The organism is Nitrospirillum bahiense (genome assembly GCF_007828025.1).
In the GTDB taxonomy this organism is placed as follows: Bacteria; Pseudomonadota; Alphaproteobacteria; order Azospirillales; family Azospirillaceae; genus Nitrospirillum; species Nitrospirillum amazonense.
The window spans coordinates 95370-153040 of record NZ_VITO01000003.1 but is presented as its reverse complement, the minus strand read 5'-3'; the positions used below and the strand labels follow the sequence as shown (position 1 = coordinate 153040).

The window sequence follows — 57671 nt, the reverse complement described above, 5'->3', positions numbered from 1 at the left end:
GATGACCCCCGCCCCCGGCGGCACGATCAGCTGCCTGACCTTCAGCAGCTTGGCCAGGCCGTAGGCATGGACCGGGCCGGCGCCGCCGAAGGCGATCATGGTGTAGTCGCGGGGATCCTTGCCGTTCTCGGCGAGGTGCATGCGGGTGGCCCCCGCCATGCTTTCGTTGACGACGGCCTGGATGCCACGCGCGGCCCCCGGGGCGTCGATACCCAGCGGCCGGCCCAGCCGGCTTTCCATCGCGTCGCCGGCCGCCGTGTCGCGCAGGCCCATCTCGCCCCCCAGGAAATAGGCGGGATCAAGATACCCCAGCATCAGGTCGGCGTCGGTTACCGTCGGCTCCGTCCCGCCGCGTCCATAGCAGACCGGGCCGGGCACGGAACCGGCGCTGCGCGGCCCAACCTTGAGCAGGCCCAGGGCGTCCAGCCCCGCGATGGAGCCGCCGCCGGCGCCGATTTCGATCATATCGACGACCGTGACCTTCAGCGGCAGCCCCGACCCCTGCTTGAAACGGTGCAGGCGGCCCGCCTCGAAGTCATGCTTGATGTGGGGGGCGTAATCCTCCACCAGGCACATCTTGGCCGTGGTCCCGCCCATGTCGAATGAGATCACCCGCCGCTGTCCCGTCTCGCGGGCGATGTGCGCGGCCGCCATGGCGCCGGCGGCCGGCCCTGACTCGATGAGGCGCACCGGGAAATTCTTGGCGTCCTCTATGGTGGTGATGCCACCGCTGGACAGCATGATGTACAACTCGCCCGCGAAGCCCAGGGCGCGTAGATCATCGACCAGCCGGTCCAGATAGCCATGCACGCGGGGCTGGACATAGGCGTTGACGCAGGTGGTGTTGGTCCGTTCGTACTCGCGGATCTCCGGCGCGACCTCGGCGGACAACGAGACCAGCAAGTCGGGATAAAGCGCCCGCACCACCTGGCGCGCCGCCAGTTCGTGCGCCGGATTGCGATAGGAATGCAGGAAGGCGATGGCCAGGGCCTCGATGCCTTCCTCGTCCACCAGGTGGCGGACGGCGTCGCACACCGCCTGCTCGTCCAGCGGCGTGAACTCGCCACCATCGGCCTTCAACCGCCCCGGGATGTCCAGGCGCAGGTGACGCGGCACCAGGACGGGCACGGGTTCCAGGGCCAGATCGTCCACGTCGTACCGGATCTCCCGCCCCATCTCCAGGATATCGCGGAATCCCGCCGAGGCCAGCAGGCCGATCTTGGCGCCGGTCCGCTCCAGCACCGTGTTGGTGATCAGGGTCGTCCCGTGAACGATGCTGTGGATTTGATCGATGGTCGAGTTGGTCTCCGCCAGCAGACGGACGATGCCTTCGACGATGGCCCGGCCCGGCTGGTCGGGGGTGGTCAGGCGCTTGCCCGTGGCACTGAGGCCGCGGGCCTCGTCATGCAGGACGAAGTCGGTGAACGTGCCGCCGATATCGACGCCGATGCGGATGGTCTTTTGCTTCATCACTTCAGTCCAAGGGCCAGAGCTTGCGTGGGGTAGTCGCGGCGTACGGCGTCGGTGGTCACCACGCCCCGCTTCAGATCGGTTTCGACGGCCGCAACCGGCCGGTCGGCCGGCGGTCCATAGCCACCGCCCCCGGGGAAGGACAGCGTCACGCTTTCGCCCGGCTGGATGAGGGAGCGTGACTTCATGGGCACGGTGCGCCCATCCCGATGGGCGGCCAGCGCGGGCGCCCCGGCACCGCCCCCCATGATGCCCAGCGCCGGGTGGCGCTCACGATCCCCCAGCAGCACCATCTGGATGGGTGTCGCGGCGGCGTTCAGGATTTCGCAGTCCTGGCCCAGGCCGCCGCGCTGGCGGCCCGCCCCACCGGAGTCCGGCCGAAACGCCTTGCGCAGGAACAGCAGCGGCGACACCGTCTCCATCGCCTCGACGCTGCCCGCACCGGAATTGGTGGGGAAGGCGGTGGTGGACAGGCCATCCCGCTCCGCCGAGGCGCCCATGCCGGCGCTGGCGAACAACAGCTGGCCGAAGCGTCCCCCGTCGGCGGTGCGACCACTGAAATGCGCGCGCAAGGCCGGCGCCCCGCCGCTGTCGGCCACCACCCGGTCCGGCATCAGCGGCGACAGCGCCTGGAACAGGGCGCAGGACAGCAGGTGGCCCGTCAGGTGGCGCGCCATGACCGGCGCCGGTGCGGTGGGATTCAGGATGGTTCCGGCCGGCGCCGTCACCCGGATGGGCCGGTAGGAGCCCTCATTGCGTCGCGTGAACGGGTCCAGCAGGCACTTCAGCGGATAGATGGTGTAGGCGCGCGTATAGTTGAGCGTCGAATTGATCGCGTACGCCACCTGGGGGGAGGAACCGTCGTAATCAACGGTGATGTCGTCACCGGCGATGGTCACGGCACAGGCGATGCGCGTCGGCTGGTCCCCCACGCCATCGGCCTCGATGGCGCCGCGATAGACGCCGTCGGGCAAGCCGGCGATGGCCGCGCGCATGGCCCGCTCCGCCAGGCCGGTCACGGCGCGGCCCAACCGTTTGAAATCGGGCTCGCCCGTGTCCTCCAGGAACTCCACCGCCCGGCGCCGGCACACCTCGTTCGCGTTGACCTGCGCCTCAATGTCGCCGAACACGATGTCCTTGAGGCGGATGTTGGCCAGCAGCAGCTGCACCAGGTCGTCATTCAGCTCCCCCGCGCGGTAAAGCCGTACCGGGGGAATCAGCACGCCTTCCTCGATCAGCTCGGTCGGCCCCTCCTTGAAGGTGCCGCCGATATCGGGCGCATGGGCGGCGGAACCGGAGAAGCCGACCAACGCGCCGTGGTGGAAGATGGGGGCGACCACGACGATGTCCGGCAGATGGCCCGTGCCGATCCAGGGATCGTTGGTCATGACCACGTCGCCCTGGCGCCATGTCGATGCCGGAAAGCGGTCCAGCATGGCGCGGGTGGCACGCCCGACCAGGGCGGCGAAGGCCGGGATCCCCAGGGTGCACTCGCCGATGGTCTCGCCGTCCGTATCCATGAGCACGGTGACGTAGTCGTTGGATTCACGGATGACGGTGGAGAAGGAGGTGCGCAGCAGCGTCGCTGCGGCCTCATCGGCGATGGCGATCAGCCGGCTCCACCAGATTTCCAGGGTAATGGGGTTGATCTCGCTGTCGATCATGCTGGGTCCTTCACACGAGAGAGGGGGGCGGGATCGGGCGCGCGCTGCGCCGCCGCGCCATCCGCCGCCACCAAGGACAGGGTCGAACGATAGGGTCGCCGGCCGGCGGCGAGGATAAGCGCCGCCACGGCGAAGCCGCCGGGGGCGACGATGGCGATGGACCGGCCGATCATCATCGGATCATGGAAGACGTGATCGTTCAGCACGCCGACCAGCAGCGGCCCGAAGGTCGCCGCCAGCAGGTTGGAGCTGGCGATGTAGCAGGCCGACGCGATGGCGCGCATGCGGTTGGGCACCAGTTCGGCCAGGCAGGCCTGGACCAGGCCGAAATTGAAACCGACCACGAACTGGATGGAACCGATGGCGACCAGGGCCACGGCCTGGTCGGTGACCGCCATGACCAGGCTGGCGACCGCGCAGAAGGCCGCCGAGCCGGTGCCGACGATCAGCTTGCCGTCCTTCCGGCCCGCCCGGGTCAGGGCGTCGGCCAGCATGGCGCCGACGATGGCGCCGAGCGGGCTCAGCACCAGGGTCATGCCCCCCAGCTTCTGGCCCGTGGGCCCCAGTGCCCAGCCGTGGACGCGGACGAAAAAGGTGGGGGCCCAGGACGCCAGGGTCGAGGCCGCCATGCTGGTGGTGGCGAAGCCGCCGACCGTGGTCAGCAGGGCCGCCTTCTTGCGGGCGAATTCCGCCAGCACCTGGCGCAGGCTGGCGGTGGCCTCCGACCGCCGGCCGTCGTCCGTCAGGCGCGCCGGTTCCCGCACGGACAGCAGCAGCGGCACCATCAGAAGCCCGGCGGCACCCAGGATGATGAAGACCATCCGCCACGGCTCCGTCTGGCCGGCGCCGTCGTGGCCGAAATATTTCAGCAGCGTGCCGCCAAGGCCGAGCGCCAGCCCGCTGCCGAAAAAGACGCCCATGGAATAGATGCTGAGCGCCCGCGTGCGCGCACCCGGCGAGAAATAATCGGCGATCAGGGACACGGCGGCCGGCGCCAGGGCCGCCTCGCCGATGGCGACGCAAATCCGCGCGCCGAACAATTGCGGCATGCTTTGCGCCAGGCCGCAGGCCGCCGTGGCGGCGCACCAGACGACCAGGCCAACCAGCGTCAGGTTGCGGCGGTGCCGTGTATCCGCGACACGCGCCAGGGGAAAGCCGAACAGCGTGTAGAAGACGGCGAAGGCCGCGCCCTGCAGCAGACCAAGCTGTGTGTCGTTGAGGTCAAAGCTCTTCTGGATCGGGCCGACCAGAAGCTGCAACAGGGCCCGATCCATGTAGCTGAAGGTGAAACATAGGCACATCACAACGGCGACATACCAGGAATACGCGGTGTCCCGGCGATGCAGGGCGGCCTGCCTGCCCATTTGCGTCCTCCCGATTTTATTATTGTGCGCTTAAGCGAAATACGGGTGCCGCGACGGCGTCAGGCAAGCTCGACCGACAGCAGGCGGGCGAACTGCTGACCACCATGCATGTCGCGCTCATGCCGCCAGCCTTGGGGATGCGGCCGGGGGTAGGAGATCTTGATCATACGCAGCGCGTCCACCGGCACCCGCTTCACGCCGCCCGGGTCCGTGCCGAACAGCCGGGCGAACAGGTCCGGCCCCAGTTCCGGCGCGTCACGATAGCGCGCGAAACTGTCGTCGTCGGCGAAAAAGAAATCCACGGTGATCCAGAAAGGACCGGCGTTCTTCGACCGGACATGCCGGCACACTTCAGCGATCTTAGGCATTCGGCGTCTCCAGATGCTCAACGGTGCCGGTCGACGACACGTCCACCCATTCCGTCCTGACCAGTTCGAACCCGTCCTCGGTCTCGACGACATGGTTGAGCAAGAATTCATAGACACGCCCGCGCGGGATCTCGGCTGGCGTGAAGGGGAAGGCGTAGCTGGGCAGTTCCATGTCGAAGCGTATCGGCATGTGGAAGAAATAGGGGTTGCAGGATCGCGCCATACGGTCGGCCAAGTCCTGGGTGCGCGCCGTGACCACAAACAGCACGCCCACGTCACGCGGTGGCGGGGTATCGGCGGGCACGGGCCGGCCGGACGTGCCGTTCCAGCCGTAGAGGCGTAGCGAGACCTCGAAATTGCCCGCCTCATCGCCAAAGGTGGCGGCAATGCGGTCCACCAGCGTCTTGTGCATGCGATCGTGGAATTCATCGAGGTTGGCCAGGACTTCCGGATCCTCGATGCCGATCAGCATGATGGTCTGGTAGTCGCCGCCGCGGGCCCCCTCCAGCTTCATGGTGTAGGGCATGGGCCGCCAGATGGAACCGACGACCCGGGTGATGCGCGGCTCGACCTGGGTGTAGACCGCCTCCTTGGCATCCAGGATGCCGCCCGGTTCCACCAGCAGGAAGGGATCGCTGTTCTCATACAGCAGGTGGGCCGAGACGCTTTCGGGCGTGCAGCGGTTGCCGAGATCCAAGGGCTCCATGTCGAAGTGGTCGGCCCCGACATGCATCAGCACGCCGCCCCGTCGCAGGTTGGTCGTGCACTGCCCGCCGCATTCGGCGATCTTGGCCGCATGCCAAGTCTGGGCCACACCGGCGCCCCGCATCAGGGGCACGGCCGACAGCACGGCGGTGTCCGTGGTCCTGCCGCCCAGCACCAGGTTGGCGCCGCGCTGGACGGCATCGATATATGGCTCCGGCCCCATCAGGGCCACGATGTGGTCGCAGGCGTCGAACAGCTCATCGGTGGCCTGTTCCAGTGGCGCCAGCGGCCGGATCTTCCCCTGCGCCAGCTTGCGCTTCAGCACCGCCGCCGGCTGTTCGCTGTACAGGCAGGCGATGCGCAGGCCTATGCCCAGTTCCCGCGCCGCCTCGATGGCGATGTCGCGGGTCCAGTCCACGCTGGAGTCCGCGCCGCAGGTGCCGCAGGTGCCCACCAGCACCGGAATGCCGGCATCATTGGCCATCTGCAGCAGGACGAGGAGATCCTGCTTGATCGACTCCCTGTTCATCTTGGAGACGCCGCGCGCCAGATAAGAGGGCCCGCTGTCCGTCGAACCGGCGTCGATGGCGATGGCGTGGGCGCCCTGGGCCAGGCCATAGGCGATGTGTTCCCGTTTCACTCCCGCACCGAGCATTCCGCTCGGCACGATGACCTTGGTCACCGTCCGTTCCAACTCCGACATTTCCTGGTGTCCCGTCCGTTTATTCTTAGCAAGATGCATAACAAACTTGACCGACGCTACGGAGTAAGGGATAAGTCGTCAATCTTGATTATAAAAGTTTAGAAATGGTCGACGACGACTACATATCGGCCGAAGAGGCCGCGGCGCTGCTGGGTGTCACCATCGACACCTTCTACGTCTATGTGACGCGCAAGAATTTGCGGTCCACGGGCATTCCCAACTCACGCAAGCGCCGCTATTGGCGCGCCGACGTGGAACAGCTGCGCGGCCGCGGCCGCAAGCCGCCGGCCAGCCCGACGGACCTGGACGCCGAAAGCTCCATCACCCTGCTGACCGAGGACAATCTGTTCTATCGGGGGCAGAGCGTCCGGGAACTGGTGAACCGCCCCACCTTCGAAAGCGTGGCCGCCCTGTTGTGGGATGTGGACGCCGACGCGGTGTTCGGCGAGTCGCTGCCGGCGTTTCCCGACACGGTCAAGGCGGTGCGCCGCGCGCTGGCGGATGAATCGCCCCTGGATCAGGCCATCGCCCTTTTCCCCCTGATTGAAAAGGTGAATCCGCGCTCGCAGGATTTCTCGCCAGCCGGTATGGCCCGCACGGGTGGCGACGTGCTCCGCGCCTTCACGGCGCTGATCGCCGGGCATGACCGCCCTGACCGCAGGGCCATCCATGTGAGCATCGCCGAGGCCTTCGGCCTCACCGACCGCCAGGCGACGCTGTTGCGGCGCGTCATGATCCTGGCCGCCGACCATGGGCTGGAGCCCGCGACCTTCGCCGTGCGGGCGATCGCCAGCACCGGTGTCTCGCCCTGGCGGGCGGTGTCCACCGGCCTGACCATCGCCATTGGCCGCAAGACACGCCCGGTCCAGTTCGCCGCCATCGGCCGGCTGGTCAAGGAAATCGTTGAAACGGAACGGCCTTTCGAACCCATCACCCGCCGCGTCCAGGAAGGCGACGCCATCGCGGGCTTCCTGCCCGTCACCAGCGGCCGCGACGTACGTGCCACCGTCCTGCTGGACCTGCTGGAAGCCGACTATGCGCGCGACGCCGACTTCCAGCGCCTGATGGCGGCCATCGGCGCGGCGCGGGACATCGGCGGCTACGAGCCGAGCTTCGCCCTGCTGGGCGGATTCGCCGGACTGAAGCTCGGCTTACGCTCGCGCGAGGCCACCTTTTTCCTGGCCCGCGCCGCCGGCTGGATCGCCCACGCCATCGAGCAGAGCCTGGGTGGCGAGCGCGAGCGCCATGAGCCGCACTATCGCGGGCCCCTACCCGGCCTGTGAGCGGGACCGTCCATCCGCGACAACACAGTCGGCGGGCGGATCGTCGCCATCCAGCACAGCCACGACCGACCGCGCGGCGATCATGTTGGTGCGGTCCAGCCCCTCGCGGGAGGAGGCGGCGGCATGCGGCGTCGCCACCACGTCGTCGCGCGCCAGCAGGGCGGCGGTGACCTCGCGGTAGTCCGGATCGCTTTCGCTGACGAAGACGTCGAGCCCGGCACCCGCCAAGTGCCCGACCTCCAGCGCGGCAAGCAGGGCGCGGTCATCCACCAGGCCGCCCCGCGCGGCATTGACCAGGATGGCGCCCGGCTTCATCGCCGCCAGCGCCGCCGCGTCGATCATGAAGCGTGTCGCGGGCGTCAGCGGCGCATGCACGGAAACATAGTCGCTGCGCCGCAGCAGTTCCGGTAGCGAAACGAACTCCACACCCTCGGGGGCATCGGGGGGAACAGGCCCCGGTGTGCAGACCAGCACCGTGGCGTCGAAGCCGCTCAGGCGCCTGATCACGCTCCGCCCGATGCGGCCGTATCCGATGATGCCGACGGTCTTGCGATACAGATCCGTGCTGATCTGAATGGCCCATTTGCCTGCGGCCATGTCCGCCTGGGACCGCCGGAATCGGCGCCCAACCGCCAGCATCAGGCCGATGGTGTGGTCGGCCACGGCGGCATCGTTGCCGCCGGCGGCGATGGTGACCACCCGGCCCAGATCCCGCGCCGCGGCCAAATCGACCCGCTCATACCCCACCCCCCGCCGGGACACCACCGCCAGGTCCGGTAGGGCCGCCAGCAGCGAGCGGGTGACGCGCGCATGCCCGACGATCCAGCCGGCCGCCCCGGCCAGGCAGGCCCGCAATTCGTCTTCCGTCAAATCGGCATCGGCCCGACCCGGCGGCAGGGCCAACACCTCGGCCTCACAGCCTTGGTCGCGCAGATAATCCAGCGACGCCTGATCGAAAAACTTCTGACTGATAAGGACCCGACGGTTTCCTGCCATGACATCCCTCCCCACGCCGCCGCGACGCGCCGTTCATTGACCGATAGGCTCATTGATTGATGGGCGACGAACATGAGGCGGCGCCTCCCAGTCTGTCAAGATTAAGACACCATCACAGACAGACTACTTAACTATATCAATCAAGATTGACAATATTCAGCCTTGGCTTAGCGTAGCTGAGCGATTTCCAGGTTCTGTTAAGCGCCTTAAGCCGCGGGCACCCATCCCGCCGGCGATGTTCCCATCATGGCTGACAAACAAAAACCCGCCGCACGAACGGTCGGGCTCAGGGAGGGTGTAAATTGATAAAAGGAAGCTATCGTCTTCGTTGTGGCATCGGCGCCGTCGCGTTGGTGCTGGGCCCGGTCTGGGCCGCCGCCGCGCAGGAGGCGGGGCCGGACGTCGGCCAGTTGGACGAAATCATCGTCACCGCGCAAAAGCGGGCGCAGTCGGCCGACAGCGTCGGCATGTCCATCACCACGCTGAGCGGCGCCGATCTGCAGCGGCAGGGGGTGGACAGCGTCGGCGACCTGGCCCGCGTCGATCCCAGCTTCGTCGTGTCCCAGACCAACTACAGCTCGCCGGTCTACAGCATCCGCGGCGTCAGCTATAACGACTTCTCCATCGCCGCGACGCCCACCGTCAGCGTCTATACCGACGAAGTGCCCTACGCCTATCCGGCGCTGTCCAAGGGGGCGACGTTCGACCTGGAACGGGTGGAGGTGCTGAAGGGGCCACAGGGCACGCTGTACGGCCAGAACGCGACCGGTGGCGCCGTCAACTACATCGCCGCCAAGCCCACCAACCAGTTCGAGGCCGGGCTGGACGGCACCTTGGGCCGCTTCGCCGCCGCCGGGCTGGACGGCTTTGTCAGCGGCCCGATCAGCGACACCCTGGCCGGCCGCTTCGCCTTCAGCGTCCGCGAGGGCGGCGACTGGCAGCAGAGCAATACGCGCGACGACACCTTGGGCCAGCAGAACAGCGTGAAGCTGCGCGCCCTGCTGGACTGGAACCCCACGGACGCGCTGCAGGTCCAGGCCAACTTCAACGGCTTCATCGACCGGTCCGACCTGCCCGCCGCCAACCTGGTCAAGATCGTGCTGCAGCGGCAATCCTCGGCCGCCCTGGTCCCGAACACGACCAAGGCCAAACCCGGCCCGGATGATCCGGAGGCGGCGGACTGGCTGGCCGGGACCACGCCCCGGGTGGACGAGTCCACCGAGCAGGCGTCGCTGCGCGCCGACTATGCGCTGCCCCACGGCATGACCCTCACCTATCTTGGCTCCTTCCAGCACTTCACCCAGAACGACCTGAACGAGCCGCAGGGCGCCGACTATCATTTCAGCCAGCTGCAGAGCGGCATCGTCAACGCCACGTCGCAGGAACTGCGCTTGAGCGGCAAGGAGTTCGACGACCGCCTGAACTGGCTGGTGGGCGCCGACTACGCCAAGGCCTACACGCGCGAAACCCAGTTGTACGATCTCGCCGGCTCTTCCTCCTCCTTCGCGCTGACCAACGTGCCGTTGCTGATCGGCAAGCCGGCCATTCCGCCCTTCAGCGGCAACCGCAGCGATTCCGATGACGATTCGATCAGCCGCGCGGCGTTCGGCAACGTCGAATACCACCCGCTGGAAGAGTTGGGCATCACCGCCGGCGCCCGGTACACGACGACGGCCATCAGCCATGGCGGGTGCACGCGTGACACCGACGGCAACACCGCCGCCGGCGCCACGGTGATCGAGACCATCCTGAAGCACGGGGTCGGCGTCGTCCCCGCAGTGCGCGGCGGCTGCACGACGCTGGACGCCAGCTCCACGCCGGCCTACATCAACCAGCGGCTGAGCGAGGACAATGTCTCCTGGCGGGTCGGCCTCAACTGGACCCCGGTGGAACGGACCCTGATCTACGGCACGGTCAGCCGCGGCTTCAAGGCCGGCAGCTTCCCGACGCTGTCCGCCTCCTCCTACCTGCAATTGCGGCCGGTCACCCAGGAGGAGTTGCTGGCCTATGAGCTGGGGGTGAAGACCCGCCTGCTGAACAACCGCCTGGAAATCGACGGCGCCTTGTTCCACTACGACTACACAAACAAGCAGCTGGAGGCCCGCAGCCTGGATCCGAATGGCGTGTTCGGGCTGCTGAGCGTCCTGGTCAACGTTCCCAAGTCGAAGGAAGACGGCGCCGAGCTCAGCCTGCGCGCCAAGCCCCTGGACAATCTGACCGTCACCGCCAAGACGACGTACCTGCATTCCTGGGTCGAGAGCGATTATTTCGGCTACAACGCCTTCACCACCACCCCGGTCAATTTCAAGGGCCAGGCCTTCCCCAATACGCCCCGATGGTCTTTCCTGGTGGATGCCCAGTATGACTGGAGCGTCAGCAGCGCCTATACCGCCTTCGTCGGCGCGAGCGCCCGCTATCAGACCAAGACACAGGGGCTGTTCGGCACCCAGAGCGCCATCGTCCAGGGCTATCCCTCAACCTATAACGCCGACTACGGCGTCATCGACCTGCGGGCCGGCCTGTCGTCGGTCAGCGGCACCTGGCGCTTCGAAGGCTTCGTCCGGAACCTGACCAACACCTTCTACGCCATCCAGACCACCCGCGTGGGCGATTCCGTCGTCCGCTTCCAGGGTCAGCCGACCACCTATGGGGTCACGGTCTCCTACCGGTACTGAGGCCGCCGGGGGCGCAGCTCAGCATGGAAGAAGGTCCATGCTGAGCTCGCTGGCTCCCCTTAAAGATAGACCCAGGGGCGACGTTCCCTGTCAGCCTGGCGCTTCGCCTGGATCTCCGCCTGGCGCAGCAGCGTCAGGTCGATGGCATCCAGGCCGTGCAACAGCATCTCCCGCGCCTCCGGCTCGATGCTGAAGGAATGGGTGCCGCCGTCCGGCGCGGTCACCATCTGGTGCCGCAGGTCCACCGTCACCAGCCGGGTGCGCGGCGCCTGGGCCACCGTTGACGCGATCCAGGTGATCGCGTCCGTGGGCAGTTCCACCGGCACGATGCCATTGCGCACGCAGTTGCCGCGGAAGATGGGGTTGAAGGACGGGGCCAGAATGGCGCGGAAGCCATACTCGGCCAGCGCCCAGGCGGCGTGTTCCCGGCTGGAGCCGCAGCCGAAATTCTCCCCCGCCAGCAGGATAGCCGCCCCCCGGTAGACCGGGTCGTTCAGCACGAAATCCGGGTTGGGGTCGCGGCCGCCCACGGCGGTGTAGCGCCAGCCGGCGAACAGCCCGTCGGCCAGGCCCTTCTTGGAGACGGACGTCATCTCGCGCGAGGGGATGATGGCGTCGGTGTCGATGTTGGGCCGCAGCAGCGGCACGGCAACGGCGGTCAGGATGGTGAACGGCGTCATATCAAACCTCCAGCCGGCGGGGATCGGCCAGGCGGCCGGCCACGGCCGACGCCGCCACCGTTTCCGACGATGCCAGGTGGGAGCGGGTCTCCGGCCCCTGCCGGCTTTCGAAATTGCGATTGGTGGAGGTGACCACGCGCTGGCGATGACCGAAGCTTTCCCCCCCGGCGAAGAAGCACATGGAGCAGCCGGCCTCCCGCCATTCGAAACCCGCGTCCAGGAAGACGCGGTCCAGCCCCTCGGCCTCCGCCTCGGCCTTCACCCGGCTGGAGCCGGGCACGCAGATGGCCCGCACCCCCGCCGCCACCTTGCGCCCGCGCAGCAGAGCCGCCGCCCGGCGCAGGTCCTCCAGCCGGCTGTTGGTGCATGAGCCGATGAAGGCGGCGTCGATGGGCAGGCCCACCAGCGGCGCGCCGGGCGTCACCGCCATGTAGGACAGGGCGCGGTCATAGGCCTCCCGCGTGTTGTGGTCGGCCACGTCCTGGAAAGCGGGCACCGGCTGGTCCAGGGGCACGGCGTGCTGGGGGCTGTTGCCCCAGGTGATCATGGGCGCCACCGCCCCGGCATCGATGGTGATGGTGCGGTCGAACACGGCACCGTCATCGCTGTACAGCTGCCGCCAGGCGGCCACCGCCTGGTCCCACCGGGCCGCTTTGGGCGCATAGGGGCGGCCCTGGAGATAGTCGAACACCACATCATCCGGGGCGACGATGGCGGTGAAGGCGGCGAATTCCGTCGCCAGGTTGCACAGGGTCAGCCGTCCCTCGACACTCAGTGCCCGCACCGCCTCCCCGGCATATTCCACGACATGGCCCTTGGCGCCGCCGGCGCCGTGGCGGGCCAGGATGTGCAGCGCCAGGTCCTTGGGTGTGACGCCCTGGGCCAGACGGCCATTGACCGTCACCCGCATGGTGCGCGGCCGGCGCACCCGCAGGGTGCCCGTGGCCAGCGCGTGTTCCGCCTCCGTCGAGCCGATGCCCCAGGCCAGCGCGCCCAGCGCCCCCTGGCTGCAGGTGTGGCTGTCGGGGCAGACCAGGGTCAGGCCGGGCAGGACGATGCCCTGTTCCGGGGAGATGACGTGGACGATGCCCTGGCGCGGGTCGCCTAGGTCGAACAGGGTGATGCCGGCCGCCTGCGCCGCCGCCCGGGTGGCGGTGATGAAGGCGGTGCCGGTGGGCATGATGGTACGGTCGCCCCGGCCCGGCAGCGTATCGACGACATGGTCCATGGTGGCGAAGACCTGGCCGGGCGCCATGACCTTCCGTCCCGCCGCCGCCAGGCTTTCCAGCGCCACGCCGCCCGTGCGCTCATGCAACAGCACGCGGTCGATCAGCAGCAGTTCCGTCCCGCCGCCCAGGTCGGCCACCTGATGCTCCGCCCAGATTTTTTCGAAGATGGTCCGCATGCCTGTCAACGCCGCCTGCCAGGGATCACTTTATTTGTTATATCTCTATAACAAATTGCGAGAGCGCGCCAGCCGGTAAAAAACCGCTATAACCCGCAAGGGCGCGCAGGACGGATGGAGGGCGGTGGTGAAGGAAGCCAAGGGGGTCGTGGACCGGCAGGGGGCCGTGCCGCTGTACCATCAACTGTTCCTGACCTTGCGGGACGAGATCACCAGCGGCCAGCGCGCCTATGGCAGCACCGTGCCCACGGAACTGGACCTGGTGCAGATCTACGGCGTGTCGCGCATCACGGCCCGGCGCTGCCTGGACGAACTGGCGAACAGCGGGCTGGTGGAACGTCGGCGGCGCATCGGCACCCGCGTGATCTTCCAGACCCCCGTGCGGCCACTGGAAGCCAACATCGACCAAGCGGTGGATTCGCTGGTGGCCTTTGGCCAGAACACCCAGGTCCGCGTGATCGACATCGCGGAGGAAGCGGCCGGCCCCACCGTGGCCCAGCGTTTCGGCCTGCCCACCGGGGCCGCCCTGGTGCGCGCCGTGCGCGTCCGCTCTCTGGATGGGGCGCCGCTGGGCGAGGTCGTCAGTTATGTGCCCGCCCGCCTGGGACCGTTGATGACGCGGGAGAACCTGACCACCAAGCCCATGCTGGTCCTATTGCGCGGCGCAGGCATCGGCATCGGCCACGCCCGGCAGACCATCGCCGCGGTCTCGGCCGACGCCGCCCTGACTGCGGCGCTGGAGGTGGAACCGCGCGCGCCCCTGCTGCGCATCGAGCGGCTGGTCAGCGACAGCGCCGGGCAGCCCATCCTGCTGACCATCGCCCACTACCGCGCCGACCGCTACCAGATCACGCTGGATCTGGGCGCCGGCGGCGGCGGCGATGCCGGCGCGCTAGGCACCCAGGTCCATTCCTGACTCATCCCACCACGCCGCGCGTGCGCCAGGCGCCGATCTCCGCCGCCCCATAGCCCAAACCGGCCAGAATGTCGTCGGCGTCCGCGCCCGCCTCGGGGATGTCATGGTGCAGGCCGGGACGGCAACCGTCGAATTCCAGCGGCAGGGCCGGCAGCCTGGTGGCGGGGCCGCCGGGGATGGTGACGTCCAGCAGGCCGCCCTCGGCGTTCAGATGGGCGTCGTCGAACAGCTCGTCCGGCCGCGTGATGGGGGCGAAGGGCAGGCCCACGCCTTCCAGCCGCTCCACCAGGGCGGCGCGGTCCTCGTTGGCGAACAGGGCGCGCACCCGCGGCAGGATGACGTCGCGCGCCAGCACCCGGTCGTTGTTGCGGGCGTAGGCGGGATTGCCGCCAAGGTCATCCAGGCCGAAGGCCGTGCAGAAGGCCTGCCATTGACCGTCGCTGACCACGCCTACGAACAGCAGTTCCCCTTCCCGTCGGGTCTCGAACACGTCGTAGATGGCCCAGGCGGACAGGCGCACGGGCATGGGCTGCACCGCCTTCCCCGTCACCGCCTGCTGGGCCATGTGCTGGCCGACCAGGAAGGCCGTGGTCTCGTAGAGGGAACATTTGACGGCCCCGCCCCGCCCGGTCTGCTGCCGGCGCAGCAGGGCGGCCAGGATGCCGATGACACCGAACATGCCGCCGGTGATGTCCACAACCGACGAGCCCGCGCGCAGCGGCCGGCCCGGCGGCCCGGTCATGTAGGCCAGGCCGCCCATCATCTGCGTCACCTCGTCCAAGGCGGTGCGGTGTTCATAGGGACCTGCCAGGAAGCCCTTGGCCGAGCAGTAGACCAGCCCCGGGTTGCTCTGGGCCAAGGCCTCAGGTCCCAGGCCCAGCCGTTCCAGTGTGCCAGGACGGAAGTTTTCCACCAGCACGTCGGCACCATCCACCAGGCGCCGGGCGATGGCCAGGCCCTCGGGGCTCTTCAGATCCAGGCACAGGCTGCGCTTGTTGCGGTTGAACATGGGGAAGTAGCCGGCGCCGGAGCCCAGCAGCCGGCGCGTCTGGTCCCCGCCCATGGGTTCCACCTTGATCACCGTGGCGCCCAGGTCGCCCAGGATCACCCCCACCGACGGCCCCATGACCATGTGGGTGAATTCAACCACCGTGACGCCGGCCAACGGCAGCGCGTCCCTGTCCATATCCATTCTTGTCTCCCGCCACATCCGCTTCGGGCTCGACAGGCCCTTTTTAATTGATATAGACTTATAACAATAAAACAAGCGAGCCGATGGGGCCGGGAGATAAGAGCATGGCAGCTGGGGACGTCCTGATCAGTGAGGTGGGGCCGCGCGACGGCCTGCAAAGCATCACCGCCATCATGCCGCTGGCGGCCAAGAAGGCCTGGATCACGGCGGAAGCCGCGGCCGGCGTGCGGGAGATCGAGGTGGGCAGCTTCGTGCCGGCCAAGCTGCTGCCGCAGCTGGCGGACACGGCCGAGGTGGTGGCCCATGCCAAGACCATCCCCGGCCTGGCCGTCGCGGTGCTGGTGCCCAACGCGCGCGGGGCGGAGGCGGCCATCCAGGCCGGCGCCGACAAGCTGACCCTGCCCCTGTCGGTGTCGGAGACGCACAGCCTGCGCAACCTGCGCCGCACCCACGCCCAGGTGATCGAGGAGGCGAAGGCCATCGCCGCCATGATCGCCGCCCTGCCCCCCGACCGGCGCCCGCATTTCGAGGGCAGCCTGTCCACCGCCTTCGGCTGCACCCTGGAAGGCCCCATCCCCGACAGCCAGATCGCCCGCCTGGCGGAGGAGCTGATGGCCGCCGGCTGCGATGAGGTCGGGCTGTCGGACACGACGGGCTATGCCGATCCGGCCAGCGTGCGCCGCCTGATCAAACTGATCCGCGACACCGTCGGCGCCGACGCCCTGACCGGCATCCACCTGCACAACACGCGCGGCCTGGGCCTGGCCAACGCCCTGGCGGCGCTGGACGCCGGGCTGACCACGCTGGACAGTTCGCTGGGGGGCCTGGGCGGCTGCCCCTTCGCGCCCGGCGCCTCCGGCAACATCGTCACCGAGGACCTGGCCTTCATGCTGGAAGCCATGGGCGTGCGCACGGGCATCGACCTGGACGCCCTGTTCGCCGTGCGGACCATCCTGGCGGAGGCGTTGCCGGGCGAACCGCTGTACGGCTTCATTACCGCCGCCGGCCTGCCATTGGGCTTCAAGCCCGCTGATCACCACTGAGGGAGACGTCGCATGACCATCGTCGGCACGCGCATGATCCGGGATGACCGGACGGCCCGCCAGATTTTCGAAGACGTGATGGCCAATCCGGCCCGGACCAAGTTCGGCTTCGGCGAGAAACTGGCCATCGTCAACGTGGATTTCCAGAACGCCTATACCCGCATCGACGAGTTCAAGACGGCTTATGAGACCGATCCCCGGCAGATCGAACATGTGAACCGCATCTCCGCCCTGGCGCGGGCCAAGGGCATGCCGGTCATCTGGACCCACGTGGCCTATGCCGAGGATGCCGGCGACGCCGGCGTCTGGGGCACCCGGACCAACACGCCGGACAGCCTGCAGAACATCAAGTACGGCAGCCGGCGGCACGCCTTCGACGAGCGTTGCGAAATCGATACGGCCGTCGACGCGATTTACACCAAGCGCATGCCGTCGGCCTTCTTCGAGACACCCTTGGCCAGCTATCTGGTCTGGCACAAGGTGGACACGGTCATCGTCACCGGCGGTTCCACCTCCGGCTGCGTGCGGGCGACCGCGGTGGACTCCCTCAGCCGCGGCTATCGCACCATCGTTCCCATCGAGACCTGCGCCGACAAGCACGAGAGCTATCACTTCGCCAACCTGACCGACCTGCAGCTGAAATACGCGGATGTCGAGCCGGTGCAGGCGGTGGTCGACTGGCTGGAGGGGCGGTGATGGGCACGGCACCGATTAACGACCCGGAACTGTACGACTTCCGCCCCTATCGCGACCGCCACCCCATCCGCTGGCCGGGTGACAAGCCCGTCGCCGTTTGGATCTCGCCCAACCTGGAATTCTACGAGATCGACCCGCCGGCCAACCCTTTCCGCAAAAGCTGGACCAAGCCCCACCCCGACGTGGTCGGCTACAGCCACCGCGACTACGCCAATCGCGTCGGCCACTGGCGGATGGCGGAGGTGATGGAGCGCCACGGCTTCAAGGGCACGGTATCCCTGTCCGTGGCGCTGTGCCAGCACCATCCCGAGGTGGTGGAGAACGCCAACGCCCTGGGCTGGGAGTTCTTCAGCCATGGCATCTACAACACCCGCTACACCTACGGCATGGATGAGGCCCAGGAACGGGCCATCATGGAAGACAGCATCCGCACGGTGCAGGAGGCCACGGGCCAGCGCATCCGGGGCTGGCTGGCCCCGGCCCTGACCCACACCACCCGCACCATGGACCTGCTGGCGGAGATGGGCTTCACCTACACCTGCGACCTGTACCACGACGACCAGCCGGGGCCGGTGCATGTGGCACGGGGGCGCCTGATCTCCATGCCCTACAGCCTGGAGGTCAACGACCACTACGGCTTCGCCGTCTACAACATGAGCCCCCGGGAATACGCCGACACCCTGATACGCCAGTACGAGCGCCTGGCGCGGGAGGGGGAGGCGTCGGGCACGGTGATGTGCATCCCCCTGCACAGCTACCTGATCGGCCAGCCGCACCGCATCGGCCCGTTCGAGGAGGTCCTGCGCCACATTGCCGCCGACGGCCGCGCCTGGATCACCCGGGCAGGCGACATCGCCCAGCATTTCCTGGCCCACGATTACGACGCGGTGACGGCCGAAACCGCCCGCCCGGCAGCGGAGTGAGCGCCCATGTCCCTTGATCCTTCATATCTGGAGTATCCCCGCCGCCGCCGGGGCATGGACCATGACCTCTACCCCTGGTCCAACCTGTTCGACCGCCCGGCCGTCAGCTGGCCGGCGGGCAAGGGCGTCGCCGTCTGCATCGTGGTCAGCCTGGAATGGTTCCCCCTGACACCGGCGGACAAGCCCTTCCGGGCACCGGGGCATATGCAGACCCCCTTTCCCGACTATCGCCACTACACCTCCCGCGACTACGGCACCCGCGTCGGCTTCTACCGGCTGCTGGACGCCTTCGCCGCGGTGGGGGCCAAGGTGTCGGTCGCCGTCAACGCCGCCATCGCCCAGCGCTATCCCGCCGTCATCAGCGAGATCATCGCGGCGGGCCATGAGATCATCGCCCACTCCATCGACATGAACGGCACCATCGCCGCCGGGCTGGAGGAAGAGGCGGAGCGCGCCCTGATCGGCACCGCGCTGGACGTGCTGGAACAGGCGACGGGCACACGACCAGCCGGCTGGCTGTCCATCGCCCGCTCGCAGTCCTGGAACACGCCCCGCCTGCTGGCCGAGGCCGGCGTGCGCTACATGTGCGACTGGGTGAACGACGACCTGCCCTATGCCATGCGGACCCCGGCCGGCGACATCATGAACCTGCCGCTGAGCCATGAGCTGTCAGATCGGCAAATCGTGAACGTGCTGCAACAGTCGGCCGACAGCTACGTGCGGCAGATCCAGGACGCCTACGCCTGGCTGGACCAGGAATCCCGCACTTGCGGCGGGCGCCTGCTGCCGCTGCAGGTGACGCCCTACATCCTGGGCCTGCCCTATCGCATCGACGCCTTCGACGGCCTGCTGCGCTGGCTGAAAGACCAGGACAACGCCTGGTTCGCCACCGGGTCGGAGGTGGTCGGCGCCACGCCGCGCTGACCACCATCCCTGCAAGGAAACCCCGCGTGGGAGATCATCCCGCGCGGGGTTTTCCTTTGGGCAAACCGGATGGGCCATCCCGGATGCTGAAATGGGAACGGCCCCGCTGATGCGGGGCCGCCCGAAGGTGTCGAAGACCGGGATCAGAACTTGTAGTGCGCCCGCACATCCCAGGTCATGGGCGGGTTCAGGTAGATGGAGGTCGCCGACAGGAAGGAGACCTTGTAGGTCCGGTCCGTGCAGTTCTTGCAGCCGACAGACAGGGTAAGGTTCGGCACCTTCGCCGGCTCGTAGGCCAGGTTCAGGTTCCACAGCACCTGCGGATCGGTCCAGGCGCCGTCCGTGCTGTCGGTGTTGCCGGCGTTGCCGATGGCGTAGCCGTTGTTGTAGTCGAAGCCGACGGTGGGCCGGAAGATGCCGGCCTCGGTGTCGATCTGGTAGGTCGCCGTCACCAGGCCGGTAAAGTCCGGCGCGCGCACCGGACGGGCGATACGGCCCTTGAAGTCGACGAAGCCCCGGTTGCAGTTGTTGGAGATGCCGGAGCTGTTGTTGGATGCCAGCGCCGCCTGGCAGGCCGCCATCTGCGCCTGGACATCGCTGGAGATATCGATGTAGCGCGCGTGCTGCACACCGATGGAGCCGCTGAAGGTCAGTCCCCGGATGGGCACCCACTCGGCCTCCAGCTCACCGCCGTAGTTGCGCAGGCCGGCCGGGTTGGTGGTGGTGAAGATGCGCTGGCCGTTGACGGTGTAGGCCGCGGAGATCTGCACGTCCTCCGCCTCGCTGTAGAAGGCGGTGGCGTTCAGGCGCAGCGTGTGGTCCAGGAAATCGCCGCGCATGCCCACCTCCTCCGACCACACCTTTTCCGGCTTGAAGGCCAGGAACAGGTTGTTGGCCAGGGCGCGGCCGTTCCAGCCGCCCGACTTCTCGCCCCGCGTGGCGGAGGCGTAGATCATGACGCTGGGGTCGATCTGGTAGGACAGGGCGAACCGGGGCGTCACGAACTCGTTTTCCAGGTCGGTCGGGATGCCGGCGGCCTCGATCAGGGCGGTGCTGAACAGCGGCCCCTTGCCCCCGGCGTTGGTCGCGACCTTCAGCTGCTTCTCCTCCTTCGACAGGCGGACGCCGACGGTGGCGGTCAGCGCGTCGGTCAGCTTGTAGTCGCCCTGGGCGTAGGTGGCGTAGGAGTCCAGCGTGTTCTTGATGGTGCGGTCGCCACTGACCGTGAAGCCGGAGGCGGTACCGACCCCCGTACCCAGGTCGGTCCAGTTGTTCTCATGCAGGTAATAGAAGCCGACGGTGTAGTTCAGGCGGTTGTCCAGCGCCTGACCATTGGCCTTGAACTCCTGAGACCACTGCTGGTGCAGGCTGTAGTTCAGGATGGGCGACACGCCGGTGGCGACGGGATTGGGCGCCGCCGGGTTGGAGTCGATGAAGTAGCGCTGGGTGGTCTGGCGGAAGCCGGTGATGGAGTTCAGCGTCAGGTCGTCCAGTTCCCAGGCGGCGTTGGAACTCAGCGACCAGCTCTTGGTGGAGTTGCCGACCTCGTTGTTGGCCTTGGTGCCGGTGAAGTATTTGGCCAGCGCACCCTGGGTGATGCCGATGGTGGCGATGCGGTCGCCCGTCGCCGGATCGACGCGGTTGATCAGATTGGCCTCGTTCTCATCGACGTAGTCGCCGGCCAGGTCGATGGTCACCCGGTCCGTCGGCAACAGGCGGACGGCGCCCCGCACACCGTAGGAGTCCGTGCCGTTCAGCTTGTCGCCGGTGTTGACCTGCCGAACGTAGCCGTCGCTGCGGTCACGGTACATGCTGACCTTGGTCAGCACCTTGTCCGACAGGGGCGCGTCCATGCTGGCCCGGATGTCGGTCTCACCGAAGCGCCCGGCGCCGGCCTCCAGGTAGCCGCCGGCGGTGGCCGAGGGCTTCTTCATGATGACGTTGATGGCGCCGCCGGTGGTGTTGCGACCGAACAGCGTGCCCTGGGGACCGCGCAGCACCTCGATGCGTTCCACATCGAACAGGCCGAAGTTGTTGGCGTTCTGGCGCGAGATGTAGACATCGTCGACATAGGTGCCCACCGGCACGTCCTGCGTGGCGATGGATTCCGTGTTGCCGATGCCGCGGATGTAATAGGTGTTGGAACTGCCCAGGCCGACGTTGTTGTTGCCGATCAGGTTGGGGATGTGCTGGATCAGGTCGATGGTGTCGCGGATCTGCCGGTCCTGCAGATCCGCCGCCCCCAGCGACGACACGGCCAGCGGCACGTCCTGCAGGTTCTGCTGACGGCGCTGGGCCGTCACGATGATTTCCTCAAGCTGGCTGGCATCGGCCGCCTGCGGCGCCGCCGGCTGGGCCGTGGAAGGGCCAGCCGATTGCGCCAGGGCCGGCATGGCCGCCAGCGCGCCCAGCAAGGCAAGGATGGAAACTCCCCGAATTTTACCCGTCATCATGAATGCTCCCGTTCTTTTGATTTGAAGGTGAGGGGCGTGCCCGCCCTCGCTCTCACCAGGCTGTTGGGTTGGCCGGCATTTCGCCGCGGTAGGCCTCCATATCCGGGGGCAACACCGGGTCGTAGGCCGGCCACCATTGGAAGGGCCGTTCCGCCTGGACGTAGTTCGTCGTCAGCGGGCCGCCCTTGGTGCGGAAGAAGTAAAGGTTGCCTGTCAGGGTGCCGTAAGGGCCGTGCGGCGCCTCCGGCGGCCGCCAGAAATAGGCGCCGGGCCGCATGACGCCGCGATTGCCGTGCACCTCGCCGCTCAGCAGGTACATCTCCTCGACGGTGGGATGAACCTCCGACCGTTCGGCCCAGCGCACCGGCAGGGTGCCCAGCAACCAGGAGACGTCGCCGGTGACCGGGTCCTTGTAGAGCATCTTGCGCCCCGCGCCGGGCGGGAACTCCGGATGGAAGTTGCCGGTGTAAGGCACCTGGTAGCCATCCAGCCGCACCACCAGGCGGGCGGGATCGTAGCCGGTGACCGGGACCGCCTGGTCAGGCGCCGCCGACAGGAAGGTCAGGACCACGGCGCCGCCGGGACTGTTCAGCTCACCCCGCTCATACCCCGCCGGCAGGTGGGCGTAGGCCAGGTGGCCGTACTCCTGGCCGGCCATCGTCAGCGTGCCATCCAGGACCAGGAACTCCTCGTCCACCACCAGGCGGGACGCCGGGGCGGTGAAGCCGGCGGGATACCGGACCAGCATGCTGACGGCACCCGTGGCGTCGTCATGGCTCAGGACCTTGGCCTCGACGCCGTCACGCAGGCCCCACAGGGTGTGGGGTTGCCAGGGAATGTATTGGGCTTGAATGAATTCGATCCAGGAACGCGCCAAGATTCAGGCTCCTAACTGCAATGAAATCAACGGGGGGCCGGGACTTCGCCCCGCAACGGTGCTTTGGGGTCGTCGCTTTCGCTCAAGATCCGCATCAGCTTGCGCATGGACACCTCCAACTCGGCCCGCGACCGGGCCAGCACGGCGGCGTCCTCGGCCAAGGCGTCCGCCTGGCCCGGGGCGATGACACCCACCCGGGCCAGCGCCGTTTCCAGGGCCAGGCGCCGCATGCGCTCGATGTGCAGCTGGGACGCCAGTTCGAACACCAGACCGGCCAGGCGTTCCGCGTCGGGCGCCATGGGCGGTAAGGGGGGATGGCTGGGGGGATGGCTTCGGTCGGTCATCGCGGCTTCTCCGCTTCCAGGACGGCCCAGGGGAAATGCCACTCGGCACGGGTGGGCCAGGACAGGTCGGGAAGGCGGCCGCCCCCCCGTTCGTCGAAGGCCACCCAGCGGGCGTTTACCAGGCCAGCGGCGGCGGCCATGGCCGGCAGGTCGGCGGCGATCATGGGTGGCAGGAAGGGCTCGTTGTTGCGGGCGCCGTGTTCCACCATGGCCAGGTCGCGCAGGCCGTCGCCGGTGCGCTGGAAATCCAGGAAGCGCAGCACGCCACCAGGGGCCAGCAGGCGCGACGCCTCCGTGAATACCGCCGGCAGCACGTCGACCGGCACCTCATGCACGAACATGGTGGAGGTGACGAGGTCGGCGCTCCCCCCCTCCAGCCCCGTGGCCACCGCATCGGCCTGACGGAAGCGGACGGCCAGCTTGCGCTCGCTGGCCCGGCGGGCGGCCAGTTCCACGCAGGGCCGCGCCAGGTCCACGCCGATGACCTCGGCCTCCGGATGGGCCTGCCTCAGCGGCCAGGCGGACTTGCCGAAGCCGCAGCCGAGATCGACCATGCGGCGATAGGACCGCTTGGGCAGCGCGGTTTCCACGAACAGGCGGTGGAAGGCGTAGTCGTCATTCTCCCCCAGCATCACCAGCCGGGCGCCCAGTTCATAGACCCGGCCGGCCAGGTCGTGCGACCACACCCCGCCCGGCTGCACGTGGATGTCCCAGTCGGTGTACCAGTCCGGCAGCACCAGGTCGGGATCCACCTCCACCGTGGCCGGCCCGTCGGGCCCCGGCGGCAACGCGCCCTGGCGGACCACCGCGTCGGATACGGCCCGCCACAGCATCTTCTGCGACCCGCGTTCCAACCAGGAGAACCACGGGTAGGTGGCCAGCCCATGCACCAGCGGCGCCAGGCTTTCGGGGTCGTTCACCGGCACCGGCGACGGCGCAGCGGCGTCGAAGTCGGCCCGCAGGCGGGGATAGACCGTTCCGGCCCAATGCCGCCGCAGGCTCAGCACGAAATCCAGAGCAGCCCTGTCCTCAATGGCCAAAGCCATGATACTGCCTCCATGTATTTATTGGCTTTTTGCTTGCTCTCGGCGTCGGTCACGGTGGACCGACGAACTCGATCCATTCGCCGGCGGCACCTTGGAGACAGGCGCTGGTGCCCCCGCCGGGCAACAGCGCCGCGTGGGTCCGCAGGCCAGCGAAGACGCGCGGGTCATCCACGCTGAAACTGACCATCGCCATGCCGGGCGGCAGCTCGCCGGTGGCGGCCTGCCGCGGCTGGGTCACGGCGGGATAGGCGTCCAGTTCGATCAGGGTGCCGCGCGGCAGCTTGACCAGGCCGTGGGCATGCTCCGTCTCCGGCGGCAGGCCGTTGGCCCAGGAAATCACCTGCACCCGCGTCGACACCGGCGGATCGATGGCGTTGGCGAAGCCGGCGTAGGTGGCGAACAGCGCACCCAGGTCAGGCCCTCCGGCGACGACGATGAAGACATGGCCGACGAAGGCGGCGGCCTGCGCCAGGTCCAGTCCGCTGCCCGAGCCCACCTGGGTGAGGTACAGGCACTCCCCCGCCGGCCCCAGGACCTGCATGGCGCGGATCATGGGGAAGCGCTGCAGGCTCTTGGGCGGGCCGATGACGCGGAACGCCGATCCCTCCAGCCGGCCCTCCAGCCGGGCAGCCAGCGCATCCACGTCCTGGACCACGATCTCCGTGGCGTTCCAGCCGTGGGTGGTCAGCGCCTGCCAGCCGGCCGCCGCCGGACTTTCCACGAAGCGCAACCAGGCCGGCGTGCCACAGGCCGGGGCCAGGGTCAGGTAGCGCCGCCCCGCCATGGCCGGCGCCCCCCACGCCGCCGCCGTGTCCGCCGGCAGGATGCCCTCATCCACCGGCTGGTAATCCAGCACGGAACCGTAGGCCGCCCGGATCACCGCCAGGTCCGGCACCACATGGGTGACGGCCCGGATGGTCCCCAGCAGGGGCGCCCCGCCCTCGGTCATGCTCAATCCCCCTTCGCGATCATCTTTTCCACCGCCACCACACCGGCGCGGTAGGCGGGCATGCCCAGGGACAGGACGGTCAGCGCCGTCACACCGATCACCAGGGCCTCGATGCTCATGGCCCAGCCCAGCCGCGCCGGGTCGCCGAACAGGTCGGTCATCCATCCCACCGGCGGCGGGCCGATCAGCTGGCCGGAGATGCTGATCACCAGGTAGTAGACGGCGGTGGCCTGCGACTTGATCTGCCCGGGGGCGATCAAGGTCAGGGACGCCGGGCCCGCGGCGGCGGCCATGGCCTGGCCGACGAAGGCGAAGAACAGGGCGGCGATGGCCAACGGCGCCGATGGCATCATGGGATAGGCGGCGAAACCCGGAACCGCGATCAGCAACCCCACCAGCAGGGCTCGCAGCGTCGCGTCCTTGCGCCCCAGGCGGATCCAGCGGTTGGTCAGCCAGATCCCCAGGCCGGTGCCCAGCGGGCCGCCGGTCAGGAACAGGATGCCGGTGGCGATGCCCATGTCCCGGACGTTCCAGCCGAAACTGCGCTGAAACAGGGTGGCGTTCCAGAAGGCCAGCGACCCCATGGTGACGCAGGCGGCCGAGCCGACGAACAGCACCCCGAAGGTGCGCCACCGCTTCAGGATGAAGCGCAGCGCCTGGGCGATGGAGGCCTGCCCGCCTTGCAGGCCGCTGTCCGCATCCACCGCGCGGTCCTGGCGCTCAGGCTCGGCGAAGGTGAACATCAGCAGGGCCAGCACCAAGCCCGGCAGGCCGACGATCAGGAAACTCAGCTGCCAGGCGCGCAACTCGCCCAGCAGGGGCACGGTCATCACCGGCAGGCCGGCGATGGCGTGGACCAGGGGGCCGCCCAGCAGGAAGGCGATGCCCGCCCCCAAGAAGGTGCCCGACATGAAGACGCTGAGCGCCCGGGCCCGCCGCTGGCGGGGAAACCGGTCGCTGACCAGCGACACGGCGCACGGGGCGATCGCGGCCTCCCCCAGCCCCACGCCCAGGCGGGCGGCGAACAGGGCCGGGAAACCCCGGGCCAGGCTGGCGGCGGCCGTCATGCAGCACCAGATGGTGATACCGGCGGCCAGGATGCCGCGCCGGCTGAACCGGTCCGCCATCCAGCCCATGGGCAGGCCCATGAGCACGTAGAATACGCCGAACGCCGGCCCCAGCAGCAGCCCCACCTGGAAATCGCTCAACCCCAGATCGGTCTTGATCGGGGCGATCAACAGGCTGGGCAAAAAGCGATCAATGTAAGAGACGACCTGCGCTGCTGTGAGCAGGATTACCATGTACCAGCCCGATTGGAGCGCTGTGCGAACCTTGCCAGCACAGGACCCAACTGCCTTCCTGTTTATGAAAGCACTGTTCATTCCCTGTGCTCCCCATTTGTTAGTCCTACGGTTAAGGAAATGTCGCTTGATGACAAACGATATGATCTGACCTCATATGTGAATAGTTTTCACAGTACGAGACCGGGGGCCGCGCCCATGCAGACTCTTCCGTCCATCCAGACCTTGCGGGCCCTGGACTCCGCCGCCACCCACGGCAGCTATTCCGCGGCGGCGGATGAGCTGGGCCTGACGCACGGCGCCATCAGTCACCGCATCCGGGAATTGGAGGAGCGGCTGGGCATCCCGCTGTTCCGCCGGGTCGGCCGCGGCATGGCCCCAACCCGTGAGGCCGTAACCATCATCGCCCATGTCCGCCAAGCCCTGGCGATCCTGGAACGCGCTTTTCCCAACCGCCGTCACGTCAATGGCGGCCGGCTGGTCGTCAGCATCCATCCGGCCTTGGCCACACGCTGGCTGCTGCCCCGGCTGCGCGGCTTCACCCAGATCATGCCCCAAGTGTCAGTGGAAATCCGCTCCACCGCCGACCTGGAGGAGTTCCTGGTGCCGGGCATCGACTTGGCCATCCGCTACGGCGCCGGCGACTGGCCCAATTCCGTCAGCCAGCGCCTGGGGGGCGAGGTGCTGTTCCCCGTCTGCTCCCCCGATTATCGCGACCGCCTGGGCATAGAGACGCCGGAGGACCTGGCGCGCTGCACCATCCTGCGCCACGGCTGGCAAAGCTGGTCGGCCTGGCTGCGCGTGGCCGGCCTGCGCCTGCAGGAACCGACGGCGGGGCTGACCCTGTCCGACAGCTCCATGCTGATCGAGGTGGCCAGTAGCGGCCAGGGCGTGGCGCTGGCCGGCAGCCTGATGGTGCAGGAGGAGATCCGCCGGGGGCGTCTGGTGCGCCTGTTCGACATCCAGGCGGAGGACATCTACGGCTATTACCTGGTGTGGCCGGCCGGCACGGCCCTGAGCACCAGCGCCCTCGCGTTCCGTTCCTGGGTCACCGACTGCTTCAACACCACCCAGGCGGACATCGCCGCCCTATGATACCGGACCGCCATCACCGGCAATCCGACCCCGGACGCGGGCCCGCCTGGCGGATCACCGCCAGCGCCGCCGCCGGCCAGGCGCGATCGGGCAGCAGGTGGTCATCTTCCATCCGCATGCCGATCTCCACCCGCCAGCGGCCGCCGACGCGGGACGAATTGTGCCAGTTGCCGGTGGCGGCGTTGTCGGCGGTGACGCCCCAGGCGAAGTTCTTGCCCACGGTATTGGCGTTCAGCCAATAGCCGTTGGTCTCCACCACATTGCCCTCCACCCGCAGGTGCTTGCTGCCCTCATCCAGGTAGATGCCGATGCGGTCGGCGATGTCGAAGACGTGATTGTCGCGGATGACCGTGCCGGGGTTGGCCGACAGGTTGTAGATGGCACCGCCGTCGAAGAACCATTTCTTCACACCATGGATGCGGTTGCCCGCCACCGTCATGTTCCGCAGCACGGTCGGCTGGTCGAACACCGGGTTGTGCAGATAGCCCTTCTGGTTTTCCCGGTAGTTCCGGTTGCCGCCCACGTCGTTGTAGCCCCAGCCCCAGCCGATGGCGATGCCGTCGTAATTGGCGTCGGAGATGTCGTTGTGCAGAATGTCGGCCCTGTCGATGTAGGTCGCCAGCACCGCCGCGTTGTCCTTGTAATCGCGGGCCACGTCGGTGATGACGTTGTCGGCGATGGTCAGGTCGCGGTTGACCTGGCGCGGGTCGGCGGGGTGGTGCGCCTCCACCCGCACGCCGCCGGCCATGATGGCCCCGCCGGCGATGACGGCGAAGCGGTTGCCCAGAACCTTCACCCCATCCGTCCCCAGGCCCACGCCGGTCAGGTGGGCGTTGGCATCGTTGCCTATGCCCAGCGCCACCTGCCCTAACTGGCTGAAGGTGTTGCCTGTGAAGGTGATGTCGCGCGCGGCCGAGACCTGCACGGCGCCGGGGATCTGGTCCCACTTTTGGCGCATGCTTTCGAATTCCGGGCAGCCCCAGCCGCAGGTGGCGTAGGCGTCCACCGGCCGCAAGGGGGAAACCTCCTTGAGGTAGGCGCCACTCTGCTGGTTGGCGTAGCCGGTGTCCCGCGACGGCCCCATCCAGCTGGTATGGGAAAAACGCAATCCCTGGAAGGTCAGGTTGCGGATGGGATGGTCATAGCTGCCGCCGATAGCGACCAGCACCTCCAGCCGGGGCAGGATGATCGTCATGGCCGTGATGTCGGCGTCGGGCCGAGGCTTCACGTACAGCTTGCCGGCGGCGGGATCGATGTACCACTGGTCCTGGTTCAGGTGCCATTCGCCGCGCTTGCCGAAGAATTCCGGCGCGTTCACCAGGAACAGCCGCGCCTGGTCAGGCATGAAGGGCTTGTTCAGCGTGTCATAGCCCCAGCTGTTGTTGTCCCAGGCCGGCTGCTTCAGCGTGACCTGCATGCCGTCGATCCGCTCCACCGGGGAATAGCGATCGGTGAAGATGCCCGTGGCCTCCACCTCCAGCCGCTGCGGCACCTTGACGGCGGCGACGGTGGCCAGCGCCGGGTTCTTCAGGATAAAGCCGTGGGCGGTGAACTCCACATCATGGTGGGTGATCTCGATGGCCGGCCGGTCGGCGGCCGTGCCGTCGATCCACAGCTGGCGGCTATCCAGGCCCTTGGGCACATCGGCGACGTAAATGTCGTTCTCCGCGTCCGCCAGCGTCCAGCCGGTGACGCGCATGCCGCCCGATATCAGGGCCCCAGCCCCCGCCGCCGCCCTCCACACCACATGATGGTCCCCCTGCCCGCCATCGGCGGCGGCGAAGACCAGCGGCTTGTCCAGCGCGTACGTGCCGGCCGCCAGTTCCACCATGACGTCATGGTCGCGGTTGGCGGTGCGCACCGCCGCCTGGGCGCGGACCAGGGTGCGGAAGGGTAGCGCCTTCGTTCCGGGTGCGGAATCATCCCCGCCAGGCGCCACGTGAAAGGTCACCGGTTCTGCCGCCGCGGCGAGGCCGGGCAACAGCAGCAGCACACCCGCCAACAGCAGGCGGGGCCAGGGCGGCGGGGTGATCATAAGCAAGCGCTCCCTAATGTTTATGTCCCGCCCCAACGGGCCGCCCCCGTACACGCCGCTATCAGATCACCTGCCGTGCCGCATCCAGGCGCAAGGTCAGGTCGGCGCGGCCGGGCATCTCGGCCAGGATGTGCCGGGTCAGGCGTTCGTAGAACTGGATGAAGCGGCTGACCTGGTCGTCGGTCATGGTGCCGTCGGTGGGCTTGCCCGCCGCCCGCAGCTTGGCGCGCAGGCCCTCCTCCTGCTGGATGCGCCAGCCGCGCACCACGGCGAAGTCGGGGGCGGCCAGCAGGACCAGGGCGTCCAGGCGGCCGAACAGGCGCTGATAGTCTCCGGCCAGGGCGGCGTTCACATGCCGGCGCCACTCCCCGCCGGCATCGCGGTCCCGCTCCAGCTCGTTCACCGGCGCGGCCAGGTCGGCGGCGTCCTGCGGCACCGCGCCCACGCACCAGCCTTCGAACAGCACCACGTCCACCGGGCCCTCGACCCCGGCGCCCTCGGCGGCGCGGCTGTCCACGGCCTTGTCGAAGCGCGGCAGCAGCGTGCGGCCCGGCGTCCCCAGCCCGTCCAGCACCGCCAGGCCCAAGCCTACGTCATGCGTGCCCGGCACGCCGCGCGTGGCCAGCAGGGGATGGACGTCACGGGCCAGGTCCTGCCGCTCCTCCTTGGTCAGGTACAGGTCGTCCAGCGACAGCACGGCGACCCGCAGGCCCGACGCCGCCAGCCGCCCGGCCAAGCCGTCGGCCAGGGTGGACTTGCCGCTGCCCTGGGCACCGCAGATACCCAAGATGAAGGGGCGGCGCGGCACCTCATCCAGGCGCCGACGCAGCAGGCCCTCCACCAGGTCAAGCGACGCGGTCATGCGGCACCTCGCCCGCGAAGAAGCGATCCAAATTGGCGGCGACCCGCATGCCCATGGCGGTGCGCGTCTCCAGCGTGGCGCTGCCCAGGTGGGGCAGCAGCACGGCGTTGGGCAGGGCGATCAGGCCGGGGTTCACCGCCGGCTCCCCCTCGAACACGTCCAGGCCGGCCGCGGCGATGGCGCCGCTGGACAGGGCCGCGATCAGGGCCGCCTCGTTCACCACGGTGCCGCGCGCGGTGTTGACCAGGATGGCGGTGGGCCTCATGCGCGCCAGCAGGGCGGCGTTCACCAGATGGCGCGTGGCCGGCCCGCCGGGGCAATGCAGGGACAGGACATCCGAGGTGGCGGCCAACTCCTCCAGGCTATCGACATGGGTGGCGTCCAGGGCCGCCTCCACGTCCGCATCGGCCCGGCGGCGGCTGTAATAGGCGATGGACAGGCCGAAGGCCCGGGCGCGGGCCGCCGTCGCCTGGGCGATACGGCCGAAGCCCACCAGGCCCAGCCGCTTGCCCGCCAGCCCCTGGCCCAGCAGGTGGGTGGGACGCCAGCCGGTCCACTGGCCGGCGCGCAGCTCTCGCTCCCCCTCGCCCGCGCGGCGGCTGGCCATCAGCATCAGCAAAATGGCCAAATCTGCCGTAGCGTCGGTCAGCACGTCGGGCGTGTTGGTGACGACGATGCCGGCGGCCTTAGCCGCCTCCAGGTCGATATGCTCGAAGCCGGCGCCGAAGTTGCCCAGGATGCGCACCCGGGCATTCGGAGCCGCCAGGATGGCGGCGCCAAGCCGGTCGGTGACCGTGGGGCAGATGGCGTCATATCGGCCCATGGCCTCGGTCAGTTCAGCGGCGCTCAACGGCCGGTCACTGGGGTCCACGGTGACGTCGTAGCGCTGGCGCAGGTGCGCCTCCACGGTGTCGGGCCAGCGGCGGGTCAGCAGGATCTTCGGGGGCATGGCGCTTCCTGTTCAGTCGGGGGACGGGACGGGCGGGCATCATATCCCTAAATCACCTGGGCGCAGCCACGACCGAGGAACCAGCCCGTCCGACCGGAAGACGCGGCCGAACAAAGGGGCCTGGGGGATGGGCGGGGCGCAGGTCGGTCATCATTGGGGATCCTCAGCGCCGCCGGAACACGGGCGGCCGCTTCTCCTTGAAGGCGGCGCGGCCTTCCGCCGCGTCGGCGGTGGCGAAGCAAATGGTCTGCAGGTCGCGCTCATACGCCATGGCCTGGTCCAGGGGCATGGAGAAGGCGGCCCGCAGGTTCAGCTTGGCCGTTTCGGCCGCGATGGGCGCCCGGGCGGCGATGGTGGCGGCCAGCGCCTGGGCGCGGGGCAGCAGGGCCGCCGGCTCCACCACCTCGCTGACCAGGCCCCAGGCCAGCGCCCGGGCGGCATCGACCGGATCGCCCGTCATGATCATCAGGGCGGCGTTGGAGGCGCCGATGGAATGGGCCAGGAAAGCCGCCATGCCGCCGCCGCCGATCCAGCCCAGCTTGATTTCCGGTGCCGCGAACTGGGCGTTGGTGGCGGCGAGGCGGATGTCGCAGGACAGCGCCGTCTCCAGCCCACCGCCGAAGGCATAGCCGTTGACGGCGGCGATGGTGGGTTTCAGGCAATGGTGGATGGCGTCGCAATAGTCGGCGCGATTGCGAAAGTCCCAGGGTGTCGCATAACTGTCCAGTTCCCCGATGTCCGACCCGCAGCAGAACGACCGTTCCCCCGCCCCGGTGATGACCACGGCGCGGATGGTGTCGCTGCCGTTGCATTCGGTGACGGCACCGGTCAGGGCCTTTGCCATCTCCGGGGTGACGGAGTTCAGCTTCTGCGGGCGGTTGAGCGTCAGGGTGGCGACGTGGCCATCCACGCTGAACAACACTTCATCGGTCAATTCATCTCTCCATGCCCGGCTGGCGGGACGCGGCGTACAGGCTCTGCAGGTCGTCGATGACGCCGCCGTGCGGCCGCCCGTCGGCCAGGGCGGCGCGGATCAGGGCCGACGCCGCGGTCTGGAAGGGGATGGCGCCGGGATGGCGGGGCCGGACGAAGGCGGCCTCCAGCGTGGCGGCGGTGTCGCGGTAGAAGCCGCCCCAACGGTCGTTGACGCGCGCGTCGCCCCAGGCGGAGCGCAGGCTGGGCTGGCCGTCATGGTCGGGGATGAAACCGGCCTGGGCGCCGGCCGACATCAGCCAGCGCAGATGGTCCAGCAAGGCCGGGGTGACCTGGGCACGGGTGGTGATACCGATGCCGGTGCCGCCCAGGGTCGATCCCGGCCGCCCGCCCGGCACCCGCCGGGGGGCGTCGGCATAGCGCAGCGGACGGCCGCCCGCCTCAGCGCGGGTGTAGTTGACATAGCCGTAGATCAGCGGACACAGCGCCACGTCGTCCGCAGCCGCCATGCGGCCCAGGATGCCGATGGGGTTCAGGTCGGCCAGCGCCGCCGGTCTGGCCGCCGCCAGCCGCGCCATCAGGTCCAGCGCCGCCGTGCCCGTCGCCCGCCCGACGAAGCACTCTGGATCGGCCTCCGCCGGTGGTTCGCCCAGGGCCACGCAGATGGACTGAAACGACAGGGCCGCGTGCGGCCCGGCCAGCGACAGCGCCACGGGTCGCCGCCCGGACAGGGCCGCCACCTCCTCCCAGGTCGTCGGCGGCGGCCCATCGACCAGGTCGGGGCGATAGGCCATCACCTGGGTGGCGGCATCCAGCGGCAGGGCCCAGTGCCGGCCGGCGTAGCGATAACTGGACAGGCAGGGCCCGATGACGTCCCGGGCCCAGGCCGCGATCTCATCGGCGCCGAACAGCGCCTCCAGCGGCACCAGGCCCCGGCTGGCCACGGCGTCGCCCACATGGGGATGGTCCAGCACGATCAGATCATAGCGCCGGCACAGATCCGCGATGGGGTGCTTCTCGAAGTCCTCCAGCGAGTGGCGATCCCAGGACAGGGCCAGCCCGTCGCGCGCCGGGTCCAGCGCGCCGGCCGCCGCCGCCAGGGCGTTGTAACCGCGCGGATGGTCCCAGGTCAGGGCGCGGTAATGGGGCACACCATTCGACATGGGAGGACTCACGGCGCCCCCACGACACCGGCGGCCAGCAGCCGCTCGATTTCCACCTGCGACCGGGACAGCCCCTCCAGCACCTCGCGCGTGTGTTCACCCACCAGGGGGGCGCCACGGTCCAGCGCGGCCGGCGTCTTGGAGAAGCGGATGGGGAAGCCCGGCGTCTTCACCCGGCCTTCGGTCGGGTGGTCATAGGTGATGAAGGTGCCGTTGTGGGCGATCTGTGGATCGGCCACCAGGTCGGCGTAGCCGTAGACCGGCCCGCACCAGATGTCATGGGCGCGGAACAGCTCCAGCCACTCGGCGGAACTGCGACCCAGCAGCCGGATGCGGACACGGGCGACGATCTCGTCCCGGAACTTCCAGCTGTCCGCCTCGTCGTTCAACCCCTGCAAAAACGGCTCGTCGATCAGCTTGCCCAGCTTGTCTAGGCCGGCCATGGCAACGACGATGTAGCCATCGGCCGTCTTGAACACGCCGTAGGGGGCACGGATGTAGCAATGGGCGTGCGCCTCGGCCGAGCGGGTCTGCGGCTTGTTGCCCACGGTGAAGACGGACAGTTCCTGCATCTGCAGGGTGGTGATGGCGTCCAGCATGTTGACCTGGACCAGTTGCCCCTCCCCCGTCCGCTCCCGGTGCAGCAGGGCGGCCAGCGCACCCTCGAACGCCGTGTAGGCGGTGATGGCGTCCACCAGGTACTGGCCCGCCGGCTGCGGCGGCTGGTCGGCGCTGCCGGCCGACAGCATGGCGCCGGACAGCGCCTGCAACAGCAGGTCCTGCCCCGGGTAGTTCACATAAGGGCCGTCCTCGCCGTAGCCGGACATGGAGACATAGACCAGGCCCGGGTTGATGGCCGACAGCGTCTCATAATCGACGCCTAGGCGCTTGGCCACGCCGGGGCGGTAGTTCTGCAGGAAGACGTCGGCGTCCTTCACCAGGTCCAGCAGGATCTGCCGGCCCTCCGGCGCCTTCAGGTCCACGGCCAGGGAGCGCTTGTTGCGGTTCAGCGACAGGAAGGAGACGTTGATCTTGTTGCCGCTGGCGCCGCCGGCCGAGGCGTGGCGCTGCCATTCGCCGCTGGTCGGTTCCACCTTGATGACGTCGGCGCCGAGATCGCCCAGGCGCTGCGCCGCGAAAGGGCCGGCCATGGCGATGGAACAATCAAGAACGCGGTATCCGCTGAGGATGCCCATGATGGTGTCGTCCTAGGACAAATTGGAATGGAAGGAAGGGCGGCGGCCCAGGCAAAGGGCTCAGTGCATGACCCAGCCGCCGTCGACGTTCAGGGTCTGGCCGCTGATGAAGCCGGCGGCGTCCGACGCCAGGAAGGACAGGGCAGCCGCGATGTCGCCGGGGTGGCCGCGCCGCTTTACCGACTGGTGATCCAGCACGAAGCGGGTATAGCCCTCGGGATCCGGATGGATCTTCTCCGCGTCCGTAGGAAAGGCGCCGGGGGACAGGGCGTTGACGGTAACGCCGTAGGCGCCGAATTCCCGCGCCCAGGCCCGCGTCAGGCCGACCAGGGCGCCCTTGGACGCGACGTAGGGCGACAGGTTGGCCCAGCCGCCGTAGAAGGTGATGCTGGCGATGTTGATGATGCGGCCCCAGCCCCGGGCCCGCATGTGGGGCAGCGCCACCTGCACCGCCACGATGCCGGCGTCGACGTTCACGCGCTGGACCGCTTGGTGATCCTCCACGCTGTAGTCCTCGAACGGTTTCGCCGGATAGATCGCGGCGTTGTTGATGACGACGTCCAGCCCGCCCAGCGCCGCCGCCTGGCCCGCCAGCAGGGCACGGAAACCCGCCAGGTCCGACAGGTCGGCCTTGAGGGGCACCAGCCGGCCGGCGCCGATGCCGGCGGCGGCATCCGCCAAGGCCGCGAGCTTGGCGGCGTCATGATCGATGGCCAGCACGGTGGCGCCCTCGCGCAGGAAATGCAGGGTGGCGGGCAGCCCCAGGCCGCCGGCGGCACCGGTGTACAGGATGGTCTTGGCCCCGATGGACATCGGCTGCCTCCTCACGCGCGGATGATGGGGCGGAAGTCGCCCGACGGAGGGGGATAGTCGGCGTCCGGCTGGCGGGCGATGGCCTGGATGCGCGCCACGGACGCGGCCACCGACGCGGCGTCCGCCAGGATGCGGAAGACGCTGTCGTAGCGCCGCTCCTCCCCATGCTCCAGCCAGATCAGTTCATCGCGCCGCTTGGCGAAGGGCTTGCCGAAGACGTGGTTGGTGGAGGGCTCGATGCCCAAGGCGTAGTGGCCCTGCTGCAGGTTCTGCCATTCATACATGGCCGGGAATTGACGCTTGTCCGTCTCCACCTCGAAGCCAAAGCCGATGGCCTCGTTCACCAGGGCGACGGGCACGAGGGAGTCCGCATTGGCCGCCATCTCGTGCTGCCAGACCTGCTCATGGAAATCGCGCCGCGGCGCCGGCAGGGTGCGGTAGCCCACGCCCTGCTTGCGGTAATCGTCCCCTGCGTGGGAGGCCCAGACCACGTCACGGATGGGCGCCACATAGCGCGACCCCTCGGCCAGCACCGGATGCCCGACGTTGATGTGGTAACAGTACATATGCGGCGTGCGGTAGAAGCCATGGTTGACCACCCGGTCATGCAGGCGGATTTCGTCCGTGCCCACCTTGGCCTCGACGCGGCGGATCAGGTGCAGGTCCTCCCCGAACACGGTGGATTGCTGCACCACGCCCTCCGCCCACAGCCAGCACTCCTCCCCGTCCCAGCGCTCGCCATAGCCGGTCAGGCGGGCGGGAATGGTGCCGATGCGGCCGTGCAGGGAGGATTTGACGCTCGTGCGCGGGCCATAGACGTAATGGTCGGCCGCATCCTCATCCATGAACAGGATGTGGTCCAAGCCGCAGGTGACCAGCAGGCCGGAGAAGGAGCGGAACCAGCCCAGGCCGCCCTCCCCCTCATACTCATGCAGGCCGGGATGGCGGAAGCCGGACGGGGAATGCCAGCCGACGGCGCGGCCGTTATGCTCGCAATCCGCGATGTCCATGGCCCGGTCGACCAGGACGGTGAAGCGCAGCCCCGTGCCCGTGCGGAATTCCAGCAGGCGCACGCCGCGCTCGACACCATCGCCCAGGGTCATCAGCCGCACGCCGGCGAATTGGGAGAGGGAGCCCGTGTGGGCCGCGACATCGCGGCGGGACCGGACCTGTCCGTAAAGGCTGACCATCCCGTATCCTCCGTCAGTCTGGTCTTGGGCTTGCTGGCCTTGGGGGCTTGCTTTTTTGGCGCCTGGATTTCGGGGATTAAGGCCTCCAAACGCGGCATTGTCAATTCAGAAGCGCCATGTGATATCTCAGTTATCAAAATAAAAACTTCAGAAGGTGCGAAATGAGCGACACACACCGGCTGTGCTTCACCGTGGACTTGCGGGACGACGCAGAGCTGATGGCCCGCTACAAGGCCTGGCATGGGCCGGGCGCCGTGCCGAAGCCAGTGGTCGATGCCATCCGGAAAGATGGCATCCGCGACCTGGAAATCTGGCTGTACGGCACGCGCATGGTGCTGATCATGGAGGTCGGCCCCGACTTCGACCCCGTGGCCAAGGCGGCCAGCGACGCAGCCAACCCCGAGGTCCAGGAATGGGAGCGGCTGATGGGCACGTTCCAGCAACCCCTGCCCGGCACACCGGCCGGCCAGACCTGGGTCGCCATGGAACGCATCCATTCCCTGAAGGAGCAGGCGTGACGAGAGGAAGCGCCGTGAACCCAGCCGCCGTCAACGCCGCGGCGCGTCGTCCTGCTGGATGCCAGAGCGTTCCATCACCGCCCGCGCGCCGGCCGGCCAGGCGTCGCCCTTGACCTCGACATTGTCGACCAGCCGGTTGTTGAGATAGTCGGTCAGCGTTCCCCGCGCCCGCCCGTCGCGGAACCAGTTGCCCGCGGCCAGATCGTCCATGGCCGTGCGGCGGGGCAGGTTGAAGTCCAGGGTGTTGACGTTCAGCCAGACATCGACCTTATCGACGACGTTGTTGCGCACGGTCAGGTACCGCGACCCCTCGTCCAGGTAGAGACCGATGCCGCCGGGGACGTCGTAAATGTAATTCTCGGCGATCAGGCCGCCGGGATCGGCCGAAAGATGGTAGATGGCGCCGCCGTCCCCATACCATTGCTTCACGGAATGCACGCGGTTCCCGAAGATCACGGCGTCGCGCAGGATGGTGGGTGTGTCGTAGACCAAATTGCCCGGCTGGTCGTAATAACCGCGTTCCCGCGTCCGATAGGCAGAGCTTCCGCCCGGGTCGTTCACGCCCCAGCCCCAGCCGACATCGATCCCGTCATAGGGCGTGTCCGACACGTCGTTATGCAGGATCACCGGTGCCGTCGCATAGGTGACCAGGATGGCCGCCTGTTCCCGATAGTCTTGCGACACGGTCCTGATCCGGTTGTTGCGGATCAGGATGTCGCGGACACCCATTTCGGGACGCGGCGGATGGTGGGCGTCCGGCGTGACGCCGCCCACCATGATGGCGCCGCCCGACAGATCGGTGAACAGGTTGCGTGACACCTCGACGGCGATGGCGCCCAGCCCGATGCCGCTATCATTGGCATCGGCATTGTTGCCGATGCCCAGCGCCACCTGCCCCAGATGCGCGAACTCGCCCCCCTCGAACAGGATGCGGGTCGCGGCGGCCACCTGGATCGCCGCCGGCTGCTGGCGCCAGTGGTTGCGGGCGGCCTCGAACGCCCAGCAGCCCCACGAGCAGTCCTGTATCGGCTCCTGAGGATAGTCGGGAAGCTGGCCGGCCAGGAAGGCGCCGCTCTGCTGGCTGGCATAGCCTTGCGGGCCGGATGGTTCCAGCCAGCTGGTATGCTGGAAGCTAACCCCCTTGAACTGGAGATCCTTGACCGGCGTGTCATAGGTGCCGGCGATGGAGACCAGCATCGACAGGCGCGGCAGAACCACCGTCGCCGTGCCCAAGTCCTCCCCGGCGCGGGGCTTGTAGTAAAGACGGCCGGCGGCCGGGTCGGCGTACCACTGGCCGGGTTCACGCAGGAAGGCCAGGGCGTTGACCAGGAAAAGCCGGGCGGAAGCCTCGGAAACCGGCCGGGCGATGGTGTCATAGCCGATGATGTTGTTCCGCCAACCCGGCTGCTGCATGACGATGCGGTCGCCCTCGATCCGTTCCACCATCGCGTGCCGATCGGTGAACCAGCCCGTACCCTCGACCTCGATCCGCTTCTGGTCCGGCACGTCGGCCAGGCCCCGCCAGGCCGGGTCGATGATCTCCATCCCCCAGTCGTGGAAGCGAAAGGCCTGGCGCCCCACCTCCAGCGTCGCCCGCCGGGCCAGCCGGTCATTGACCCAGATCTGGCGCGGATCGACGCCGCGCGGGATGTCGGCCGCCCATATCCCCTTGGCCGGGTCGGCCAACCGCCAGCCGGTCACCCTGTCGCCGCCGGAAATCACCGGCTTGGCCCCGTCCGCCGCCTCCCAGCGCACCAAGTGCCCCGCCTGCCCGCCATCGGACGCGGAGAAGCGCAGCGGCTCCGCCAGGCGATAGACCCCGTCGGCCAGCCGCACGATGACGTCCCGGTCGCGGTTCAGGTCCCGCACCGCGGCCTGGGCACGGGCCAGCGTGGCGAAGGGATGGGCCGGCGACCCGTCGCCCGTGTCGGACCCGGTGGGCGATACCGACAGGATCACGGGCGGCGGCGTGGGCCGTTGCGGGATCTTGATGGTCGCCAGCAGCTTTTCCCCGTACAGCCGTTCCGGCTGATGGGCAGGGGGCAGGTCAGGAGCGGGCAGGTCGGGGGTGGCCCGGTCGGCAGTGGATGGTGTCTGCGACCACCCCGGTGCCGATGTCAAAAGCAAGGCCAACAGGCCGAGACGCGCCGCATATGATCCCATCGCTCACCCCCCTTTACAGGCTTGTTTTCAAGACGCTGGCCGCCTTAGCGAACCGACCGGATCGGCAACACGAAGAACGAGGAGGCGAAGACGAAGAGGATGGCCGCGATGAACAGCACGCTGTAATCGCCGCCGGACAGGCCCAGCAACCAGGCCGACATGACGGGGCTGATGGCCTGCGGAATATTGATGGCCGTGGTCAGGATGCCCAGGTCCTTGCCGGTGGACCCGGTGTCGCGGGGCAGCACCTGCGTCATCAGCGCCATGTCCACCGCCGTGAACGCGCCATAGCCCAGCCCGACGATGCCGGCATAGAGGTACATCCCCTCCACCGTCGGGGTGGTCAGCGGGACCACGCAGGCCGCCGCCATGATGACGGAGGAGAAGAAGACGAAGGGCTTGCGCCGCCCCAGCCTGTCCGACAGGAAGCCGGAAACCAGGCCGGAAAACAGCAGCATGACGAAGGTGATGGCGGAGATGTTGCCGATGACCACGTTGGCCTGATCCACCGACAGCTGGATGTAGTCCCGCAGGATATAGAGCTGGTAGGTCACCACCCCCTGGTATCCCATGTAGATCGTGAAGCGGCCCAGGAAGGCCCAGCCGAAATCGGGATACTTGCGCGGATCGATCCAGAAGCTGCGCAGGAAGCCCGGCAGGCTGAAGGGCGCGGGCTTGAGATGCTCGGACGGCACCTCACGGTTCAGGAAAACGAAGGCGACGCAGCAGGCCGCGACGGCCAGGGCGAAGACCAGGTAGCCCAGCACCAGCTGGCTGGCCAGTTGCCCCGCCACGATGATGCCCACCGTGCCGCCGGCCGTCATGCCCGCCCCGATGAAGCCCGAGGCGGTCCCCCGGTTGGCCGGCGCGAAGCGGTCAGCCACCACGGTGGACAGCGGCCCCTGCATGGCGTTGTAGGCGATGGCCGCCATCACCCACAGCACGGTGATGGACCACAAGGACGTGACCAGCGACACGCCGAACAGGCACATGGACCCGATGAGGGAGGCCAAGGCGATCCACGGCGACCGCCGGCCCCAGCGCGACCGGGTGCGGTCGGACAGGGCGCCGGCGATGGGGGTGGTCAGCGTCGAGAAGATGGACGTGATGGACATGACGATGGCGAGGTTCCCCGCCTTCGCCGCCGGGTCCAGCGCCGCCACCTGGTTGGGCAGCAGCACCGAGATGACCCCATTGTAGAGGGCCAGCAGCACGAAAAAATTGATCAGCAGCGACCAGAGCAGGACCCAACGCCGCCGACCCGCGACATGCTGGCTGGTGTCTTCCGCCGGGGCGGAAGGAAGGGGGACGTCCATGGGAATGTCGCTCATCTTTGGTTGATCTCTCCCTGACTGCCGTCATGACCGGCCCTCTTGGGTGGGGCCGCTGTCGATCGAGTGCCTATCGATGCATTATTCGCCGCCCAGCCGGTAGACCCGCCGCGCCGTCTGCCGGCACACGGCGTCCCGCTCCGGCTGGGTCCAGCCCGCGGCGATGTCCTGAAACACCGCCAGCCACGCCGGGTAGCCGCCGGCCAGGTCCACCACCGGCCAGTCGCCGCCAAACAGGCAGCGCCCAGCGCCGAAGCAGGCCAGGACATGGTCGATGTAGGGCCGCAAATCCTCCACCCGCCAGCCGTCCCACCGCGCCTGGGTGGTCAGGCCGGAGATCTTGCAGGCCAGGTTGGGGAAGCGCGCCAGCCGGGCCAGGGCGTCGGCCCAGCCCTCGGCCTGGATGTCGCCGCCGTGGGTGGCGATGTCGGGCTTGCCCAGGTGATCCAACACGGTGACGGCATGAGGTTCCGCCGCGTACAGATGGTCCAAGGCATGGGCCACATCCTGCAGCTGCGGCGCGCGGGCGCAGATGTCCAGGCTGAACCCCGCCTTCGCCGCCCGCACCATGCCGTCCAAGTGGTCAGAGTCGGTGACGAAGGCCAGCGGTTCGTTCTGCACCGACCGGCGCACGCCCCGCACCAGCGGCCGCGCGGCCAGGGCGTCGATCGCCGCCTGCGCCCCCGCCCCGCGTTCCAAAGGCGCGAAGGCCACGATGCCGCCCACCGGCACCCGATCCGCCAGGCCGGCGACCCAGTCGACCTCATCCAGCGCCTGGGCCGGATCGCAGTCCGCCTGCACGAACACCGCCTGCTCGATAGGCAATCCCAACGCCGCCCACTCGGCCAAGGCGTGCGGCCCGGCGATGGAGGGAACGTGGGACAGCCAGTCGTAGCGCAGGCGCGCCGGATCCCAGAGATGCAGATGAGCGTCGATCAGCATGGCCTTATCCCGCGCGCGCCAGGCGAACTTGCGGCGGGGCGGCACCCAGGTCGGCGCGGTCCAGGATGGCCGGCCGGCGCCAAACGTGCCGCGCCTCCTCGCTCAGCACCAGGCCATGGCCCGGCGCCTCCCGACCGTAAATGTAGCCGTCCTCCAGGCGGTAGCTCTCCTCCACCAGATGGTCGAAGTTCTGGTAGGAGTATTCCAGCCACTCGACCTCCGGCAGGGCCAAGGCCATGTTGACGCCGACCTCCAGGAAGGAGTTGCCCAACGTCACCGGCACCACCTTCTCCGCCGCCAGCCAACCGATGCGCATGACGTCGGTGACGTGGCCGTGGACGTTCAGCATGTCGGCCCCGCCCGCCTCGATCAGCGCACGCTTGCCCGACACGTCCAGATATTCGCCGCTGTTGATCAGGGTGCGGCCGGCCGTCTGGCGCAGCAGGCGCAGGCCGTCGAAATCGTTGCGCTGGATGGGATCCTCCAGCCAGAAGATCTCGTGCCCGGCCTTGCGCATCAGCTCCAGGTTCAGGATGGCCTGCTTGGGCGACCAGGCCTCGTTGGCGTCCACCATCACGGTGGCGTCAGGCCCCACGGCCTGCTTCAGCAGATCCAGGCGGTGGATGTCGCGTTCTATCTCCGGATGGCCCACCTTGATCTTGAAGGCGGTGAAGCCCTCGGACGCGGCATGGGCGAACAGGTCCTGGAACGCCCCGTCGTCCAGGTGGAAATCCAGGCCGGACGCATAGGCGCGCACCTTCTGCTTGCGCGCACCCAGCAGCCGCCACAGCGGCAGGCCCACGGACTTGGCGAACAGATCCCACACGGCCTGCTGCAACGCCTCCTCGAACGGCAGGGTATAGCGCCGGGCGGTGCCGCCGCGCGGCCGGGTCACCCGATGGGCCAGGGCGCCGGACTGCTGCCCCTCCACCCCGGGCCACACCTCCGACTGGAAGACGCGGATGATCTCGGCTTCCTCCGGCAGGGGAAAGAACAGCGACTGGACGAATCCCAGGCCGGCCGAGCCATCGGAACCGACCAGTTCCAGGGCTGCGACATGAACGTCGTCGGTACGGACTTGGCTATCCCCGATGACCCGATCTCGGGCAAACTGGAAACGTGTGATGCGGAAGTCGACGATCTGCATTTTCACCGCTACACTCTATTCAGATATCGATATCTGAAATATCAGGACACGAATTAGATATGGCAGCGGCACGCAAAAAGCAAGCGGCAAACGCGGCAGTCGAGGACTCCGGCAGCGCCCCGGAAGGCAAGCGCCTGAGTGAGATCGCCTACAGCGCCATCCTGGAAGGGCTGTTCGCCCGCAAGGTGCCGGCCGGCGCCTTCGTGTCGCAGAATGACCTGGTGCAGTTGCTGGGCATCCCGGTGCAGCCCCTGCGCGACGCGCTGCGCGTGCTGGAAGCGGAAGGGGTGCTGACCATCCATCCCCGCTCCGGCATCCAGTTCCTGAAGCCGGACTTCGAATTCGCCCGATCCACCTATCAGTTCCGCTCCATCATAGAGCGCGCGGCCGCCCGCACCTATGCGGAAACCGGCGACGCGGCGGAAATCGCGGCCCTGTTGGCCGACCACCAGGCGCTGATCGCCGCCATAGAGAAGGACGGCCTGACCCCCGCCCTGACCCAGACGCTGGAGGGGCTGGAGCAGCGTTTCCACGGCGCCATGATCGCCTGCCTGCGCAACCCGCTGATCGAGACGACGGCCCGCCGCCTGAAGAACTACGTCACCCTGATCCGGCTGGAACGGCTGATCACCCAGCCGCTGGCCCTGCGCACCCTGAATGAGCATATCGAGGTGCTGCGGGCCTGCACCGACCGCGACGGCGACCGGGCGGAGGCGGCGCTGACCGTGCACTTCCAGGCGGCCCTGCAACGCATCCTGGGCATGTTCTGAGCCGGCGGTCGCGCGTCGTTGACATATGAAATGACGTATCTAATATATCAGTTGTGACTCAACCGTCTCAACCGAATGGATACGTGATGAAACTGGCCCGTTACGGCGCCCCCGGCCATGAACGCCCCGCCCTGCTGGATGCCCAGGGCGCCCCGCGCGACCTGACCGGCATCGTCGACGACATCGCTGGCGACGTGCTGACCAGCGCCGGCCTGGCGCGGCTGGCCGCCATCGATCCCGCCACGCTGCCCGCCCTGCCGGCGGGCCAGCGCATCGGGCCGGCCATCGGGCGCGTGGGCAAGATGATCTGCGTGGGCCTGAATTTCCGCGACCATGCGGCGGAATCCAACCTGCCCCTGCCCGGCCAGCCCATCATCTTCATGAAGGCCACCACCGCCATCTGCGGCCCCAACGACGACATCGTCATCCCCTACGGCTCGGTGAAGACGGATTGGGAGGTGGAGCTGGGCGTGGTCATCGGCGACACCGCCCGCCATGTGCCGCTGGAAAAGGCGCTCGACCACGTGGCCGGCTATGTCCTGATCAACGACCTGTCAGAGCGTGAATTCCAGCTGGAGCATGGCGGCCAATGGGTGAAGGGCAAGAGCTGCGACACCTTCGGCCCCATCGGCCCCTTCCTGGCGACCAAGGACGACATTCCGGACCCGCAGGCCCTGGGCATGTGGCTGACGGTCAACGGCCACCGCTACCAGAACGGCACCTCGGCGGAGATGGTGTTCGGCGTGGCCCACCTGGTCAGCTACATCAGCCGCTACATGACCCTGATGCCGGGTGACGTCATCAGCACGGGCACCCCCGCCGGCGTGGGCCTGGGCCAGACCCCGCCCACCTATCTCAAGCCCGGCGACGTGATCGAGCTGGGCATCGACGGCCTGGGCACCCAGCGCCAGCGCACCGTAGCCTGGAGCGCGGTGGCGCAGAACACGGTGGAATAGCATGGCGCTGGATCCCTCTTCCCTGGGCGCGCTCGGCTTCGGGGCCGCGCCCATCGGCAACCTCTACCGCGCTATGCCGGAGGAGGACGCCGAAGCCACCATCCGGTCGGCCCTGGAGGCCGGCATCCGCTACCTGGACACCGCCCCGCACTACGGCTTCGGCCTGTCGGAGAAACGGCTGGGCGGCGCCCTGTCCGCCTTGGACCCGGAGGGGAAGCTCATCCTCTCCACCAAGGTCGGCCGGCGGCTGGACCCGGTGCCGGACGCCGACTTGACCCAGGTGCGCCAGGGCTTCGTGACGCCTGAACCGTTCGAAAGCCGCTTCGACTATTCCTACGACGCGGTCATGCGCTCCTATGAGGCCAGCCGGCAACGGCTGGGGCGGGAGCGCATCGACATCCTCTACGTCCACGACATCGGCCGTTACGTCCACGGCGACCGCCATGCGGAGACGTTCCGCCAGTTCATGGCGGGCGGTTACCGCGCGCTGCGGGAACTGCGCGACGGCGGGGCCGTGGGCGCCATCGGCCTGGGCGTGAATGAGTGGGAGGTCTGCGTCGAGGCGCTGGCCCACGGCGATTACGACCTGATGCTGCTGGCCGGCCGCTACACCCTGCTGGACCAGTCGTCGCTGGACGTGTTCCTGCCGCTGTGCGCGCAGCGGGGCGTCAGCATCGTCATCGGCGGCCCCTACAACTCCGGCATCCTGGCCACCGGCGTGAAGGGCCCGGGCCCCATCAACTACCAGTACCAGCCGGCCCCGCCCGACATCGTGGCCCGCGTGGCCGCCATCGAGGCGGTGTGCGACGCCCACGGCGTGCCCCTCGCCGCGGCGGCCCTGCAATTCCCCCTGGCCCACGGCCAGGTGGTCTCCGTCATCCCAGGCATGGACAGCCCCGGCCAGGTGGAACGGGCCGTCAGCCTGGTCCGCCACCCCATCCCCGCCGCCCTGTGGGCGGACCTGAAACAGCAGGGGCTGCTGCGCGCCGATGCGCCGGTGCCTGTTTAATCAGGCCGCTCCAGTCCGCTGACGCTCCCCGCAAAACTGCGGCGGATGCGGTCGCATCCTGCGGCGGCATGCCGCTGACATCACCTGAAGGAAACACCATCATGGGACGCCTTGAAGGCAAGACCGCCATCGTCACCGCCGCCGGCCAGGGCATCGGCCGCTCCAGTGCCGAGCTGTTCGCCCGCGAGGGCGCGCGGGTCATCGCGCTGGACATCAACCCCGAAACGCTGGCCAGCATGACGGGCGTGGAGACCCGCACCATGAACCTGCTGGACGGCGTGGCCATTCAGGCGCTGGCCGAAGACATCGGCGGCATCGACGTGCTGTTCAATTGCGCCGGCTATGTCCACGCCGGCACGCTGGCCACGACGGCGGAAAAGGACCTGGACTTCTCCTACGACCTGAACGTCAAGGCGGCCTTCCGCATGATCCAGGCCTTCCTGCCCGGCATGATCGCGCGCGGCGGCGGCTCCATCGTCAACATGTCGTCGGTTGCGGGCTCGGTCCTGGGCGTGGCCAACCGCTTCGCCTACGGCGTGACCAAGGCCGCCGTCATCGGCCTGACCAAGTCGGTCGCCGTGGACTTCGTGGGCCGGAACATCCGCTGCAACGCCATCTGCCCCGGCACGGTGCAGTCGCCCTCGCTGGATGAGCGGCTGGCCGCGACGGGCGATGCCGACGCCGCTCGCGCCGCCTTCGTCGCCCGCCAGCCCATGGGCCGCATCGGCCGGCCGGAGGAGATCGCGGAACTGGCGCTCTATCTCGCCTCCGACCTTTCCTCCTACACTACCGGCACGATCAACGTCATCGACGGCGGCTGGTCGAACGCGTGACGCCGCTGCCGACGTTCGATACCAGTGGCATGAGGTTCCCATGCCACTGTAGGACGCGACCGCGTCCGCCGGAGATTTCCAGGGAACGCAGTGGACTGGAAATCGAGGAAGCCAAGCGGCCGGATGGCCGCGCCCGGCGATTGAGGGGCGGCCTTTGATCGGTCACGATCAAAGGGCAAGCATGGAGACTCCCGCATGATCATTTCCTCTCCGCGTGATTTCCGGGAGGCGGCCAGGCGCCGCCTCCCCCGCTTCCTGTTCGACTATGCCGACGGCGGTGCGGGGACGGAGCAGACGATGCGCCGCAACGTCGACGACCTCGCCGACCTGGCGCTGCGCCAGCGCGTGCTGAAGAACGTGGCCGACATCACGCTGGGCACCCGCCTGTTCGGGCAGGACGTCGCCATGCCCGTGGCCCTGGGGCCGGTCGGCATCGCCGGCATGTTCCGCCAACGGGGGGAGGTGCAGGCGGCGCGGGCGGCCAACCGGGCGGGCCTGCCCTTCTGCCTGTCCACCGTCTCCATCTGCTCATTGGCGGAGGTGGCGGCGGGCACGGACGGGCCGCTGTGGTTCCAGCTCTACGTCATCCGCGATCGCGGCTTCATGCGCGAGCTGCTGGCCAACGCCAAGGCGCTGGGGGCCAAGGCCCTGGTGTTCACGGTGGACATGCCGGTGCCCGGCACCCGCTACCGCGACGCCCATTCCGGCATGTCCGGTCCCAACGCGCCGCTGCGCCGCATGCTGCAGGCCGTGGCCAAGCCCGCCTGGGCCTGGGACGTGGGCCTGCACGGCCGTCCCCACCGGCTGGGCAACCTGGAGCCGGTGCTGGGCGATAAGAGCGGCCTGAACGACTACATGGGCTGGCTGGGTTCCAACTTCGACCCGTCCATCTGCTGGCAGGACCTGGAGTGGATCCGCCAGGGCTGGGACGGCCCCCTGATCATCAAGGGCATCCTGGACCCCGACGACGCCCGCGCGGCCGCCGACATCGGCGCCGACGGCATCGTCGTCTCCAACCACGGTGGCCGGCAGCTGGACGGCGTGCTGTCCTCGGCCAAGGCCCTGCCCGCCATCGCCGACGCGGTGGGTGACCGCCTGACCGTGCTGGCCGACGGCGGCGTCCGCTCCGGCCTGGACGTGGTGCGCATGCTGGCCCTGGGCGCCAAAGGCGTCCTGCTGGGCCGCGCCTGGCTCTACGCCATGGCCGCGCGCGGCGAGGCCGGCGTCACCCAGCTGCTGGAGATCTACGCCAAGGAAATGAAGGTCGCCATGGCGCTGACGGGCGTGCGCGGCGTGGGGGAGATCGACCGGTCGATCCTGGCGTGAGAGGGAACCTCTTTTCATGACAGAACGCGCCGTTGTGCGCCTCTACCCGCTAATCCGCGATGAACCCAAAAAGAACCCCACCCCGTTGCCGGGGTAGGGGGTGGGAGGTTGGTGGAAGAAACGCCGGTCTGGGAGAAACCGGGTGAGATACCGGGACCTTAGAACTTCACCCGCACGCCGGCGGCGAAGCGGCGGCCGGTGGTGCGGTACTCTTTGGTGCGGTCGGGCGTGGTGGAGTAGATGAACTCGTTCTCGTCCGTCAGGTTCAGGCCTTCCAGGGTGAGGGAGATGTTCTGCGTCAGGTCGTAGGACAGGCTGGCGTCCAGCTGGCCGTAGGCGTCGAAATATTCCGGATCGCCGTTGCGGCCGCTGGCCACCTGCAGGAACTTGTCGCGCCAGGTGTAGGCCAGGCGGGCCTGAACGCCGTACTTCTCATAGAAGGCGACCAGGCTGTAGGAGTATTTGGACAAGCCCTGCAGGCCATAGCTGGCGCCGCTGACCACGTTGGCGTACTGGGCGTCGCTTTCCACGTAGGTGAAGCTGGCCTGCCCGCCCAGGCCGTCGAACGGCCCCGGCAGCCTGTCGAACACCTGGCGGTAGCCGACCTCCAGCCCCTTCACCGTGGCGCCCTTGCCGTTGGTGGGCTGGGTCACCTGGAACACCACCTGGTCCACCTTCTGCGGCGTCGTGGCCTGGGCCACAAAGCTGTCGATGTTCTTGTAGAACAGGGCGGCCGACAGCATGGACAGGGGCTGGAAGTACCATTCCAGGCCGAATTCCGCCTGTGAGGCGCGGAAGGGGTTCAGGTCGGGGTTGCCCTTGGTGATCTGCTCGTTGCCCGGGTTGGACAGGATGGTCTGGGCCGGTGACAGATCGGACAGGGTCGGGCGGGTCATGACGCGGGAGGTGGCGAAGCGGGCCACCAGGTCGTCGGTCAGGTCCAGCTTGACGTTCAGCGACGGCAGGACGTCGGTGTAGTGGCCGCTGAAGCTGATGGGCTGGACATCCGACAGGACGATGAGGTTCTGGCCCTGGCCATTGGGCTTGGCGCTCAGCACGGTCTGCGCGGCACCGGCGCTGGTGTACGTCGTGTCCTCGATACGCACGCCGGTGTTGACGGACAGGGGCAGGCCGCCGATCTCCGTCTTCAGGTCGAACATGATGTAGCCCAGGTTCACCTTCTCCTTCACGCGGGAGCTGGCGGCCGGGTCGGCCACGGGCCGGGTAAAGATGCCCTCCGGCCGCGACAGCAGGTAGTTGACCATGGCGTGCGGATCGTAGGTGATCCAGTTCCGCACGATGTTGTCGCTCTGGTACTTGGAGAAGAAGTCCATGGTCGTCGGCGTGAACAGCGACGACGGCAGCAGCACCGCGCCGCCGCAATAGGCGCAGGACACGGAACCCGGCTGGCTGATGGCATCCGCCGTCTTGGTGCGTTCCTGGTGCGACGCGCCGGCGGAGATGGAGATGCCGCCGCCGGGATCCCAGGTGCCGTCCAGCTTCGCCTCGTTGATCTCATCCTTGTAGTCGGTGCCGCCCCACAGGTTGTAGTGGGCCCCGACGTGGTTCACGTCGGTCGCGACGTTGGGAATGGTGGGCGAGGTGAAGTTATAGTCGTAGATCGGGCTGCCGTTGCGCCGGTCGAACGTCATGGTCATGTCGCGGCGGCGGATGGTGGAGAAGATGCTGTCTTCCTTGCCGTTGCGCGTCGCCTGCGAGGTGGAGGCGTCGAACACCAGCTTGAAGGCGTCCTTGTGCCAGGCGGTGTTCAGGCCCACCAGATAGGTTTCGGTCAGGCGCGGGGTGTAGGTGACGATCTCGTCCACCGTGCCGCCGACGATCTTCTGATAGACGGCGGAACCGTTCTTGACCACCTGGTCGACCAGCGTGCCGGAGGAGAAGTCGTAAGCCAGGCCCTGCGACTGGTCGATCTGGTCCATCTTGGTATAGAAGCCGTCCAGCGTGAACGTCAGGTTGTCGTTCGGCTGGTACTGGACGGTGCCGTTCAGGCCCGTGCGCTTGCGCGACGTCTCATAGAAGAAGGGCGACAGGTTGGACGGCATGTCCACGCCGGTGAAGCTGCCCACGCCGGGGGCGGTGCGGCCGTACCAGTAGTCGGTGGGGTCGACGTTGCCGCGCTTCACATGGCCGGCGCCGATGTCGAATTCATCGTCGCGGCTGTCGCGCTTCTCGTAAGAGGCCACCAGCGCCACGCCGAAGGTCGATTCCGGATTGTGCCAGCTGACGACGCCGGACAGCGAGGGGTTGGTGCTGTCCGCCAGCTCGCCATACAGCGCGCGGGCGCTGCCGGCCACCACCAGGTCCTGCTTCTGCTCCAGCGGGCGCACCGTGCGGATGTTCACCGTGGCGCCGATGGAGGCGCCGTTGATGTTGGCGCTGGGGCTCTTGTAGACGTCGGCGCCGGAAATCAGCTCGGAGGGCAGGACGTCGAAGCTGAACTCACGGCCCACATTCTCCGTGGCCAGGGTGCGGCCGTTCAGGGTGACGGTGTTGAACTGGGGCCCCAGGCCGCGGACCGAAATGAACTGACCGTCGCCACGGTTGCGGTCGATGGCGACACCGGTGATGCGCTGCAGGGATTCGGCCACGTTCTGGTCCGGCATCTTGCCCAGGTCTTCACTGGCGATGCTGTCGACGACGTTGACCGAATTGCGCTTGATCTCGGTGGCCACCTGCAGGGAGCGCTTGATGCCCGTGACCACGATCTCTTCCAGGCCCTGGTCGTCGGTGGCCGGTGTCGCCGCCTGCTGGGCGAAGGCCGTGCCTACCGTGGCATGCAGCAGGGCGCAGCACGCCACACCCTGGGCGAGCCCCATCAACGTACGCTTCATTATGAACGTCCTCTCCCTGATCGATGGGCTTATGACAGCGAGATGCCAGTGCCCGTTGTTTGAAATATCAGTGCCACGTTATGAAATTCCATGCAACGGCTTTTCTGCACTCAGCCACATCAAAAATGAGATCGGGGAATGGATGGCACGGGGCGCGATTTCGCTACGGCGTTAGGCAGCCGGCAACGCGCAGGGCCAGTGGCATTCGCGCCGCCGGCCTCGTTCCAAACCTGCAATGACCGTGACTCTCGGGCAGGCGGCCCAAACGCGCCGGGCCCGCTTCTCCTCCCAGGCGCGGACCTCGTGCCAGCCGGTCAGAAACAGAATTCCTTGAAGTCGGGCCGCCCGCGCAGGTTCTCCCCATCCACTTCAAGCCTAACGGGCCCGATTCCGGCTGTGAGGGAGCCTATGAAGCCATCGTGTTAATCGGCGTGTAGCTTGGACGCCGATCGGCACGGTATCCATTTGATTCTATTGAAGTCGACAGCGTCACTGGGTCGCGCCGATTTACACGCTGATTTACCGATGGAAGCGGTTCAGGCGCATGCGCTGCGTCTCGCTTTTCACAAAATCCAGCGACAGGCCGGTAATTCCGAACCGTTCATACAGCGAACTGATAAGGGGATAGAGATTACCGGCGAGATCGTCTTCGAGGTCCTGGACCGTGGCGGCACCTTCCAGCATCGCTTCATCCGTCCGCGAGCGACCGCCCCCGAAGTAATCGACGCTCATCGGATTGGCCCAGGCACGCACCTCCCGACCGGATAGGCCGGTATAGAGCACCCGGAGCCGCACGGTGGTCTGTTGGGGATCATATCCCAGTACCTCCGTGAGCTTGGCCGCGTGCATATAAGCTTCGCCCAGCCGCCAGATGGGCAGCGTCGTATCGAAAATGGAGCCCGCCGGGAAGGTGTCCTGTGCGTCCTCCTGATAGCCGCGGATGCTCATGAGGCGGCCAGGAGATGCCGCCCGCCAGAAGTCGCAATGCGCCGGATCGGAAGCGTTGCGCTCGATGCCCAGATGATCGTCCGGTGGCAGCCAGCATTCAATCTCGCCGTCGATCTCATAGGGGGCGAGTTCGGGACGGCGCATAAAGAGGAACAGCGGCCAGCCGGTATATCGGAGGACCGATTGTTCCAGCGCATCCCGCAGTTTCGCCGGCGTGATGGCAGGGTGATCTCCTTCCAGGGCATAGTCGATCCGATACCAGCCGGCAGGGAAACGGGCGGGAGAGTCTTTGGGCAGATCCTTCGTCAGTTCCCGCCAACGGCTGAACGCCGCCTGCACAAACGCCTCCTGAGAGGAGGCTGGCGTGGGGGCCTCCGCGACCAGGCCGACGACCCGCAGGATGTCCAGCGCCTTGTTCAACGACAAGGTTGCCTCGCCGCGGTCGAACGCGATCATGGTGGGGATGCTGACGCCGGCCAGTGCCGCATGCTCCTTCTGCGTCATCTTCTCCGCCTTGCGGCGGCGGACCGCTTCCGCCACCAGCCCCGGCCAGTCGAGCGGGCTTATTCCTCCAGCAGGCGTAGACATGCGTTCCTCACCGATTCCCGATAGCTCATGCCGAACGGATCGCGCGATTCATCGTCCGGGTTGGGTAAAATGCCGGCCGCCTTGATGGCCGCCTTTTTAAGGTCGCGGGATACCCCGCTGATCGCCGCCTTCTTGAGGCCGATATGCTCTCCGAACGCAGCGAGCAGCCGCTGGTTGACGCTCTCCAGTGAGACGAAGTTGCCGGCGATCGACAGCGCCAGTTGCTGGCTGAACTGCGGGTAAACCCCGACATTCACCACGTCGTAGACCGGTGACAGGCGCAGGCCTTCCGGCGTTTCCAGCAACGTGAAATTCTTCAGGTGAGCATCCGCATTGGAAACCAGGACGAAGGCGACCAGGCGGCGGTAAAACCGCAGCAGGTCGATGGCTGGCCGCGCGGAATATTTGCGAATGACGCCGGCCACCTCTTCGTAGCTAGCGTCATATTTCCCGCCGAAATCCGCGCCCCGGGGTTTGCAGAGAATCTGCGCGAAATCCTCCGCCCGCAGTTTCCGTCCATCTTCGGTCCGGTCGAAGCGCTTGACCACCAGGGCGGTGCCGTTGCCCTCGGACACTTCCGCGACTGTGGGGTTGATAACCTCATCCTCGCCCAGCAAGGCCCTCACCCATTTCAGGCTGAGGTTTTCGTTGCGCACCAGCGTGGCGATATCCGTGGAATTGAACTTCGCGATGTATGGGGCTGGGCCGCTGGCGCCCGCCGGCCGGTAGCCATGTGCCCCTTCGTCGCGCACCACCAGCATTTTGCGTTGGACGCCGGAAACGGTGCGCCCGGGATTGGGAACTTCGTTTGCCTCCAGCGGGGGGAATTGCATATCGACGCTGGGCAAGACACCCACCGCGCCGATGCAGTCGGCGCCGAAGCGCAGCAAAAGTCCGAAATCGTCCTGGTCGGCCACATGGCCAGCCCGGGCCTGACGCTCCCGAAGCCAGCCCTCCGCCCCCAGATGCTGGAAGAAGGGATGCATGCCCCGGGCCCACTCATGTTCCCGTCGAAGAACCGGCAGGCAGCAGGCAATCGTCTCGGTCCAGCCATTGTGGTACAAGAACCGGGTGCCGCCTGCGGTCGTTTCTTCCAGCAGGCCAGCCTCCTGGCCCTTAAACGATACTTTAGCGCTGCGGAGTTTTTGGCTCATAAATACCTTACCAAAATATGAGAACGGCTCATATAAGGGATTTTAGTAAGGTATAGATTATTTTCCCAGACATTGCAATCTGAGACTAAATTATAGCTTAGCATGCTCCGGGACCTCACCCGGAATGGCAGGTTGCCAGTCCGCGTGTAGCCTGGACGCCGATCGGCACGGTATCCATTTGATTCTAGTGAAGTAGGTAGGGCCACTGGGTGGTGCCGATTACACGCTTCACCATTTCCCCAGACCGACTACACAACCCGCAGCGCTGCCAAATGCGAACCTATTCGCCCACATCGAAGGACACTATAATCGCCAACGCATTCATTCGCCCCCTCCGCGAAGAATTCATGAAGCCACTGTGCCTGTCGGCCGGCGAGGTAGCGAAAGCGTGCGACGTCCCACGCACGCGGATTGAGTGCATCGTAAATGAGGAAATTAAACTCACCATCGACACGGCATTCCGCGTGGCGAAGTGCTTCAACACCTCGGTCGAACTGTGGCTGAACCTCCAGACCAGCTATGACTTGGCCAAGGCCCGGCGCAGCCCGCCCAACCTGGACGCGGTCAAGGTCCTCCACGCGGCGAAATAATGCCATCCACCCACAGGCGGACAGAGGAAATATGTACGTCATCCGCCCCCAGGCCGATGGCGCTCGGGCCTCACCCCTTTGAGCCAACTCGGCAGTGCAAGGTCTCCGGCAACGGCCTCTATAACGCGACGCCAGCCCCGGACGAATTCAAGCAGCACATGCGCTTTGTAAATCGGCGTGTCCCAGTGACAACGATTAACACGCCAACCGCTACGCCAACGCGCACTCGGACAGCAGATCAGCGCCGACGGCGCGCCGTCGGATGTCGCGCAGGTGGACATGGGAGGCGATGGCGGAAGCCAGCAGCGATCTGGGCCAGGCCCTGTTTGCTGCCGGTTCCGGACTGACCGGTATCGCCAAGGTCCAGGCGGCACTGGAGCAGGAGGCGGAGGCCATTTGGGGTCGGCGAGCCGCCGCCAGGCGCACCTTCACCATGGCTCAACAGCAGCTGAAGCCCAGGGAATGGTCGGATGCCCGTGCCGCGGTGGAGGAGCGCGAGCAGGCGCTCAAGGAACTGCGGGCAAAGCTGACTCTGCTGCAGGCCGAACGCATCGCGGCGGAGCGCCTGCGCCGCATCAGCCCGGCCATGCGGCAACGTGAAGCAACGCTGGTGGCGCTTGCTGAGATGGGGCAAGTGGTCAAATTCACCAGCGTGGAGGAGGAAAGCGCAGAAGTCTTTTTGATGAGAATCGCCAAGGCCGATCAGAACCGCGTTGCGGCCGAGCGGCGGCGCGACGAAGTGATGGAACGCCTGAAGCCTTTGTGTCAAGTGGCGCATAAATTATCCCCGCGCCCTCCCCGCGCGGCCGGAAATTCCCCAGCAATTTCAATGCTTGGCCACTTTATATGATGGAAGTTTGGCCATTTGGTGCGTTGGATGGCCACTTTATGTGTTGGGGGACACTGTGTGTCCTCTAACACATAACCTGGCCAACGGGGGCACGGGGTTCTGCGGGTTCTGGGCGTTAATCTATCTTAATTTTGGCCAAGCCTTCGATGGACCAAAACGCAAGAGCCAGACTATCTGGTGCGAAGGTATTGCCGAGGCGATGGCAGCGTCCGAAATCCGGTGGCATTTGACCCGATCGCCTCTTAAACTCCCTCCATGGTTGTTTCGGGCACACAATCTCTCTCTTTCATCGTGGCGGTCCCGACCCCGTTCTATGCTGGGAAATTGGAGGGACCGTGGTACAGTTGCGCATCCTGTTGAAGGACGGGGCCCTGCTCTGCCTGGACGGCACCACCGTTACCCGCAAGCCCCTTGGTTCCGCGGGGCTTGATCGCGTGAGGGGCTGGGCCACCGCCTACGACACCGCGGTGCGAACACGACAGCCGGATCGTTTGCCGGCGATCGGTCAGGACATCGCTTCGCTGCTTAACGACGGCGATCGCTGGCTCGACGACCGCCTGGGGCGGACCGGTCCGGTGTCCCTGGAAATCCAGGCCGCCCATGATCGGGACGACGGCGCGGGGATCCTGTTCGACGTGCCGTGGGAGATTCTGGCACCCGGCGGGCTGTTTCTGGCGGCGGCCCCCCACCGGCTTTTCCAGGTCGCTCGCCGTCTGGACAAGCCCGAGCCCCCGGACGCGCCCGAGCATGGTGACCTCGCCGTGCTGTTCATGGCGGCCGAGGTCGAGGGCCAGCATGCCCTTGACTACGAACGTGAGGAGGTCGCCTTTCTCAACGCCACCCGCGGCCTGAACGCCCACCTCGCGATCGAGGAAAGCGGCGGCGCGGCGGGCCTCGCCCTGCGCCTGAAACAAACCCGGCGCTGGGAGGCCCTCCACCTCACCGGGCATGGCGACCTGAGCGCGAACGGTCCGTATCTGGCGCTGGAGACCGACGAGGGCGCATGCGACCCGGTCGATGCCCGGCGGCTGTGCGCCCTACTCGGCGACGAGGAGCGGATGCCCCGGTTGGTCTTCCTGTCGGCCTGCCGAACCGCCGAACGGCCGGGCAGCGGCGCCGCCTGTTTCGTCCAGGCGCTGGTCGGCGCCGGCGTCGCCAACGCGGTGGGCTGGGACGGTTCGGTCCAGGATGGCGACGCCATCCGCTTCACCGAAACCTTCTACGGTGAAATAGCCGGGGGCAGGACGGTGGTCCACGCGGCGGCACTGGCCCGGCGCGCGTTGCTGACCCTCCATGAGACCGGGCAGCAGGGTAGCAACAAGACGCCGCCGGGCGGATCGGCGGCGGACGGCGCCCATTGGCATCTGGCGCGGGTCTATCTCGGGCCACGCGGTGGCGGCGTCCTGTGCGAGCCGGGCAAACCGACACGGCCGCTTCGCCGCAACCCAGCCGACAAAGCCTATCTCGACAAGGCCAAGGGACGGGTGCCGGTGGCGACGGCCGAGCAGTTCGTTGGACGCCGCCGCGCGATTCAGGCGGCGTTGCGTGCCTGGAGCGCCGGCAGTCCTGGCGTGCTGATCCAGGGGATGGGCAATCTCGGAAAATCGAGCCTTGCCGAGCGGATCGCCAGCCGTTTGGACGGGCACACCGCGGTGGTGGTGTTCGAACGCTACGATGCCCACGCGCTTTTCCACGCCCTGGTCGCCGCGTTGCCCGAGGAGGACCAGGCCTCCATCGTCGCGACACATCAGACGGCGATCGTCGACAATCCCGCAGAATTGAAGCTGATCGCGCAGAAACTGTTGAAAGAGCGGTTCAGCGGCCATGGCGGCACCCGCCCGATCTTGCTGATCATCGACGATCTGGAACGGATTCTGGCCGAACCGAAGCCAGGCGAGTCGGCGACGCCGTTCAAGACCCCGGCGGATGGCGCGGTGATCGGCGCGGTGATCGCCGCCTTCCGCGATGCCGGGCGGGACACCGCCTCACGGCTGCTGATCACCAGCCGGTATGAATTCGCGCTGACCGACGCGCTGGGCGACGATTTGGCGGGGCGCCTGAGCGTGATCGCGCTGCCGCCGATGGACGCGGTGCAGCAGGCCAAGCAGATGCGCACGGCGGCCAGGCTGAACGGGCGGCTGCGGGCACCCGACACCAATCCCGCCCTCGACCGGCTTGAGGAGCGTATCCGCGCGGCGGCCTGCGGTAATCCCGGCTTGCAGGAGATCCTGACCCGGCCGCTGCTGACAGTCCGCGATCACGCCGCCGGGATGGCCGCCGCGACGCGGGCGGTGATGGCGGTTGAAAACTATCTGGCCACCGGCCAGGCGCCGGCGGAGGACAGCGCGGCGCAAGAGTTCTTCCAGCGGGTGTCGCTGGAGGCGTTCCGGGCAATGTTGACGCCGACCGAGACCACCCAGCTTCGCGCCGCGACGCTGTTCCCGCTGGCGGTGCCGCTGACGGCTCTGGCGGCGGCGGGGCGGGCCGCCGGTATCGCCGACCCAGGCCCGGCGGTGGAACGGCTCCAGGGCCTGGGGCTGCTCGACCGCTACCCCGGTCCCGGTGACCAACCCGACGTGGCGGTCAACCCGCTGGCCCGGCCGCTGGTACCGCCCTTGTCTCCGGCCGACCAAACCCTACTGGCGGCGGCGGCGGTCGGGGACCTGCTCGCCGCTTGGGTGGATGACGACGGGCAACTGCCGGCCACCATCCAGGCCACCGCGCTTGCCGATCTCGCGCTGCTGGCCGAAGGCCCGCCGGACATCGTGCAAGCGGCGGTCGTGCCGGGCGGGCGTTTCCTGTTCGACACCGCCCACGAGGTCCCGCGCGCGCTGGACATGGTGATCCGGGCCGTTCGCCTGCTCGACCGTCATGGAACGGCGCCCACCCCCACCCTGCTGCGGTTTGGCGCGGAAGTCGCCGGATGGCTTGGCCAAGGGGAGGAGCAGGACGCCTTCCTGGCGCGGGCGGCTTCTGTGTCGGACATTGATCCGGTCCTCAGCGCCATGATTCTGTATGATCGCGGCACGCGGCTGATCCAAACCGGACAACCACAGGAGGCCGAGACCTTGCTGCGCGAGGCGTCCGAACGGTTTGAGCGCCTGGGCGACGTGCGCTCGCGCGCGGCGACCATGGGCCAGATCGCCGACATCCTCACCACCCGCGGCCAGACCGACGAGGCCCTCCGCTTATGGCGCGAAGACGTTCTTCCAGCCTTTGAGCGCCTGGACGACGTGCGCTCGCGCGCGGTGACCATGGGCAAGATCGCCGACATCCTCACCACCCGCGGCCAGACCGACGAGGCCCTCCGCATCCGACGCGAGGAGGAACTCCCCGTCTATGAGCGCCTGGGCGACGTGCGCTCGCGCGCGGTGACCATGGGCCAGATCGCCGACATCCTCACCACCCGCGGCCAGACCGACGAGGCCCTCCGCATCCGACGCGAGGAGGAACTCCCCGTCTATGAGCGCCTGGGCGACGT

Annotated in this window: 47 protein-coding genes (1 of these 47 only partly in view); 17 read left to right on the top strand and 30 right to left on the bottom strand. The window is 67.7% G+C overall.

Translation table 11 applies throughout. The features are described from left to right. The 5 genes in view from FBZ88_RS05995 to FBZ88_RS05975 are tightly spaced (at most 59 nt apart) and all read right to left on the bottom strand, a layout consistent with a single transcriptional unit that may run on beyond the window. Positions 1 to 1470, bottom strand: the 5' portion of a protein-coding gene (locus tag FBZ88_RS05995) for a hydantoinase/oxoprolinase family protein (protein ID WP_145615874.1). It extends 636 nt beyond the left edge of the window; the window shows 1470 of its 2106 coding nt (coding positions 1-1470); it begins with the start codon at positions 1468 to 1470; the stop codon falls past the left edge of the window. Further along, the gene (locus tag FBZ88_RS05990) at positions 1470 to 3134 is read right to left on the bottom strand and encodes a hydantoinase B/oxoprolinase family protein (protein WP_145615873.1); all 1665 of its coding nucleotides are present in this window, start codon (positions 3132 to 3134) and stop codon (positions 1470 to 1472) included. Before FBZ88_RS05990 ends, FBZ88_RS05995 begins: the two co-directional genes overlap by 1 nt. Further along, a complete protein-coding gene (locus FBZ88_RS05985; RefSeq protein ID WP_145615872.1) occupies positions 3131 to 4498 on the bottom strand; it encodes a spinster family MFS transporter in 1368 nt (455 codons plus the stop codon). The genes FBZ88_RS05990 and FBZ88_RS05985 overlap by 4 nt, the downstream gene beginning before the upstream one ends. 59 nt (positions 4499 to 4557) lie before the next feature. Further along, a complete protein-coding gene (locus FBZ88_RS05980; RefSeq protein WP_145615871.1) occupies positions 4558 to 4866 on the bottom strand; it encodes a DUF4387 domain-containing protein in 309 nt (102 codons plus the stop codon). After that, on the bottom strand, positions 4859 to 6274 hold the full coding sequence (locus tag FBZ88_RS05975; protein ID WP_246138522.1) for an acyclic terpene utilization AtuA family protein: 1416 nt from the start codon (positions 6272 to 6274) through the stop codon (positions 4859 to 4861). The genes FBZ88_RS05980 and FBZ88_RS05975 overlap by 8 nt, the downstream gene beginning before the upstream one ends. A gap of 104 nt (positions 6275 to 6378) precedes the next feature. Between FBZ88_RS05975 and FBZ88_RS05970 the strand changes: the two genes are divergently transcribed. After that, entirely contained in the window at positions 6379 to 7557 is a 1179-nt protein-coding gene (locus FBZ88_RS05970; protein ID WP_145615869.1) for a citrate synthase, read from the top strand. On the opposite strand, the gene FBZ88_RS05965 is transcribed toward FBZ88_RS05970, so the two are convergent. Beyond that, a complete protein-coding gene (locus tag FBZ88_RS05965; RefSeq protein WP_145615868.1) occupies positions 7543 to 8553 on the bottom strand; it encodes a phosphoglycerate dehydrogenase in 1011 nt (336 codons plus the stop codon). The genes FBZ88_RS05970 and FBZ88_RS05965 overlap by 15 nt on opposite strands. Before the next feature lie 302 nt (positions 8554 to 8855). Between FBZ88_RS05965 and FBZ88_RS05960 the strand changes: the two genes are divergently transcribed. Then, on the top strand, positions 8856 to 11228 hold the full coding sequence (locus tag FBZ88_RS05960; protein WP_145615867.1) for a TonB-dependent receptor: 2373 nt from the start codon (positions 8856 to 8858) through the stop codon (positions 11226 to 11228). 59 nt (positions 11229 to 11287) lie between these two features. Here FBZ88_RS05960 and leuD read toward each other — a convergent pair whose 3' ends face one another. After that, the gene (gene leuD, locus FBZ88_RS05955) at positions 11288 to 11908 is read right to left on the bottom strand and encodes a 3-isopropylmalate dehydratase small subunit (RefSeq protein WP_145615866.1); all 621 of its coding nucleotides are present in this window, start codon (positions 11906 to 11908) and stop codon (positions 11288 to 11290) included. Position 11909: 1 nt separating this feature from the next. Further along, positions 11910 to 13313, bottom strand: a complete 1404-nt coding sequence (locus FBZ88_RS05950) for a 3-isopropylmalate dehydratase large subunit (RefSeq protein ID WP_145615865.1) — start codon at positions 13311 to 13313, stop codon at positions 11910 to 11912. A gap of 127 nt (positions 13314 to 13440) precedes the next feature. Between FBZ88_RS05950 and FBZ88_RS05945 the strand changes: the two genes are divergently transcribed. After that, entirely contained in the window at positions 13441 to 14229 is a 789-nt protein-coding gene (locus FBZ88_RS05945; protein WP_145615864.1) for a GntR family transcriptional regulator, read from the top strand. Position 14230: 1 nt separating this feature from the next. Here FBZ88_RS05945 and FBZ88_RS05940 read toward each other — a convergent pair whose 3' ends face one another. Continuing rightward, positions 14231 to 15421: a CaiB/BaiF CoA transferase family protein gene (locus tag FBZ88_RS05940; RefSeq protein WP_246138267.1), complete on the bottom strand. Its 1191-nt coding sequence runs from the start codon at positions 15419 to 15421 to the stop codon at positions 14231 to 14233. A 104-nt stretch (positions 15422 to 15525) separates the two neighbouring features. On the opposite strand from FBZ88_RS05940, the gene FBZ88_RS05935 reads away from it, so the two are divergent. From FBZ88_RS05935 to FBZ88_RS05920, 4 genes are read left to right on the top strand one after another with little or no spacing between them, the layout of a single operon-like run. Then, positions 15526 to 16464 carry a hydroxymethylglutaryl-CoA lyase gene (locus FBZ88_RS05935; protein WP_145615863.1) on the top strand — a complete coding sequence of 313 codons (939 nt, stop codon included), beginning with the start codon at positions 15526 to 15528 and terminating at the stop codon, positions 16462 to 16464. Between the two features lie 12 nt (positions 16465 to 16476). Next, a complete protein-coding gene (locus tag FBZ88_RS05930) occupies positions 16477 to 17160 on the top strand; it encodes an isochorismatase family protein (RefSeq protein WP_145615862.1) in 684 nt (227 codons plus the stop codon). Next, positions 17160 to 18083 carry a polysaccharide deacetylase family protein gene (locus tag FBZ88_RS05925; protein WP_145615861.1) on the top strand — a complete coding sequence of 308 codons (924 nt, stop codon included), beginning with the start codon at positions 17160 to 17162 and terminating at the stop codon, positions 18081 to 18083. Before FBZ88_RS05930 ends, FBZ88_RS05925 begins: the two co-directional genes overlap by 1 nt. A gap of 6 nt (positions 18084 to 18089) precedes the next feature. Further along, complete coding sequence (locus FBZ88_RS05920) at positions 18090 to 19007, top strand: polysaccharide deacetylase family protein (RefSeq protein WP_145615860.1); 918 nt, start codon at positions 18090 to 18092, stop codon at positions 19005 to 19007. A 143-nt stretch (positions 19008 to 19150) separates the two neighbouring features. Here FBZ88_RS05920 and FBZ88_RS05915 read toward each other — a convergent pair whose 3' ends face one another. From FBZ88_RS05915 to FBZ88_RS05890, 6 genes are read right to left on the bottom strand one after another with little or no spacing between them, the layout of a single operon-like run. Then, the gene (locus FBZ88_RS05915) at positions 19151 to 21457 is read right to left on the bottom strand and encodes a TonB-dependent receptor (RefSeq protein WP_186464232.1); all 2307 of its coding nucleotides are present in this window, start codon (positions 21455 to 21457) and stop codon (positions 19151 to 19153) included. 55 nt (positions 21458 to 21512) lie between these two features. Further along, complete coding sequence (locus FBZ88_RS05910) at positions 21513 to 22337, bottom strand: cupin domain-containing protein (protein WP_088875685.1); 825 nt, start codon at positions 22335 to 22337, stop codon at positions 21513 to 21515. A gap of 26 nt (positions 22338 to 22363) precedes the next feature. Beyond that, positions 22364 to 22681, bottom strand: coding sequence for a hypothetical protein (locus FBZ88_RS05905; protein ID WP_145615858.1), 318 nt, complete (start codon positions 22679 to 22681; stop codon positions 22364 to 22366). Beyond that, positions 22678 to 23727, bottom strand: a complete 1050-nt coding sequence (locus FBZ88_RS05900) for a class I SAM-dependent methyltransferase (RefSeq protein ID WP_145615857.1) — start codon at positions 23725 to 23727, stop codon at positions 22678 to 22680. Before FBZ88_RS05900 ends, FBZ88_RS05905 begins: the two co-directional genes overlap by 4 nt. A gap of 49 nt (positions 23728 to 23776) precedes the next feature. Further along, the gene (locus FBZ88_RS05895; protein ID WP_145615856.1) at positions 23777 to 24676 is read right to left on the bottom strand and encodes a VOC family protein; all 900 of its coding nucleotides are present in this window, start codon (positions 24674 to 24676) and stop codon (positions 23777 to 23779) included. A 2-nt stretch (positions 24677 to 24678) separates the two neighbouring features. Next, positions 24679 to 25977 (bottom strand): MFS transporter, encoded by a 1299-nt coding sequence (locus tag FBZ88_RS05890; RefSeq protein ID WP_281290105.1) that lies wholly within the window; start codon positions 25975 to 25977, stop codon positions 24679 to 24681. A gap of 198 nt (positions 25978 to 26175) precedes the next feature. On the opposite strand from FBZ88_RS05890, the gene FBZ88_RS05885 reads away from it, so the two are divergent. Beyond that, the gene (locus FBZ88_RS05885) at positions 26176 to 27072 is read left to right on the top strand and encodes a LysR substrate-binding domain-containing protein (RefSeq protein ID WP_186464230.1); all 897 of its coding nucleotides are present in this window, start codon (positions 26176 to 26178) and stop codon (positions 27070 to 27072) included. A gap of 13 nt (positions 27073 to 27085) precedes the next feature. On the opposite strand, the gene FBZ88_RS05880 is transcribed toward FBZ88_RS05885, so the two are convergent. The 8 genes from FBZ88_RS05880 to FBZ88_RS05845 form a co-directional block, all read right to left on the bottom strand. After that, complete coding sequence (locus tag FBZ88_RS05880) at positions 27086 to 29107, bottom strand: right-handed parallel beta-helix repeat-containing protein (protein ID WP_145615853.1); 2022 nt, start codon at positions 29105 to 29107, stop codon at positions 27086 to 27088. A gap of 61 nt (positions 29108 to 29168) precedes the next feature. Beyond that, positions 29169 to 29969 carry a kinase gene (locus FBZ88_RS05875; RefSeq protein WP_145615852.1) on the bottom strand — a complete coding sequence of 267 codons (801 nt, stop codon included), beginning with the start codon at positions 29967 to 29969 and terminating at the stop codon, positions 29169 to 29171. Further along, entirely contained in the window at positions 29953 to 30918 is a 966-nt protein-coding gene (locus FBZ88_RS05870) for a 2-hydroxyacid dehydrogenase (RefSeq protein ID WP_145615851.1), read from the bottom strand. The genes FBZ88_RS05875 and FBZ88_RS05870 overlap by 17 nt, the downstream gene beginning before the upstream one ends. 163 nt (positions 30919 to 31081) lie before the next feature. Further along, on the bottom strand, positions 31082 to 31852 hold the full coding sequence (locus FBZ88_RS05865) for an enoyl-CoA hydratase/isomerase family protein (RefSeq protein WP_145615850.1): 771 nt from the start codon (positions 31850 to 31852) through the stop codon (positions 31082 to 31084). A 1-nt stretch (position 31853) separates the two neighbouring features. Further along, complete coding sequence (locus FBZ88_RS05860) at positions 31854 to 33014, bottom strand: extracellular solute-binding protein (protein ID WP_186464229.1); 1161 nt, start codon at positions 33012 to 33014, stop codon at positions 31854 to 31856. A gap of 8 nt (positions 33015 to 33022) precedes the next feature. Next, positions 33023 to 34210, bottom strand: a complete 1188-nt coding sequence (locus FBZ88_RS05855; protein ID WP_145615849.1) for a CaiB/BaiF CoA transferase family protein — start codon at positions 34208 to 34210, stop codon at positions 33023 to 33025. 60 nt (positions 34211 to 34270) lie between these two features. Next, complete coding sequence (locus FBZ88_RS05850; protein WP_145615848.1) at positions 34271 to 35023, bottom strand: SDR family NAD(P)-dependent oxidoreductase; 753 nt, start codon at positions 35021 to 35023, stop codon at positions 34271 to 34273. Positions 35024 to 35034: 11 nt separating this feature from the next. After that, complete coding sequence (locus FBZ88_RS05845; protein WP_145615847.1) at positions 35035 to 36213, bottom strand: aldose 1-epimerase family protein; 1179 nt, start codon at positions 36211 to 36213, stop codon at positions 35035 to 35037. Positions 36214 to 36374: 161 nt separating this feature from the next. On the opposite strand from FBZ88_RS05845, the gene FBZ88_RS05840 reads away from it, so the two are divergent. Continuing rightward, the gene (locus FBZ88_RS05840; protein ID WP_145615846.1) at positions 36375 to 36731 is read left to right on the top strand and encodes an L-rhamnose mutarotase; all 357 of its coding nucleotides are present in this window, start codon (positions 36375 to 36377) and stop codon (positions 36729 to 36731) included. A gap of 30 nt (positions 36732 to 36761) precedes the next feature. On the opposite strand, the gene FBZ88_RS05835 is transcribed toward FBZ88_RS05840, so the two are convergent. The 4 genes from FBZ88_RS05835 to FBZ88_RS05820 all read right to left on the bottom strand — a co-directional run bounded on the left by FBZ88_RS05835 (position 36762) and on the right by FBZ88_RS05820 (position 42314). Next, the gene (locus tag FBZ88_RS05835) at positions 36762 to 38894 is read right to left on the bottom strand and encodes a right-handed parallel beta-helix repeat-containing protein (RefSeq protein ID WP_145615845.1); all 2133 of its coding nucleotides are present in this window, start codon (positions 38892 to 38894) and stop codon (positions 36762 to 36764) included. Between the two features lie 44 nt (positions 38895 to 38938). After that, positions 38939 to 40225: an MFS transporter gene (locus FBZ88_RS05830; RefSeq protein ID WP_145615844.1), complete on the bottom strand. Its 1287-nt coding sequence runs from the start codon at positions 40223 to 40225 to the stop codon at positions 38939 to 38941. An 81-nt stretch (positions 40226 to 40306) separates the two neighbouring features. Next, positions 40307 to 41167 carry an amidohydrolase family protein gene (locus FBZ88_RS05825; protein WP_211102544.1) on the bottom strand — a complete coding sequence of 287 codons (861 nt, stop codon included), beginning with the start codon at positions 41165 to 41167 and terminating at the stop codon, positions 40307 to 40309. A gap of 4 nt (positions 41168 to 41171) precedes the next feature. After that, positions 41172 to 42314, bottom strand: a complete 1143-nt coding sequence (locus tag FBZ88_RS05820) for a mandelate racemase/muconate lactonizing enzyme family protein (RefSeq protein WP_145616002.1) — start codon at positions 42312 to 42314, stop codon at positions 41172 to 41174. A 59-nt stretch (positions 42315 to 42373) separates the two neighbouring features. Here FBZ88_RS05820 and FBZ88_RS05815 point away from each other — a divergent pair, with 59 nt between their 5' ends. The 5 genes from FBZ88_RS05815 (at position 42374) to lldD (ending at position 47208) form a co-directional block, all read left to right on the top strand. After that, positions 42374 to 43084 (top strand): GntR family transcriptional regulator, encoded by a 711-nt coding sequence (locus FBZ88_RS05815; protein ID WP_145615843.1) that lies wholly within the window; start codon positions 42374 to 42376, stop codon positions 43082 to 43084. 86 nt (positions 43085 to 43170) lie between these two features. Beyond that, complete coding sequence (locus tag FBZ88_RS05810; protein ID WP_145615842.1) at positions 43171 to 44040, top strand: fumarylacetoacetate hydrolase family protein; 870 nt, start codon at positions 43171 to 43173, stop codon at positions 44038 to 44040. A gap of 1 nt (position 44041) precedes the next feature. Continuing rightward, complete coding sequence (locus FBZ88_RS05805) at positions 44042 to 45049, top strand: aldo/keto reductase (protein ID WP_145615841.1); 1008 nt, start codon at positions 44042 to 44044, stop codon at positions 45047 to 45049. A 101-nt stretch (positions 45050 to 45150) separates the two neighbouring features. Beyond that, positions 45151 to 45882: an SDR family oxidoreductase gene (locus FBZ88_RS05800; RefSeq protein WP_211102542.1), complete on the top strand. Its 732-nt coding sequence runs from the start codon at positions 45151 to 45153 to the stop codon at positions 45880 to 45882. Positions 45883 to 46077: 195 nt separating this feature from the next. Further along, positions 46078 to 47208, top strand: coding sequence for an FMN-dependent L-lactate dehydrogenase LldD (lldD, locus tag FBZ88_RS05795; RefSeq protein WP_145615840.1), 1131 nt, complete (start codon positions 46078 to 46080; stop codon positions 47206 to 47208). Between the two features lie 158 nt (positions 47209 to 47366). On the opposite strand, the gene FBZ88_RS05790 is transcribed toward lldD, so the two are convergent. The 3 genes from FBZ88_RS05790 to FBZ88_RS05780 all read right to left on the bottom strand — a co-directional run bounded on the left by FBZ88_RS05790 (position 47367) and on the right by FBZ88_RS05780 (position 52750). Next, positions 47367 to 50060, bottom strand: coding sequence for a TonB-dependent receptor (locus FBZ88_RS05790; protein WP_246138521.1), 2694 nt, complete (start codon positions 50058 to 50060; stop codon positions 47367 to 47369). 519 nt (positions 50061 to 50579) lie between these two features. After that, a complete protein-coding gene (locus FBZ88_RS05785; protein ID WP_145615838.1) occupies positions 50580 to 51596 on the bottom strand; it encodes a helix-turn-helix transcriptional regulator in 1017 nt (338 codons plus the stop codon). Continuing rightward, entirely contained in the window at positions 51572 to 52750 is a 1179-nt protein-coding gene (locus FBZ88_RS05780) for a type II toxin-antitoxin system HipA family toxin (protein WP_145615837.1), read from the bottom strand. Before FBZ88_RS05780 ends, FBZ88_RS05785 begins: the two co-directional genes overlap by 25 nt. 272 nt (positions 52751 to 53022) lie before the next feature. Between FBZ88_RS05780 and FBZ88_RS05775 the strand changes: the two genes are divergently transcribed. From FBZ88_RS05775 to FBZ88_RS05765, 3 genes are all read left to right on the top strand, one after another. Then, positions 53023 to 53340, top strand: a complete 318-nt coding sequence (locus FBZ88_RS05775) for a HigA family addiction module antitoxin (protein ID WP_145615836.1) — start codon at positions 53023 to 53025, stop codon at positions 53338 to 53340. A 289-nt stretch (positions 53341 to 53629) separates the two neighbouring features. Beyond that, positions 53630 to 54190, top strand: coding sequence for an AAA family ATPase (locus FBZ88_RS05770; RefSeq protein ID WP_186464228.1), 561 nt, complete (start codon positions 53630 to 53632; stop codon positions 54188 to 54190). 335 nt (positions 54191 to 54525) lie between these two features. Further along, the coding region (locus FBZ88_RS05765; protein ID WP_145616000.1) for a CHAT domain-containing protein at positions 54526 to 57671 on the top strand (3146 nt) is incomplete at its 3' end.

Bases quoted from the DNA above. Each gene is read 5' to 3' on its own strand.
- FBZ88_RS05830 (WP_145615844.1), bottom strand. From the start codon at position 40,225: ATGAGCGACATTCCCATGGACGTCCCCCTTCCTTCCGCCCCGGCGGAA.
- FBZ88_RS05915 (WP_186464232.1), bottom strand. From the start codon at position 21,457: ATGACGGGTAAAATTCGGGGAGTTTCCATCCTTGCCTTGCTGGGCGCG.
- FBZ88_RS05925 (WP_145615861.1), top strand. From the start codon at position 17,160: ATGGGCACGGCACCGATTAACGACCCGGAACTGTACGACTTCCGCCCC.
- FBZ88_RS05905 (WP_145615858.1), bottom strand. From the start codon at position 22,681: ATGACCGACCGAAGCCATCCCCCCAGCCATCCCCCCTTACCGCCCATG.
- FBZ88_RS05835 (WP_145615845.1), bottom strand. From the start codon at position 38,894: ATGGGATCATATGCGGCGCGTCTCGGCCTGTTGGCCTTGCTTTTGACA.
- FBZ88_RS05930 (WP_145615862.1), top strand. From the start codon at position 16,477: ATGACCATCGTCGGCACGCGCATGATCCGGGATGACCGGACGGCCCGC.
- FBZ88_RS05985 (WP_145615872.1), bottom strand. From the start codon at position 4,498: ATGGGCAGGCAGGCCGCCCTGCATCGCCGGGACACCGCGTATTCCTGG.
- leuD (WP_145615866.1), bottom strand. From the start codon at position 11,908: ATGACGCCGTTCACCATCCTGACCGCCGTTGCCGTGCCGCTGCTGCGG.
- FBZ88_RS05950 (WP_145615865.1), bottom strand. From the start codon at position 13,313: ATGCGGACCATCTTCGAAAAAATCTGGGCGGAGCATCAGGTGGCCGAC.
- FBZ88_RS05970 (WP_145615869.1), top strand. From the start codon at position 6,379: ATGGTCGACGACGACTACATATCGGCCGAAGAGGCCGCGGCGCTGCTG.
- FBZ88_RS05790 (WP_246138521.1), bottom strand. From the start codon at position 50,060: ATGAAGCGTACGTTGATGGGGCTCGCCCAGGGTGTGGCGTGCTGCGCC.
- FBZ88_RS05900 (WP_145615857.1), bottom strand. From the start codon at position 23,727: ATGGCTTTGGCCATTGAGGACAGGGCTGCTCTGGATTTCGTGCTGAGC.
- FBZ88_RS05935 (WP_145615863.1), top strand. From the start codon at position 15,526: ATGGCAGCTGGGGACGTCCTGATCAGTGAGGTGGGGCCGCGCGACGGC.
- FBZ88_RS05805 (WP_145615841.1), top strand. From the start codon at position 44,042: ATGGCGCTGGATCCCTCTTCCCTGGGCGCGCTCGGCTTCGGGGCCGCG.
- FBZ88_RS05810 (WP_145615842.1), top strand. From the start codon at position 43,171: ATGAAACTGGCCCGTTACGGCGCCCCCGGCCATGAACGCCCCGCCCTG.
- FBZ88_RS05980 (WP_145615871.1), bottom strand. From the start codon at position 4,866: ATGCCTAAGATCGCTGAAGTGTGCCGGCATGTCCGGTCGAAGAACGCC.
- FBZ88_RS05920 (WP_145615860.1), top strand. From the start codon at position 18,090: ATGTCCCTTGATCCTTCATATCTGGAGTATCCCCGCCGCCGCCGGGGC.
- FBZ88_RS05785 (WP_145615838.1), bottom strand. From the start codon at position 51,596: ATGTCTACGCCTGCTGGAGGAATAAGCCCGCTCGACTGGCCGGGGCTG.
- FBZ88_RS05885 (WP_186464230.1), top strand. From the start codon at position 26,176: ATGCAGACTCTTCCGTCCATCCAGACCTTGCGGGCCCTGGACTCCGCC.
- FBZ88_RS05820 (WP_145616002.1), bottom strand. From the start codon at position 42,314: ATGCAGATCGTCGACTTCCGCATCACACGTTTCCAGTTTGCCCGAGAT.
- FBZ88_RS05800 (WP_211102542.1), top strand. From the start codon at position 45,151: ATGGGACGCCTTGAAGGCAAGACCGCCATCGTCACCGCCGCCGGCCAG.
- FBZ88_RS05815 (WP_145615843.1), top strand. From the start codon at position 42,374: ATGGCAGCGGCACGCAAAAAGCAAGCGGCAAACGCGGCAGTCGAGGAC.
- FBZ88_RS05850 (WP_145615848.1), bottom strand. From the start codon at position 35,023: ATGTCCATCGGGGCCAAGACCATCCTGTACACCGGTGCCGCCGGCGGC.
- FBZ88_RS05890 (WP_281290105.1), bottom strand. From the start codon at position 25,977: ATGGTAATCCTGCTCACAGCAGCGCAGGTCGTCTCTTACATTGATCGC.
- FBZ88_RS05845 (WP_145615847.1), bottom strand. From the start codon at position 36,213: ATGGTCAGCCTTTACGGACAGGTCCGGTCCCGCCGCGATGTCGCGGCC.
- FBZ88_RS05770 (WP_186464228.1), top strand. From the start codon at position 53,630: ATGGCGGAAGCCAGCAGCGATCTGGGCCAGGCCCTGTTTGCTGCCGGT.
- FBZ88_RS05965 (WP_145615868.1), bottom strand. From the start codon at position 8,553: ATGGCAGGAAACCGTCGGGTCCTTATCAGTCAGAAGTTTTTCGATCAG.
- FBZ88_RS05855 (WP_145615849.1), bottom strand. From the start codon at position 34,210: ATGGGCATCCTCAGCGGATACCGCGTTCTTGATTGTTCCATCGCCATG.
- FBZ88_RS05825 (WP_211102544.1), bottom strand. From the start codon at position 41,167: ATGCTGATCGACGCTCATCTGCATCTCTGGGATCCGGCGCGCCTGCGC.
- FBZ88_RS05870 (WP_145615851.1), bottom strand. From the start codon at position 30,918: ATGCCCCCGAAGATCCTGCTGACCCGCCGCTGGCCCGACACCGTGGAG.
- FBZ88_RS05775 (WP_145615836.1), top strand. From the start codon at position 53,023: ATGCGAACCTATTCGCCCACATCGAAGGACACTATAATCGCCAACGCA.
- FBZ88_RS05975 (WP_246138522.1), bottom strand. From the start codon at position 6,274: ATGTCGGAGTTGGAACGGACGGTGACCAAGGTCATCGTGCCGAGCGGA.
- FBZ88_RS05990 (WP_145615873.1), bottom strand. From the start codon at position 3,134: ATGATCGACAGCGAGATCAACCCCATTACCCTGGAAATCTGGTGGAGC.
- FBZ88_RS05780 (WP_145615837.1), bottom strand. From the start codon at position 52,750: ATGAGCCAAAAACTCCGCAGCGCTAAAGTATCGTTTAAGGGCCAGGAG.
- FBZ88_RS05875 (WP_145615852.1), bottom strand. From the start codon at position 29,969: ATGACCGCGTCGCTTGACCTGGTGGAGGGCCTGCTGCGTCGGCGCCTG.
- FBZ88_RS05840 (WP_145615846.1), top strand. From the start codon at position 36,375: ATGAGCGACACACACCGGCTGTGCTTCACCGTGGACTTGCGGGACGAC.
- FBZ88_RS05860 (WP_186464229.1), bottom strand. From the start codon at position 33,014: ATGTCGAATGGTGTGCCCCATTACCGCGCCCTGACCTGGGACCATCCG.
- FBZ88_RS05895 (WP_145615856.1), bottom strand. From the start codon at position 24,676: ATGACCGAGGGCGGGGCGCCCCTGCTGGGGACCATCCGGGCCGTCACC.
- FBZ88_RS05880 (WP_145615853.1), bottom strand. From the start codon at position 29,107: ATGATCACCCCGCCGCCCTGGCCCCGCCTGCTGTTGGCGGGTGTGCTG.
- FBZ88_RS05940 (WP_246138267.1), bottom strand. From the start codon at position 15,421: ATGGATATGGACAGGGACGCGCTGCCGTTGGCCGGCGTCACGGTGGTT.
- lldD (WP_145615840.1), top strand. From the start codon at position 46,078: ATGATCATTTCCTCTCCGCGTGATTTCCGGGAGGCGGCCAGGCGCCGC.